The following is a 57,671-nucleotide window of genomic DNA, read 5'->3' as shown; positions in this document are numbered from 1 at the left end:
CGCCCCGGCAATATCCGCCGCTGCGCCCAGGCGTCCCAGCGGCACACGGCGCGCGATGCTGTCATTCACGGCCGCGTCGCCCAGGTTATCCATCGCCGGGGTGGCGATCATGCCCGGCTCTACGCCGTTGACCCGCACATTCAACGGCGCCAGCTCCAGCGCTGCATTGCGGATAAACCCATTCACCCCGGCCTTGGACGCCGCATAGTGGCTCAGCCCCGGATAACCGACACGGTTGCCGGTAACCGAAGACGTCACCAGCACGCAGCCCCCGCCTTGGGCGCGAAACCTCGGCAACGCCGCCTGGGTCAGCCAGAACAGCGCCGACAGGTTCACCGCCAGGGTGCGCTCCAGAATCGCTGGGGTGATGTCGGCAAAGGCGGTCAGCGGAAAGTACCCGGCGTTGTGCACCAGCACATCCAGTTGCGCCAAGCCTTGGACGCAAGCAAACACCGCTTCGGCATCCGCCAGGTCAACGCCAACGGCTTCCACTTGATAGCCCTGCGCGCACAACTCGGCAGCTACGGCCTCAGCCTGTTCAAGCAGACGGTCGGCAATCACCACCCGCGCACCGCGTTCGGCAAAGGCTTGGACGATGCCCAGGCCAATGCCCTGGGCGCCGCCGGTGACCAGCACGAGCTGGCCGCTGAAATCCAGGTCATTGGGCATGGGCAGGCTCCAGGCGCGTAAACGCCAGCGTCGGCACGTCGACGATGCTGGAGCCACCGTCCGCCACCAAGGTGGCGCCGGTAATGATCGATGCGTCGTCGCTGGCCAGGAAGCGGCACACCTTGGCGATCTCGTCGGCACGGGCGGCGCGCCGCAGCGGTACATCGGCACACACACGCGCATAGGCCTGCTGCAAGGTCTCGCCGTACGCCTCCATCAACGGCTGCATCTCGGCGTCGGCCATCGGCGTGTGCACCCAGCCTGGGCACACCGCGTTCACCCGTACGCCATGGGGCCCATAGTCACGGGCCAGGGAGCGGTTGAGCCCGAGCAACGCATGCTTGGCGGTGGTGTAGCCACACACCTCGGGGCCTGCTGCCAATGAGGCGATGGAGCCAATCAGCACCATGTTCCCGGCGCTTTCCTGCAACAGCGGCAGGCAGGCGCGAGCGCTGTAGAACGCATTGTCGAGGTTGCTGCGCAGTGCGCCTTCCCAGGTGGCCGGGCTGGTCTGGGTCGCGCTGCCCAGGCCGTGGCCACCGGCACAGGCCAGCAGCACATCGAGGCGCCCGAAGTGGGTGCGGATTTGCTGGATGAAACCGTCCCAGGTGTCCGGGCAGGCGGCATCGCCCACCAGGATCAGCCCGCCGGTGTCCTGCGCCACCTGTTCCAGTGGCTCACGGCGCCGACCGATCAGCACTAGCTGTGCGCCTTCCTGTGCGTACAAACGTGCGCAGGCGGCGCCGATGCCGGTGCCAGCCCCGGTGATCACCACCGTGCGCGGCTCAGTCACGGGGGTACTCCGTGCGGTTGAGCACCTGGCAATAGGAACTGATCGGGAAGTTCGACAACGCGTCGAAGGACGCCCCGGCATAGCCGAAGATCTTGCCGTCGCTGCGGTGCTGTTGCAGGTCGATCAGCACCAGGCCGAGGGTCGGCACGATCTTCTCCTGCCAGACGAACAGGTACAGCTGTTCGGCGATTTTGTAGTAATGGCAGCGGTCGGTGTCGCACAGGCCTTTCTCCACGCCCTCAAGGCATTGCCAGGCGTAGAACCGCGGGTTGAGGTAGATGTGTTCGTAGACCTCGCTGGGGCTGTAGCGATAGTGGTTGCGCAGGCCGACCAACTCGTCGGTGGGGGCGTGCAGGCAGTGGCCATCCTGCCACGGCCGGTCGAGGCTGCCGTGGAGGAAGTCGACCTGTACCGAGGTCAGCGGTTTGCCGGCCAGGGCGCGGTGGTACAGGCCTTCGTGGGTCTCTGCCGGCTCCGGCATACGGCCAATCACCGCGGTAAAGGAAGCATTTGGCGTGTCCAGCACCAGGCTGATCGACCAGCTTTGCCCAGCCTCGTGCTTGATAAAGTCCACCAGGTACAGGCCCGGGCGAATCGAGCTGGCGCGGTAGGCGGCGCTGCCGCTGGAGTGGCCATCGGCGGCGTGCCAGGCCAGGCGTTCCTGTTCGAAGCGGTGTTCGATCTGCCAGCCGTTGGCAAAGTGCAGGGTGAACGTCTGGCCGGCCAGGTCGGCCAGGTTCGGCAGAATGAACGCTTCGGGTGCAAAACCCTCAGCCAGGGCGCCTACGGTGATCCAGTCAGATGAATTCGACATGGCAACGCCTCCCTTACACGACGGCGAAGTAGTGTTTGACGAAACTTTCGCTGACCACTTCCCACAGCACGGGCGTGCCTTTGGTTACGAACCAGCTGTCACCGGCCTTGTAGCGGGTGGACTGGCCGGTGGATTCATCGGTGAGTACCACTTCGCCGGTGACTATCGTGGCCTGTTCGGCGAACGGGTAAACCATGCGGAACTTGCCTTGGGTGGTGCCGAAGTACGCACTGCTGACCGCACCGGTGGGCGCGCCGAAGGTCATCTTGCCGAAGGCGCGTACTTCGCCTTCGAGGATTTGCGAGCCGAGGTCGGCCACGGTGCCCCAGGCGTCGAGTTCCGACAGCTGGACGTTGTGTTTGATAGCGGTAAGGGTCATGGCAGATGCTCCTGATACATACGAGATTTTTGTAGGAGCGAGCTTGCTCGCGAAGAGCGTCCTGACACCGCGATTCACCGCAATGCCCGCGTTATCGTTGACGTTCTTCGCGGGCAAGCCCGCTCCTACAGGGGTTAGCGGCGACCGTTCCAATAGCCGGAAAGTTGGTGCCAGGATTTGCCCGCCGTCAGCAGCAGGGGGCGAATCGCGTCCTTGCCGATGATGGTGGGGCGGGGGATTGAACTGACCAGGTCATAACGCGCCGAGCCTTCGCTCATGCCTTCGGCCAGTACCTTGCAGATGATGTGGCTGGGGGTGACACCAAAGCCGGAATAGCCCTGCACGAAAAACGCATTGCTGCGCCCCGGCAAGGTGCCCACCTGCGGGAACAGGTTCGGGCTGCACGCCATCGGGCCGCCCCAGGCCAGGTCGATTTTCACGTCCTTGAGGTAGGGGAAAATCTTCAGCATCAGCTGGCGGTTCCAGGCTTTCAGATCGCCGGGAATGTGCTCCACCAACGGCGTGGCGGCGCCGAACAGCAGGCGGTTTTCATTGGTCACGCGGTAGTAGTCGATCACCGGGCGGATGTCGCTATACGCCCCACGGATCGGGCTGATGCGCTGGATCAACTCCTCGGACAACGGCTCGGTCATCATCTGGAACGCGTAGGTGTTGATGGTCGAGCGGTGCAGTTCCGGCTCCAGCTTGTTGAGAAAGCTGTCACAGGCCCACAGCAACTTGCTGGCGCGTACCGAACCGCGACCGGTGCGCACGGTGATGCGCTCGCCGTAGCTGACTTCCAGCGCCGGGCTGTTCTCGAAGATTTTCACACCATGGCTGACCAGCGCGGTGGCTTCGCCCAGCAGCAGGTTGAGTGAATGCACATGCCCGCCGCCCATGTGCAGCAGGGCGCTGGTGTAGGCGGTGGAGCCGATGATCTGCTGCACGTCAGAGCCGCCCAGAAAGCGGATTTCGTGCTGGCTGTTGATCGACTTGAAGTCCTTCTCCCAGGCGCGCAGGGTTTTTTCCTGGCGGGCGTTGAAGCCCATGTAGCCGTAGCCGTGGCAAAAGTCCGCGTCGATGTTGTACTTGGCGATGCGGTTCTTGATGATGTCGGCGCCCAGGTCGCTGATCTCGAACACCTGGCGCAGGCCGTCTTCGCCCACGTCCTTCTTGATCTTCTCCAGGTCATGGCCGATGCCTGCCATGATCTGCCCGCCGTTGCGGCCCGTGCCGCCAAAGCCCAGGTAGCGCGCTTCAAGCACCACAATGTTGGTGATGCCTTTTTCCGCCAGCTCAAGGGCCGTGTTGATCCCGGAAAAGCCGCCGCCGATGACCACGACGTCTGCCTCGATATCCTGTTCCAGGGTGGGGAAGCTGAGGTTGTATTTCTTGGTGGCGGTGTAGTACGTAGGGGTTTCGATGTTGATCATGGCGCAGCCTGAAAATGTGAAGGAAGGCGCTAAAGCGGATGCCTCCATTAGGGCCCTTGGCGGGCTGGAAGTCTTGATCCTGCGTGCCCGGGTTTTTGATTCAGCGCGCCACGGGCGAGGGCACCTATAAGTTATAGCGCGCTCGCCGGCCGGGAATGTTAGAGTTTCGTTAAACTATTAACTAAATACTTCGTGACCCTGAGCCCTATGTCCACACCTCGACAATCCCTGACCCTGGCCTTGCTGCAAGCGCGCGAGGCCGCGATGAGTTTTTTCCGTCCTTCCCTGAATGAACACGGCCTGACCGAACAGCAATGGCGCATCATCCGCATCCTTGAACAGCACGGTGAGTTGGAGATCTATCAACTGGCGGAGCTGGCCTGCATCCTCAAGCCGAGCATGACCGGCGTGCTGGTGCGCATGGAAGCGGCCGGCATGGTGCACCGGCGCAAGGCCGAACAGGACCAGCGCCGGGTGCTGATTACCCTGGCGGACAAGGGCAAGGCGAGTTTCGAGTCCATGAGCCAGTGCATGGAGGCCAACTATCAGCGTTTGCAGGATCAGTTGGGCGCAGAGAAATTCCAGACCTTGTTGGGGTTGCTGGATGACTTGAAGAACATCAAGCGATAAACCAACAGCTGAATCACCACCGATCAAAATGTGGGAGCGGGCTTGCTCGCGAATGCGGTATATCCGTCAATGAATCTGCTGACTGACACGCCGCATTCGCGAGCAAGCCCGCTTCCACAGGGGATATCAATACACTGCGCCAGTGGTGGTGGCCTGTGGAATATCTTTGAACTTCCCGGCCAGGCTTTGCAGCCCCCGCATCAACACCGTGGTATCGACCCCCACCGCCACGAACGTCGCCCCCAACTCGATATAGCGCCGTGCCAGGCGCTCATCGGCACTGAGAATCCCCGCCGCCTTACCCGCCTTGACGATACGCAGGATGGCATCCTCAATCGCCGCCTGCACTTCAGGATGCCCAGGATTACCGCGATGGCCCATGGACGCGCTCAAGTCTGCCGGGCCGATAAACACCCCGTCCACGCCTTCGACGGCGGCGATGGCGTCCAGATTGGCCAGGCCCTCGGCGTTCTCAATCTGCACCAGCAGGCACATCTGCGCATCGGCCTGGTCGAGGTAGTCGGTGATGCTGTTCCAGCGCGAAGCGCGGGCCAGGGCGCTGCCGACCCCGCGAATACCCTGGGGCGGGTAGCGCAGGGCGCGCACCAGTTCCCGGGCCTGGGCGGCGCTTTCTACCATGGGCACCAACAGCGTCTGCGCGCCGATATCCAGCAGTTGCTTGATCAGCGCCGTGTCGCCGATCACCGGGCGAATCAACGCCTGGCTGGGGTAGGGCGCGATGGCCTGTAGTTGCGCGAGCATGTCTCCCAGTTGATTGGGCGCATGTTCGCCGTCGATCAGCAGCCAGTCGAAACCGGCGTTGGCGGCCAGTTCGGCGCAGTAGGCGTTGGCAAGGCCCAGCCACAGGCCGATCTGTACGTCGCCGTTGTGCAGGCGTTGCTTGAAGCGGTTGACAGGCATGTCCATGACAGCACTCCTGGGTTCAGACGAAGCGGCAGGCAATCGAGCCGAGCAGGTCGTAATCGACGTGGAAGGTATCGCCAGGGCGGGCCGCGACCGGGCGGGTAAACGAGCCGCCGAGAATCACCTGGCCGGGCAGCAGGGTGACGTCATAGGGCGCCAGCTTGTTGGCCAGCCACGCCACGCCCTTGGCCGGGTGGTTGAGCACCGCCGCCGACACCCCGGACTCCTCGATCACGCCATTGCGATACAGCACCGCCGGCACCTTGCGCAGGTCGATCTCGGTGGGGCGCACGGCGCGGCCACCGAGCACCACACCGGCATTGGCGGCGTTGTCGGAGATGGTGTCGAACACCTTGCGGGTGGCGTTGGTGTGGGGGTCGACCTGCTGGATGCGGGCGTCGATGATTTCCAGCGCCGGGATCACCCATTCGGTGGCGTCGAGTACATCGAACACCGTGCAGTTGGGGCCCTTGAGCGGCTTGCCGAGGATGAAGGCCAGTTCCACTTCCACCCGGGGCACGATGAAGCGCTCGAAGGGGATGTCGCTGCCTTCGTCGAAAAACATGTCGTCGAGCAGGGCGCCGTAATCGGGTTCGGTGATATTCGACGACACCTGCATGGCCCGTGAGGTCAGGCCGATCTTGTGGCCCTTGAGCGTGCGCCCGGCCTTGATCTTTTGCGCGACCCATTCACGCTGGATGGCGTAGGCGTCCTCGATCGTCATGCCGGGGTAGTCGAGGGAAAACTGACGCACCTGTTCGCGGCTGCGTTCGGCACGGTCCAGGTGGGCGGCGGCCGCGAGGATTTGCTGGGAGTCGAGCATGGCAACGGTCTCTAGTGTGGGTTGACGATGGCGGCCTGGGTGCGCAGCACCAGCAAGCCACCGAGGGCGATAAACAGGGCAAGTACGTACAAGGCCAGGCTGGCGCTCTGGGTGGCGTCGCGCATCCAGCCGATCAGGTACGGCGCGAGGAACGCCGCGATGCTGCCGAACGAGCTGATCATGGCGATGCCCGCCGCCTGGGTGGTGTGGGAAAGAAACGCCGGCGGCAGTTGCCAGAACATCGGCAGCGCGGCACTGGCGCCCATGCCGGCGACCACCAGCCCGCTCATCACCAGCAGCGCATTGCCGGGCGCCAAACCCGCCACGGCGATACCGAGCGCCGCCATCAGCAGGGGCACGCACAGGTGCCAGCGGCGTTCGCGGTGGCGGTCGGACGAGCGCCCGCAGCCGAGCATGAAGAAGCAGCCGGCCAGGTACGGCACGGCGCTGAGCAAGCCGACCTGGCTGTCACGGCCGATGCCGGCGCCGTGGATCAGGGTGGGCATCCAGAACGCCAGGGTGTTGACCGCCAGCATCACCGCAAAGTACACGGCCACCAGCAGCCACACCTGCGGGTCACGCAGGATGCCGCCGAACGAGGTGATGGTCTTGCGCTGTTCCTCGTTGCTCAGTTGGGTGTGCAATTGCTGTTTTTGCTCGGCAGTCAGCCAGTGCACCGACTCGAAACTGTCCGGCAGCCACTTGAGTACCACCAGTCCCAGCAGCACCACGGGCGCGCCTTCGATCAGGAACATCCACTGCCAGCCGCGCAGGCTGCCGACGTCGTGGAAGTTCTCCAGGATCGCCCCCGAAATCGGCCCGCCAAGCACCCCGGCCATGGGCACCGCAATGGCAAACAAGGCAGTGACCTGGGCGCGACGGCGCGCCGGGTACCAGCGGTTGAGGAACACCAGGATCCCCGGGAAAAACCCGGCCTCGGCCACCCCCAGTAGAAAGCGCAGCACGTAGAACCCGCGCGCGCTCTCCACCCACAGCATGCCGGTGGAGAGCAGGCCCCACACCACCATCAGGCAGGCGATCCAGCGCCGTGGTCCGACGCGGTCCAGGGCGATGTTGCTGGGCACGCCGAACAGCGCGTAGGCGATGAAGAACAGGCCGGCGCCGAAGCCGTACACGGTGTCGCTGAAGTGCAGGTCGCTGCTCATCTGCATCTTGGCAAAGCCGATGTTGATGCGGTCCAGATGGGCAAACAGGTAACACACCAGCAACAAGGGCATCAGGCGCCAGGTCACCAAACGATGGGTGCGGTCGTGCTCGGCAAGCTGCAGGCTTGCAGTGGAATGGGCTGTGCTCATGGTGGTGTTCTTTTTGTTGTTGTAGGAGCGAGCTTGCTCGCGAAAAACGTTAACGAAAACGCAGCGCTGTTGGGTCCGCGGTGCCTGTGGGTTTTTCGCGAGCAAGCTCGCTCCTACAGGGGGGCGCGGCCGTTTCAGCTTGCCGGGTTGTTCAGGAACGCATGCACATTGTTCTGCTTGAAGTTGAGCTGCGGGTGCAGCTCGATCATCTCGAACGACAGCGCGAGCAAGCGCTGCGCCTGCAGCTCGGCGAAGTGCTCGGTAATCACCGCGAACACTGCTTGGGCGACGGCCTCGCGGGTTGCCAGGTCGCGGCCATGGCCGACCTTGAGGGTCATGTGCACAAAGGCATAGTCGTGCTTGCCGTCGGCCATGCGCCAGGTGTCCAGGCGCACGCCGCGACTGCGAATGCCGCCCAACGAAAACACGCCGCTGTCGTCCAGCACGCGGTGGACTTTTTCAAACAGGCCGGGCAAATCGGCCTGCTGTTCGAGGTTGTCGGTGTACTCAGCGATAAAGTGCGGCATGGGGCTCTCCAAGGGTTAAAGCGGGAAAATCGCGTTGATCTGGCCGGTGCCCGAACTGCCGAACGGCGGCGTGATGATCTCGGCCGGCTTGGCATAATCCGGCCCACCCAGCAGGCCCAGGAGCATGGCGGTGTCGTGCATCTTGCCTTCGCCAAAACAGTGCTCGGCGTAGTCGGGCAGCATGGCGCAGAACTCCTTGAAGCGGCCTTGCTTCCACATTTCCACGACATGCAGGTCCACCTGCTTGTCGAATTCGCGGGTCCAGTTGTGGATATTCGCCTCAGCCTCGCGGTCGTCCGAGAACCGATGGGACAGCGAGCCGGACGCCAGCACCAGCACCTTGCGGTCGCTCTTTTCGATCGCGCGGCGCACGGCGGCGCCGAAGGCGAAGCTGTCTTCCAGGCGATGCCAGGCGCACCAGGCGGCGATGGAAATCACCTTGAATTTCTCTGCGTCGGGCACCCCCATATGCATGTAGCGCATGGGCACCAGGGTGCCGTATTCCAGCTCCAGGCTCGGGATGTTATGGGCCATGCTGCGCACGCCGGCCAGGTTGGCTTCGGCGGCGATCAGCTCGCCCAGTTCGGGGCAGCCGGGGTAGGCGTAGTCCATGTTCTTGATGAAGTGCGGCAGCTCGTTGCTGGTGTAAGTGCCCTGGAACTGTTCACCGCAATTGACGTGATAACCGCTGTTGACCAGCCAGTGCACGTCGAACACCACCGCAGTGTCGGCCCCCAGTTCGCGGGCACGCCGGCCGATTTCCTTGTGCCCGGCAATCGCCGCTTCGCGACAGCCGTGATGCTTGCCGGGCAGTTCCGACAGGTACATCGACGGTACGTGGCAGATCTTCGCTGCCAGAACCACTTCGCCCATGATGACTCTCCTGAATAATTATTCTTGTATGGCCTGTGAGGTCCCTGTGGGAGCTGGCTTGCCTGCGATGGCATCGACTCGGTACGGCTGAACGACCGCGGTGTCTGCATCGCGGGCAAGCCCGGCTCCCACAGGAGGCTTGTTTGATCCTGGGCTACACGCCCCAGCGCGGAATGTGATGACTGCCCATGGAAATACACACGTTCTTGATCTCGGCAAACACTTCGAAGCTGTACTGGCCACCTTCACGCCCGGTGCCCGAGCCTTTGACCCCGCCGAACGGCTGGCGCAAATCCCGCACGTTCTGGCTGTTGATAAATACCATGCCCGCTTCGATACCGCGCGCCAGGCGGTGGGCCTTGCCGATGTCCTGGGTCCAGATGTAGGAGGCCAGCCCGTACTCGGTGTCGTTGGCCAGTTGCAGCGCCTCGGCTTCATCCTTGAACGGAATCAGGCACACCACCGGGCCGAAGATTTCTTCCTGGGCGATGCGCATCTGGTTGTTCACGTCGGCAAACACGGTCGGCTGGATAAACTGGCCGCGGCGGAGGTGCGCCGGCAAGTTGGCCGGGCGCTCCAGGCCGCCGGCCAGCAGCGTGGCGCCTTCCTCCAGGCCGATCTTGATGTAGCCGGTGACCTTGTCGTAATGAGCCTGGGTGATCATCGAGCCGACCTGGGTGTTCGGGTCCTGAGGGTCGCCGACGATCAGGCGCTTGGCCCGCGCCGCGAACTCGGCGACAAATTGTGGGTAGACGCTTTCCTGAATAAAGATGCGGCTGCCAGCGGTGCAGCGCTCGCCGTTGAGGGAGAAGATCGTGAACAGTGCGGCGTCGAGGGCGCGTTCCAGGTCGGCGTCTTCAAAAATCAGCACCGGCGACTTGCCGCCCAGTTCCATGGAGTACTTTTTCAGGCCGGCGGTCTGCATGATTTTCTTGCCGGTGGCGGTGCCCCCGGTAAAGGAAATTGCCCGCACGTCCGGGTGGCGTACCAAGGCATCGCCAGCGGTGGCGCCGTAGCCCTGGATCACATTGAGCACGCCGTTGGGGATTCCGGCTTCCACCGCCAGGCGCCCCAGTTCATTGGCGGTCAGCGGCGACAGCTCCGACATCTTCAACACCGCCGTATTGCCCAGCGCCAGGCACGGCGCGGTCTTCCAGGTGGCGGTCATGAACGGCACGTTCCACGGCGACACCAGCGCGCACACGCCTACCGGCTGGTACAGGGTGTAGTTGAGCATCTGGTCGTCCACCGGGTAGGTGTGGCCGTCCATGCGGGTGCAGACTTCGGCGAAGAAATCGAAGTTGTGCGAGGCACGCGGGATCAACACGTTTTTGGTCTGGTGGATCGGCAGGCCGGTGTCCAGGGTTTCCAGCTCGGCCAGGTGGGGCACGTTCTGTTCGATCAACTCGCCCAGTTTGCGCATCAAGCGTGCGCGCTCCTTGGCTGGCGTATTGGCCCACTTGGGAAACGCCGCCTTGGCCGCCGCCACGGCCTGCGCGACTTCTTCGGCACCGCCGCTGGCCACTTCGCCGATGGCCTCGCCGGTGGCCGGGTTGTAGTTGATAAAGGTGTCTTTGCTTTCGACCTCACGGCCGTTGATCCAGTGTTTGATCATGGTGCTCAAGCCTCTTTGCGCGCGGAGAAAAACTCCGTTTCACTGACAATACGGTTGACCAGGCGGCCCACACCTTCGACTTCCACCACCACTTCATCCCCCGGCACCACATCGGCCAGGCCCTCGGGCGTGCCGGTGGCGATCATGTCGCCCGGTTGCAGGGTCATGAAGCTGGACAGGTATTCGATGAGGTATGGGATATCGAAAATCATGTCTTTCGTGCTGCCTTCCTGGCGCAGTTCGCCGTTGATCCAGGTGCGCAGCTTCAGGTTGCCTGGGTTCGGCACATCGGCCACGTCGACGATCCATGGGCCGACCGGGGTGGTGGCGTCGCGGTTTTTCACGCGAAGGTTGGGGCGGTAGTAATTCTCGAGGTAGTCGCGGATCGCATAGTCGTTGCACACCGTGTAACCGGCCAGGTAGTCCAGGGCGTCGGCGCGCTTGACGTTGCGCGCGGTCTTGCCGATGACCGCCACCAGCTCGCACTCGTAGTGCATGTAGGCGACGTTGTCCGGGCGCCAGGTGACCTGGCGGTGGCCGGTGTAGGTGCCCACCGATTTGATAAAGGCCAGCGGTTCGGTCGGCGGTGTAAAGGCCAGTTCGGCGGCGTGGTCGGCGTAGTTCAAACCCAGGGCGAACATGTTGCCGGTGGCGGGTGGCAGCCATTGCACCTGGTCTTCGGCCAGCAACCGCCCATCCTCCAGGCGTACGCTGCAGTCGGCTTGCACCAGCACGTTGTGGGTTGCACCTTCAAAACGGATACGTGCGCGTTTCATGCTGATGCCTCTGCTGCAATGGTGTTGCTCAGGCGGCCAATGCCGGTGATGTCGACCTCGACCTGATCGCCTGGCTGTACATCCACGCGGCCGTCCGGGGTGCCGGTGATCAGCACGTCGCCGGGGTACAGGGTCATGAACTCGCTGATCTCGGCGATCAATTGCGGAATGTCCCGTACCCAGTCCGCGGTGGAGCTTTCTTGGCGCAGCTCGCCATTGACGAACAGCTTGAGGCTCAGTTGGTTGGGGTTGGCGACTTGATCCCGCGCAATCACCTGCGGGCCCAGGGCGCAAAAACCATCGCGGCATTTGGCTTTGACGGCGGGGCGGTAGTAGCTGTCTTCCGGCAGGCTGAATTCATTCACCACCACATACCCGGCCACATGGGCCATGGCGTTCTCCAGGCTGACACGGCTGGCGCGCTGGCCGATCACCACGCCCAACGCCGGGCCCGGTTGCAGGCGCTCGCCCGCAGGCTGCAGCACGACGCCGCCATGGCCATTGCGGGTGTTGGGCGTCTTGATAAATAGCACCGGCTTGGTCGGCGGCTTCTGGTAGGGCGCCTGTTGGAAGGCGGCGAGATGCTGGTCCAGCAGGCCCTGGAAGTTCAGCGCAACGCCGAACAGGGTGCCGCTGGCAACATCATGCAGGGTACGGCTCATGCGTTTCTCCTGGCGGTGACGACGGCTGCACAGGCCGTTCGTTAAGTTGTTAACGTTATAATTAATATGTTAACTACCGTCAAGCGTGGCACACTGCGCTGGCCTCACAACAACAAGAAGAGAGCCCCGTGAAGCCGATCCCCAACATCAACATCGGGCAGGTCTACGACCAGCGCTACAGCGATGCCGAGGTGCATTACGACAAGCTCGGCAACCTGGCGGGTTTTTTCGGGCGCAACATGGCGGTGCATCGCCATGACCGGTTTTTCCAGGTGCATTACGTCAAGAGTGGCGCGGTGCGTGTGTATCTGGATGACCGCCAGTACGTTGAATCGGGGCCGATGTTTTTTCTCACGCCGCCTACGGTGGCTCACGCTTTTGTCACCGAAGCGGATGCCGATGGGCATGTGTTGACGGTGCGCCAGCAGCTGGTATGGAGTTTGATCGACGCCGATCCCAGCCTTGCCTCCGGTGCGGCCTGCGTGGCCTTGACCGGGGATGCCGAGGGGCTGGAGCAACTCTTCGAGGCACTGTGCAGTGAGATCAACGCTGAACGGGCAGGGCGCGCCGCCGCCCTCGACAGCCTCACAAGGCTGATCATGATCCGCCTGCTGCGACTGTGCGCCCACGCCCAGCCGGCACGCCCGACAGCCCATGAAGACCTGCGCATCTTCCATCGTTTCAACGAGCTGATCGAAGCCCACTACCTGGAACATTGGCCGTTGGCGCGTTATGCCGAAAGTATTGGCGTGACCCAGGCGCGGCTCAATGAAGTGTGCCGGCGCATTGCCGACCTGCCCTCCAAGCGCCTGATCCTGGAGCGGCTGATGCAGGAGGCCAAGCGCCTGCTGTTGTTTACCGGCAGTTCGGCAAATGAAATCTGCTACCAACTGGGGTTCAAGGACCCGGCGTATTTCAGCCGGTTTTTCTTGCGGTATGCGCAGATGACGCCGGGGGAGTATCGGGTACGGCAGGCGGGGATGCGCTGATAAGGGGTCGGACAAAAAACGCAACGTTGAGGAATTGGCTGATAGTGGTCCGTTAAGCGAGAAGGATGGTGTTACCTGTCGAGCCGGAACCTTTCCCCCCGCCTGGCCACGCAAGAGGACTTGTTCAGTGCCGGGTTCGGCAGTGGCAGTGGGCAAGTAGTGCTAGACAGTTTGCGATTATCCTCTTTCGATCAAATGAGACGCCCTACCATGCTCACGCACACTCAGCCTGCTTATTCTCCTGCGCACTCAACGTTTACATCGCTTGGTAAAACCCGTGATCAGGCAGTGACAGATCGACCCAATCACTTTGGTAAATTACCGGCACATTCTCCGATTGGCCCACGTGTTAACTCAAACCGGGACGCAGAGCTGGGGGAGCTGTTGAAGTTGTTGGGTACATTAGTGGTGTCACTTAAAACCTGGATGAGCAGGGAGAATGAGGCGTCGAAACCACAGCCACCCGTTACGGCTTACCCAATTCCACTTGTGAGCTCACCGCACAGGCCGCTGGTTAATACCGTGCCTGCACCGGACACCGTTCCAACCATCAGGCGTGAGTGGAAAGAACAATTGGCACCGTTCATGAACCGGTCGAACCTGGCCAGTACCCGTAACGCGTTGGATACCGAACTTCTTGAGATGTTCTCAGATAAAAACTATGAGCCAATCACTGCGTTTATGTCTGAAAAACCCAAAGGTCAAAAGCCTGACGATCTGCGCAATGGGTTGCGTGCCACGTATGAGAACTTTCCTTATCTGGGTGCTCTGGGCCGAGAGGAGCACGTGGCCGCGATCAAGGTAGCGATGGCCACGTTCGGGCAAAGCCCAGCCGGGATTTTCAAGCACGTCGCCAAACATGGTGACCACTATGACGTGACGATGCGAGACGGCTTCAAGCTGACAATCACCGTTGAAGAACTTGAACTGGCGGCCAAGGCGGCAAAGTTCAGTGGCGGCGATGAAGGCATGGTCAAGGATGCGCAATTTCTGTTTGCTGTGATGAGCAAGCGTCAATACCGGGAGCTTGAGCGCGACAGCGCAACGGACCCCTTCATGAGCCTGTACGGCAAAGACAGTGCGTACCACGCCCATCGCACTTATCCCGGTGTGCTGTCGGGGGCCGGAGGCGGCATCGACGGTGATACGGCGCTGTCCTATCTGGGGCTTAAAGAACATCTGCAGGTCATCGATGCCCGTGCATTGGGCACGCAGGTCGGCGTGCCATTGGACAAGGGCGCACGAAACAAGAACGGCGTGATTATTGAGGGCGTGATGGAGGGGCAGTTATATAACACGCCAGTTTCACCGTTATTGAAGGTGGTCACGCTTCGCGGGTGATTTACAGTATTTAGTGAATAATAGGGGTTATTCAACATGTTAGTGTCTTCTGTTAACACTGCTGCTTTTGGTTATGCCAGGGCAAGCGACGCCGTCACTTCTTCACGTGTTTTGCCCTTCGCCAACGCCTCTGCCCCGACTGGAACTTCTGAACAACTCAGTCGCCTGGTAGGCGAATTGGAGCGTTTGTTGGCGCTGTTATCTGCGCGGTTAAAACCTGAAGTCAATTCAACACCTTTGCCTGCGCAGGTTTCCGATAACCGCACCATCAGACGTGACGAGTTCTTGAAAGGTACGCCTGCAAATACGGGTATCAAGCCTGGTGATATTTTCAAAGACTTTTACCAATTGGCCGAAGGTAATTGCGTGACGATATCTGCGATTAAAGCCGCGATGATGAGGTTCGGCCATAACCCTCACGGTATTTACAAAACCATTGAGGCTACCGATAGCGGCTATCGAATTGTCATGCGCGATGGGTTCAAGCTGCACATCACCCATGACGAACTGAAGCAGGCCAAGGCCGGCGCCAACTTCGGCACCGACCGGCCCAACGATGTTCTGGTCAATGCGCAGTTTTTATACGCTGTCAGTGCCAAACGCGCCTATCTTGAAAATAATGACGGGGAGGCCAACAAGAGCTTTGCCGCCGCCATGCGCAGCCTCAATGATGGTGAGTATCCGGGGCAGGCGTTGCGTCGCCTGGGCTTGAAAGACTTCGTTGCGCCCGCAACCCTTCAGGACTTCCTCAACGGCGCCATCGGCACGGTCAACAGCGGGTTTCATTCGATGGCCGCTGTGGGCGGCTTCGTGGACAGGTATGGGCACAAACAGCCACTGGATAACCGCGACGCGAACCGTTACGCCGCGGCTGGGCTCAAGTTGCTCTAACGCGCAGCCGCCAGGTTTGGCCACTCACTCCACGCACCACCCAGCGCCGTATACAGATTCACCTCGGCGACCAACTGCGCCAGTCGGTCCACAATCAGCGCCTGTTGCGCGCTGAACAGCGAACGCTGCGCATCGAGGAACGTCAGGTTGCTGTCCACGCCGCTGCGGTAGCGGTGCTGGGCCAGGTTGTAATAGGTCTGGTTGGCCTCGACGAAATCCCGTTGCGCCGCCAGTTGGTCGTTGAAGGTCTGGCGTGCGGCGAGGCCGTCGGCCACTTCCTGGAAGGCAGCCTGGATGGATTTTTCGTACTGGGCCACGGTGATGTCTTTTTGCAGCTCGGCGTAATCGAGGCTGGCGCGCAGGCTGCCGGCGTTGAAGATCGGCAGGTTGATCTGCGGCTGGAAGGTCCAACTGCCTGAGCCGCCCTTGAACAGCCCCGACAGCTCCTTGCTGGTGCTGCCGGCGTTTGCCGTGAGGGTCACGGAAGGAAAGAACGCAGCACGGGCCGCACCGATATTGGCGTTGGCCGCCTGCAGTTGGTATTCGGCCTGGAGGATATCCGGGCGGCGTTGCAGCAGGTCGGAGGGTAAGCCGGCGGGCACGCGGGCGACCAGGTCGTCGGCCAGCGGGCGCGCAGGCAAGTGTTCATCCACCGGGCCACCCACCAGCAGGGTTAGGTTGTTGAGGTCCTGGGCCACCTGGCGCTCATAGCGGGCCACGCTGGCGCGAGTGCTTTCCACCGCTGTGCGCGCTTGCACCACGTCCAGCGCCGAGGCTTTGCCTGCGCTTTTACTGCGGCGGGTCAATTGCCAGCTGTGGTCGTTGGCCACCAGCGTTTGCTCGGCCAGGGCCAGCAGTTCCTGATCGGCCCGCCAGGTGAGGTAGGCATTGGCGACGTTGGCCACCAGGCTCAATTGCGCGCTGCGCCGCGCTTGTTCGCTGCCCAGGTAAGTGAGCAGCGCCTGTTCGCTGAGGCTGCGCACGCGGCCGAACAAATCCAGTTCATAGGCGCTCAGCCCCAAGGTGGCGGAATAGCTGGAGGTGATCGCTGACTTGCCGGTGCCGGTCACGCTTCCTGGCAACTTCTGACGCTTGCCGGTGCCGGTGGCGGAGATCGCTGGGAACAAATCCGCGCGCTGGATACGGTACTGCGCCTGGAACGCCTGCACATTCAGGGCTGCCACCCGCAGGTCACGGTTGTTGACCAGTGCATCATCAATCAGCTGTTGCAGCGCTGGGTCGTGGAACAGCTGCTGCCAGTCCGGGTTCTGTGCCAAGTTGCCAGCCTGCGCCAGGCGGTAGACACCGCCTTGGGGGTACTGCGCAGGCGTCGGCGCCGCTGGCTGCTGGTACTCGGGGATCAGCGAGCAACCGCCGAGCATCCAGGCCATGCCGAGGGTGCACAGCGTCTGTTTATTCATCAGGCGCCCACCATCCATTTGGCCAGGCCATGTCGGCCGCTCACGCCCAGCTTGGCGGCGGCGCGCTTGAGGTAGGTCTCGATCGAGCTGTTTTTGACGCTGAGTTTCTGTGCAATTTGCGGCACGGTGCCGCCGGTCAGCAGGCCCAGGCACACTTCCTGTTCCCGCGCCGAAAGGGTGATGTCGCTCAAAGACAAGCGCTTGTAGAACTCACGTTGCAACTGCGATTGTTCCAGCAGAGTATGGGCGGGCTCTGTCTCGGCATGCGGCGCCTGGCGCAGGCACTGGGCGTGCCGCTCCATCAACGGCAACAGCGTGTCCGACAGGCACTTGAGAAACGACAGCTCAGCCAGGGAAAACCCCTGCTGGGTCGGTGGGCGGTAGAACGAAATCACACAGCGTCGATTGCCTTGGCGTGATACCAGGTTGCACTGGTGCGAGGTGCCGCGCGGGTGCGCGCTGTTGGCCTTGGCGTTCATCTGGATCAGCAGCGGATCTTGCATGTGCAGCATCTGCCGCAACAACGGGTGGTCGTTCAGCGCATGCAAGGTCTGGGGCACAGACAAATCCTTCTTCACCCCGGCGCTGCCCAGTAGCTTGATGTCCAGCACGCGGTCGCGCAGTTCATCCAGGGTCCACTCGCTGAGGTCCACCAGGTGAATCGGTACCCACTTGCCCACCAGCTGCAACATGGTGGCGGCGAAATGTTCGTCGCCGCTGTTTGAAATCAACTCGCCCATTTCGGCATAAAAAAGCGGGCCGCCTGTGTCGCCAATACTTGAGGTCAGACTCATAGCCATCTCATCCTTGATGTCGAAAACCGTCAACGGTTGCCCAGGGCCTGCGCAGGGCGCTCCGTATTGCTTGAACGTAACTCGGCGTTCGAGATGTTATTTAGCCATAGGGATTTGTCCTACGTATGTAGCGGAAACGAGGGACACAAGCTGCCATAAAAACTGCGCCATTAAACCGACGTTTCTCGTGAATTAAGCCGGCTACGTACAGGCGTAAGTTATTTTTAGGCTTGGTTAACTTATTGATGTAAATGATGAATTTATAAAATAAAGAGGTTGCCAAGAGGCTCGAGATGGATTCGATGTAGCCAATCTCCTACAACGCTTTAATCGTTTCAGTCATGAACCTTCCACCAAGGCCTATCCATCCATTTGAATGTCCGGGTTTCGGGTGTCAGACACCCCTGGGCGCCCATGCTCAAATCCGGCCACTTCGGTGTAATGGGCCACCTCTGCGCGGCCAGTGCCTGACCTCCATGAGAAGGATCTTATGCAGCATTCCTCCAGCCTGCCGGCCCGCTTCCCCCTCACTGGCCCCCAACAAGACATTTGGCTCGACCAACTGCGCGTGGGCGACTCGCCGCTGTACAACATTGGCGGCTACCTGGATTTTGCCGGCACCGTCGAGCCCGAACGCATGCAGCGTGCCGTCGCACTGTTGGTGGCACGTCACGATGCACTACGCACTCAACTGCACACCGACGCCAATGGCCTGCCTGGGCAAACATTCGCCCCTGAGCTGAGGGTGGAAATGGCGCTGCATGATTTCTCCGCGCTGCCTGACCCATCGGCGGCAACCCAAGCCTTGATGCAGGCGCAAATGGGCCGGCCCTACGCCCTGAGCGGCGAACCACTGTGCCGGTTTTTCCTGGTCAAACTTGACGATGATCACTACCGCCTCGGCACCCAGGCTCATCACCTGATCCTCGACGGCTGGGGCTTCGGCCAGATGCTGCAATCCCTCGCGCAGCTCTACAGCGCCCTGGAGCATGGGCGCGACACTGAGCCGCTGGCGCCGTCCTACATCGACTTTATCGACACCGACCAGCGCTACCTGCAATCGGCCCGCTACGCCCGCGACCGCGACTATTGGCTGGGTAAATACCAGGTGCTGCCCGAACCACTGCTCACCCCCAGGCACAACGCCAAGACGTCGAGCAACACTTGGGTGCAAGGCTTCCCGGTGCAGTTGCAGAGCCGCATGGAGCAGGTTGCCAACCACTACCAGGCGTCGGCCTTTCATGTGTTGCTGGCGGCGATGTATGTGTATTTCACCCGCACCAGCCAACGGCAGGAATGGGCGGTGGGGCTGCCGATACTCAACCGCTCCAACGCGCGTTTTCGCGCCACTGTGGGACTGTTCACCCAGGTCAGCGCGGTACGTTTTGCGTTCAGCGAGGGCGTGTCTTTCGGTGCCCTGGTGCGTGGCATTCGTGATCAGCTCAAGCAGGACTTTCGTCATCAGCGCTTCCCGTTGAGTGAGATGAACCGCGAGTTGGGCTTGCGCCGAACGGATCGCGGGCAACTCTTTGACGTGTCGGTATCGTTCGAGCAGGACGACCACGATCTGCGCTTCGGTCAGGTCCAGGCCCGCGCGATCAAGGTTTCCAATCAGCATGAAGCGCTACCGCTCGCCATTCACCTGCGCAGCCATCGTTACCAGGACAATGCCTGGCTGCATTGCGTCTACAACGAGGCGTATTTCCAGGCGGGCGACGTGCAGGCATTGGCCCAGCGCTTCATCGGGCTGCTGGAACAGGGGCTGGAAGATACTGCGCTGCCCATCGGTGAGTTTTCCATGCTGTTGCCCCAGGAGCAGGCCCGATTGCAGCACTGGAACGCCACTGCGCAGCCCAACGCCACGCCGCAAACCCTGCACCAGCGCATTGAAGCCCAGGCCGCACGCACGCCCCACGCTATTGCGGCGATGTATCAGGACTGCGCACTGAGCTACACCCAACTCAACCGCCAGGCCAATGCACTGGCCCATCAACTGGTGGCGCTCGGTGTACAGCCCGATGACCGTGTTGCGATCCTGGCTCGGCGTGGCCTCGACACCCTGGCGGGGCTGTTGGCGATCCTCAAATCCGGCGCCTGCTACGTACCGCTCGACCCGGCCCATCCCGCCGAACGCCTGGAGTACCTGCTGCACGACAGCGCGCCCGTGGCCATCCTGACCCAGCACGATTTACGCCAGCGCCTGCCCGTCTCGACGGTACCGGTTATCGCCCTGGAGCCTGGCAATGCGTCCATCGATAGCAACCCTCAAGTCGCAGTCACGCCGTCGAACCTGGCCTATGTGATTTATACCTCGGGTTCCACCGGCTTGCCCAAGGGTGTGATGGTTGAACATCACAGCGTGTCGAACCTGGTGGACTGGCATTGCCAGGCGTTCGACCTGCGCGCGGGCAGCCACACCGCCAGCGTCGCCGGCTTCGGTTTTGACGCCATGGCCTGGGAGGTCTGGCCGGCGTTGTGCGTGGGCGCGACCTTGCACCTGCCACCGGCCCAGGAGGGCGCGGAAGATATCGACGCGTTGCTTCACTGGTGGCGCTCGCAACCGTTGCAGGTGTGTTTCCTGCCCACGCCTGTGGCCGAATATGCGTTCAGCCAGGGGCAGGGGCATCCCACCTTGCGCACCTTGCTGATCGGCGGCGACCGCCTGCGCACCTTCACCCAGGCACAGACGTTCGCGGTGGTGAACAACTATGGCCCCACCGAAGCCACCGTAGTGGCGACCTCGGGGCGTGTCGAGGTGGGCCAGCCGTTGCATATCGGCGCGCCGGTCGCCAATACCCAGGTCTACCTGCTGGACGCGCAACAACGCCCGGTGCCGATTGGCGTGGCGGGGGAGTTGTACGTTGGCGGCAAGGGCGTGGCGCGGGGGTACCTGAACCGTCCGCAACTCAGTGCCGAACGTTTTCTCGACGACCCTTTCAGCGGCGCTCGCCTGTACCGCACCGGCGACCTGGCGCGCTGGCTGCCAGACGGCAATCTCGACTACCTGGGGCGCAATGACGACCAGGTGAAAATCCGTGGCATGCGCATCGAACTGGGAGAAATCGAGTCGGCCCTGGCCCGCCATCCGGCGCTTCAGGATGCAGTGGTGCAGTTTCGCGACGGGCAATTGTGGGCGTGGTTTGTGCCACGTCAGCCTGTGGAAATCGAAGCACTGCGCACCCACCTGCAAGCTTCGCTGCCGGTCTACATGCTGCCCGCGGCTTACGTGCGCCTCGACGCGTTGCCCCTCACCGCCAACGGCAAGCTCGACCGCCGAGCCTTGCCGGCGCCGACCCAGGACGCCTTTATTACCCGTCGCTTCGAAGCGCCACAGGAGGGCGTGGAAACCACACTGGCGCAGATCTGGTCCGAGTTGCTGAACGTGCAACCAGTGGGTCGCCACGATCATTTCTTCGAGCTTGGCGGGCATTCGCTGTTAGCGGTGCAGCTGGTGCAGCGCATGCGCGAGGCCGGCCTGCGCGCCGACGTGCAGGTGCTGTTCGGCCAGCCCACCGTGGCGGCGCTGGCGGCGGCGTGTGTTGGTCACGAACAGGCGGTGCCGGCCAATCGAATCCCGGCCGGTTGCACCCATATCACCCAGGACTTGCTCGCCCTGGCCGAACTCGATCAACCCAGCCTCGACCGCATCGTCGCCGGCATCCCCGGTGGCGCCGCCAATGTGCAGGACATCTACCCGCTGGCGCCGTTGCAGGAAGGGTTGCTCTACCACCACCTCACCGACGCGCACGACCCGTACCAGCAACAGGCGCTGTTCAGTTTTGCGCACCGCGAGCAACTGGAGGCCTTTGCCTGTGCCCTGCAACAGGTGATCAATCGCCACGATATTTTGCGCACCAGCCTGACGTGGGATGCCCTTGAACAACCGATGCAGGTGGTGTGGCGCCAGGCGCAGCTGCCGGTTGAACCGCTGCGCGAACCGGCGCAACCCCTGGACTTGCGCCAGGCGCCGCTGATGGCCCTGGATTACGCCGAGGAGCCCCAGCACCAGCGCTGGGTCGCCAGGTTGCGCTTTCATCATCTGGTCAACGATGCCACGTCGACCACGCTGCTGATGGACGAGATTCGTGCCCATCTGTTGGGCCAACAGGCACAACTGCCGGTGCCTGTGCCTTATCGCAACATGGTCGCGCAAGCCCGCTCAACGGCTCGCCAGGCGGCGCACGAGGCGTTCTTTCGGGAGCGTCTGGCGGATGTCGATGAGCCGACGTTGGCGTTCGGCCTACAGAAACGTCAGGCCCTGCGTGCCGAGACCGAAGAGGCGCAGCGCTCGCTCAGCGACGCGCTCAATCTGCGCCTGCGCAGCCAGGCCCGAGCCCTGGGGGTCAGTGCCGCGAGCCTTTTCCACCTGGCCTGGGCTCAGGTGCTCAGCCGTGTCGCGGGCCGCGAAGATGTGGTGTTCGGTACCGTGCTGCTCGGCCGCTTGCAAGCCGGTGAGGGGGCCGAGCGGGCCTTGGGCATGTTTATCAACACCTTGCCGCTGCGCCTGCGCCTGGCCGGGCAAAGCGTGGCGGATGCGCTGCACGACACTCACGCGCAACTGAGCGCTTTGCTCGCCCACGAACAAGCGTCCCTGGCGTTGGCCCAGCGTCGCAGCGGCGTGCCGGAACTGTTCAACAGTTTGCTCAACTATCGTCACACCTCAGCGGACCCTGGGCTGAACCTTGTGCCGGGCATTGCCTTGCTTAGCAGTGAAGACATCCTCAGTTACCCATTGATGCTCACGGTGGACGACATGGCCAGCGGCTTCCGGCTCAAGGTCATGGCCCCGGACACAGTGGGCGCTGAACCTGTCTTGAGCTACTTCGACACCGCGCTGAACGGCCTGCTGGACGTATTGGAAAGCACGCCGGATATGCCGCTGCGCGGTGTGCAGGTGCTGCCCGCGAGCCAATTGCGTACTCTATTGGTGGACCTCAACGCAACCTCCACCGACTACCCACACACGCTGACCGTGCAAGCGCTGTTTGAAGCCCATGCGCGGCGAATCCCCGATGCCATCGCCGTGCAGGCGGGTCAGCACGCATTGACCTACCGCCAACTCAACGAACGTGCCAACCAACTGGCGTTTCACTTGCGTGAGCACGGCGTACAGCCTGACTCGCGAGTGGCGTTGTGCGTGGAGCGCGGGTTGGACTTGGTGGTGGGCTTATTGGGAATTCTCAAGGCGGGCGGCGCCTATGTGCCGCTCGACCCAGGTTACCCACGCGAGCGCCTGGCCTACATGCTCACAGACAGCCAGCCAGTGGCACTGTTGGTACAAGCTGCCACTCGCGAAGGGATGGGCGATGTCTCGATCCCGCTGATCGACTTCGACCACTGCACCTGGAATCAGGCACCGATCGACAATCCAAGCGTGCCAGGCTTGAGCGTCGCCAACCTCGCCTATGTGATGTACACCTCGGGCTCCACCGGCACGCCCAAGGGCGTGATGATCGAGCACCGTGGCCTGGGCAACCTGTTGCATTGGGGCTCGCAACTGTGCCCGAACGCCGGAGGCGGCGCCTTGTTGCAGCGTGCGCCGTTCAGCTTCGATGGATCTGTGTGGGAGCTGTTCTGGCCGTTGAGCAACGGCATGCGTCTGGTGTTGGCGCGGCCCGATGGGCACCGTGAACCGGCGTACCTGGCCCAGGTGATTCGTGAGCAGCAGATCAGGGTGATCCAGTTCGTGCCCGCCATGTTGCAGCAGTTTCTGGACCTGGACGAATCGGCCCTGTGCACCAGCCTCACTGATATAGTGTGCGGCGGCGGTGAACTCACCGCCGCCCTGGCCCGTGGCGTGCAGGCGCGCTTGCCCACGGTGCGCTTGCATAACGTGTACGGCCCCACCGAAGCCACGGTGGACAGCTGCGCCTGGACCCTCGAACCCGGCGCGCCGGTGCCCGCCTTGCAACTGCCGATTGGCCGACCCATCCACAACACCCGCCTGTATGTGCTGGACGCCCATGATGCGCCGGTGCCCATGGGTATCAGCGGCCAACTGCACATCGGCGGCCTCGGCGTTGCCCGTGGTTACCTGGGCTTGGAACAGCTGACCGCCGAACGCTTTATCGACAGCCCTTTCGTGCCCGGCGACCGCCTGTATCGCACCGGCGACCTAGTGCGCTACCTGCCCGACGGCAATCTTGAGTTCCTTGGGCGTAACGACTTCCAAGTCAAACTGCGCGGCGTGCGCCTGGAGCTGGGCGAGATCGAAGCACGCCTGGCGACCCACCCGGCGTTGCATGAGGTGGCGGTGCTGGTTCGCGATGAGCGCCTGGTGGCCTACTTCACCCTGCGCGGCCAGGCGCCGAGCCTGCAAGCCTTGCGTGACCATGTGCTGGAGCACCTGCCGGAATACATGGTGCCGGCCGCCTTCGTGCAACTCGACGCACTGCCCCTCAATCCCGCCGGCAAACTCGACCGCAAGGCCCTGCCGGCACCGGGGCTGGAAGACGTCCTTAGCCGAGCCTACGAAGCGCCAGTGGGCGAGGTGGAAACCCTGATGGCCGGGATCTGGGCCGAGGTGTTGAAGCTCGAACGGGTAGGGCGCCATGACCACTTCTTTGAACTGGGCGGGCACTCCCTACTGGCAGTGAACCTCGTCGCCCGCCTGCGCAAAGCCGGCCTGGACGTGGACGCGCGCACCCTGTTCAGCCAGCCCACGCTGGCGCAACTGGCCGCAAAAACAGCGGCGCAGGCCCCGCGTGTAGAAGCACCCCAAACCGCCATCCCCCAGCTCAACCGCCGCCGAAGGATTTAGCTTAGGCACTGCGATCCAATGTGGGCGTTGGCGTGCCTGCTATGGCCATAGGTATCTACACAATTTAGAGCCGACGCGAGACCTGTGGCGAGGCAGCTTGCTCCCCGTGACGGCCCCGGCGGCCAGCGCATATCTACCTGACACACCGCTATCAAACGGTGGGAGCGGGCTTGCTCGCGAAGGCGGCCTGCCAGTCAACACAGTTGGACCGGGTACATATCCGTTATTTAGGTAACGGCCACCTAGGGTTCCGCCCTGACGGCGGCTCACTTTTGAAAGCGCAAAAGTAAGCAAAACGCTCTTGCCCCACCACTCGGCACCTCGCTTGGGCTCGGTGTGCCCGTAATCCGCCAGTGATTTGGGGGGCCGCCGCCACGCGCCATCCATGGCGCGGGGCGGCTAAACCGGCATCCCTGCCGGTTTACCCCCCAAATCCCTGTCGAATTCCGGCCAGCGTGGTTTAACGGGGCGCCTAAGATCAAAAGCAGATCAAGAGCGGCTCGCTTCGCATCGTGGTTACCGTCCGCTGTTACAGTCCACAAAGTTGTGTAGATACCTATGCTGCGATGGCATCGACTCGGTTCGCCTGAACTACCACGGTATTTGCATCAATACCACTGTAGGAGCGAGCTTGCTCGCGAAAAACCCCAACGATAACGCGTGCCTCCTGAATAAACGCCGCGCCTGTGAGTTTTTCGCGAGCAAGCTCGCTCCTACAAAATGGGGCCAAGCCCGCTTTTACATTTTAAGTTGTTGGCTTCAAAGGCTTCACGCACTCAATAGAGCGATCTACCGTGGTCTTGGCAATCTCCAACAAATGCCACACCGCCAGAATCTTCGCCCGCCCTGGGTTATCCAGCAGCTCGCCGCAATCGAGCGCCGTTGCCGAAGCGCTGTCGAGCAGGCTGGCGGTGTAGAGCAAAGCATCTTCAAAACTCAGGTCGTCGTTGACGTTGTGGAAACCCTGGCTGGGCAGGTAATGGTCGATGGCGCGGTTGAACGCGGCACGGTCTTTTGCAGGATCGAGGGGTGAATCGGGTAGGACTTTATTCATGGTGTAGCTCCGCGTTGGATTAGGAGACGACACCCGTCGCGACTAAACGAGGGTGGCGGCTGTACGCAGGTTAGTCGACCGGCCCAACACGAAACATCCGGCGCACCCGAAGGTGCCCTACGCACAGCCACCATAAAACTCATGGAGACCATGCCGTGTTGGAAGATACGAGCGACTAAACCCGATCACTGATGAGCAGTGACGGACCGCAGACTAGCCACCGATTCCAACCGGCACAAGGCGGAGGGGATTGTCTCGGAAACGTCCTGCAATTTAAAGGGACACGGCTTGCTGGCCCTTTACAAACCATGACAAAAGGCCAGCAAGCAGAGTGCCTCAGCGCGTCCCCGGAACAAACGCCACACTCCCACCCTCACGCGCCTTGAACAACCGCTCCCCATTATCCGGCTGCGTCGTCACCACCTGATGATCCACCGCCCGAAACGCCAACGGCGTCGGCTCGTCCTTGGAATACTGCGCGACGATTATCGTGCGTTGCGGATCAAACCCCTGGCCGCTGGTTTTTTCCAGCCAGGCCATGAACGCGGCGCTGTTGCCTTGGCGCGGGAAGTCCTGGGCTGCGCTGACGTAGTAGAAGGGCTTGCCGTGGTTTTGCAGGTACATGGGCAGTTTGTTGTCGACCTCCACCAGCACCAGTTGCCATTGGTTCCAGGGCGCACTTTTCTCAGCCTGGGCTTGCAGGTCGGTGGCGAAGCGGGTGACGCCGCCGTTGCCGTTGGTCCAGGGGTAGATCACGCCCAGCACCAGCAAGAGCAGGCCTGCGCTGAGGCCAAAGCCTGTTTGCCAGCGCGGCCAGCTCGAAGGTTTTTTGTGCATGCGTTCACTCAGCCACCAGGCGCCGAGCAGTTGGGCAAAGGGCACCAGCGGCAACACGTAGTAGCTGCGACGGCTGCCGCTGGCGGTGAAGAATATAAACAACAGGCCCAGGCCACACACCAGCCAGCGTACGTTGGGCGGCGCCTTGCGCCAGTTGCGCACGGCCAGCCACAGGCCGAGTAACCAGCAGGGCGCCCAGGGCAGGGTGTAGGCCGGCAGGTAGATCAGGTAGGTGTAGATCGGCCCCATATGGTCGAAGGGGTCGAAGAAGCGCACCACGTTTTCCCGGAACACCAACTCCAGGCCGCTCTCGCCGTAAGTGGGGGCGCCGTAGCGGTGGGACAGCACAAAGGGGATCGCATACACGATGCCTGCGATGAGCAAGGCCGGCGCCAGGCGCAGGTTGAGGTGGCGTTTGTAGCGGTGTTCGCTGAGCAGGTGTGGCAACAGCACCAGGCCCGGCAGCACCACACCGATCAAACCCTTGAACAGTGAGGTGGCGGCCAGCAACAGGAAAAGCACCGTGTAGCGCCCCAGCCGTGTGTCATCCGGCCCGCGCCAATACCACCACACCGCTGCCAGCACGCCGCACACGGTGAGGACATCGGCGGTGGCCACGCGGGCCCAGAACAGGAAGTAGAACGTGGTGGCGAGCATCCACCCGGCGATCAGCCCGGTGCCTTTGCGAAACAGGCGTTCACCGATCAGGTACACCAGCCAGATGCTCAACCACGCGGCAAGCACCGATGACAGGCGCAGCGACCAGGGGCCGAGGCCGCCCAGCAGGTGGGCAAATCCGGTGATCAGCCAATAGGAGGGCAGGGGTTTGTCGTAATACGGCGTGCCTTTGAGGTACGGGTCGAAATAGTCACCGCTTTGCAGCATCTGCAAGGCGATATTCGCCCAGCGCGTTTCCGGCCCCCACAGGTCGCGGCTGCCCAGGCCTAGCAAGAGCAGCAAGGCCGAGACGCCCAGCAGTAACACCAGGGCGCCGCGTTCGGTTTTCCAGAAACTCATGGGATGTTCCCTGTGGCAGGCGCTGCATTCAAGGGTGTTGGGGGTAAATCGTCAGCACCAGGTCGCCCTTGCGATAACGTTTTCCACCGGGAGGCAATTGCCCTTCTTCGCGGTGTTCGCTGGTGCTCTTGACCTGCATCAGCACGCCAACCGAGCCCTGCTGGCGGGCCTCGGCCAACCAGGCCTGGACGCTGTCCGGCGTGACTTTGCGCTGTGCCGCGTCTTGGTAGTTCAAGCCATAGCGCAGCTCGCCCTGGGTGTTATAAAACGCCAAGTCGGGCCTGCGCAGGCGCCAGGTCAAGGCCGATGCCAGGCCCAGGTCATTGCTCAGCAAAGCACGGACAGGTTGCAGTTCGTCCAGATGCTCCTGCACGAATTGGTCGGGCATTTCGTTATCTTCGATCAGGGCCGGCATGCCCGCCGGTAGCAGGGCAACCAGCAAGCCAATGCCCAGGGCGGGCATCGCCCACAACGTCAACGGGCGCACCGCTTGCAGCAGGTTGGCGAGGATCCAGCCCAGCAGCACGATAAACGTCAGCGACAGGTTGAACATCTCTGCGTGGCTATTGCCGTACAGCGGGCGGGTGATTTGCAGGTAAATCAGCGCCACCATGGCCGTCATGCCGAGCACGAAATTGAGCGCGCCGTTGATGACCAGTGGGCGCGCCTTGCCTTGCTTGATCAGGTCGATCAAGCCGTGGCCCATCAACAACGCCAGGGGCAACAGGCACGGCATGATGTAGGTCGGCAACTTGCCTTTGCTCAGGCTGAAAAAGCCCAGGGGCAGTAGCAACCACAGGGCGAGATAGGCAATCGCCGGTTGGCGCTTCTCCTGCCAGGTCTTGAGCAGGGTGCCAGGTAACAAGGCAGCCCACGGCAGGCACGCCACCACCATGATCGGCAGGAAGAACCACACCGGCCGTGCATGCTGTGCATCGTCGGCGGCAAAGCGGCGGATGTGCTCATGCCAGAAAAAGAAATGCCAGTAATCCGGTTCGCGCAAGTGGATGGCCAGGGCCCAGGGCAGGCATACGAGCACGGCGACCAGCACCGCCAACGGCCCGTAGCGCATCAACTCACCGACGCGCCGCTGCCACACCAGGTAGGGCACGGCGATCAAGACCGGCAGCAGCCAGGCCAGGAAGCCCTTGGTCATGAACCCCATGGCGCAGGCCACGCCCAACACTGCCCACGCACCCAGGCGTTCGTGTTGCGTGCGGCAGTCTAGGGCAAACCATAACGCCACCAGGCTCAGGTTCACCCACAGGGTGAATTGCGGGTCGAGGTTGGCATACCCGGCTTGCCCGGCCACCAGGCCAAAACTCAGGTAGAGCAGGGCGCAGGCAAAGCTCTTGCGTGGGTCATTCCACAAACGACGGGCGAGCAGGTAGGCCAGCACCACGCTCAGGACTGTGCTCAGGACCGAGGCAATGCGCACACCGAACAGGTTTTCACCGAACACCGCCTGGCCGAGGGCGATGAGCCAATAGCCGGCGGCGGGCTTCTCGAAATAACGCACGCCCATGAAGTGCGGCGCCACCCAGTTGCCGCTCATCAGCATTTCCTGGCTGACCTGGGCGTAGCGGGTTTCGTCTGGCGTCCATAAACCGTGAAAGCCCAGGGGCAACAAGATGAACACGGCAACGCCCAGCAATAGCCAGGCCAGAGGGTTTACGCGGGGCATGCGCACATCGCTCCATAACGTTCAAGTACGGGCAATGGCGGTATTAACTTAATAGGGTGAAGCATCGTAAGGGTCACTAAGTAGTTGTAGGAAAACATAACTAACAGGCGCGACTAAACATGCCAGAACAGGGCTGTCGTTTTGCTGAACACGTTGTGGCTTAATATGTAAACAAGTGTAATTAAAGTTGTTTGAGTGCGGCGGTCCACTCTTCGCTGTTCATGGTGCCCATGGCCTTGAAGGTGCCGTTGGGCAGCACCTTGACGAACAGTGCGCTGCCGTACTCGGCGGCGGCCGCATGGGGGAAGCCCAGGCTGGTCTGGAAGTCGCTCATGCAGGCGCTGTGGGTGATCAGCATCAGGTTGCGTCCCGGCTGTTTGTGGCCGAGGATTTCATCGCCCATGGCGTCGCCGCAGATGGCCAGCGGGCCGGGGGACAGCTCGGTCTTGCCGAACATGAACAGTGACGTCTGGGCGGTTCGCGTGGTGGGGCTGCTGAGCACGTCGGTCAGGGCCATGCCCAGTGAATCAAAGGCTTTGCCCAGTTCGACGGCGCGGTCAGTGCCGTTGATGGTCAGGCCATCGGCAGGGCCGAAGCAGGGGTTGGCCGAGCGGTCGCAGCGCTCTTCATGGCGCACCAACACAACCAGTTCACCCTCGCGCCAGCTGGCGAGCACCCCGGAGGTCAGCAGGCGATTGCCCACGCCCAGGTCCAGCGGCGAGCTGGGCCACATTAAAAAGCCCGCCAACAGCAAGGCGGTAACGCTGATGCCAAGCAGGTGCAGGCGGTATTTTCTCAGGCGTTTTAACCTAGACCTTTTAGGTTGGCGGTTGGCCAGGATCATGTCTGCCACGCGGTTCACCCTCGGCACTGTTTATTGTGTTTATAAAACGGCTGCATGATGGGGCCGTTGCCCTTAGTGAGGCAGGAGACTGTCACAGCACTGCTGTCTTTTTGCTGAACACGTGCATGTTAAGAGTGTCACTTGGGTTAACTAAGAAAGTTGTGGGTTACCACGAGTTGGCGGGCACTTTAAAGTGTGGTGGATGGGCAGGCGGTGAAATCCGTGTGAAAAATTTGCGTGGGCAGGAGCATCAGCCGTTATTCTCATTGCGGGTCCTTCAGATGAGCGTTCTTATGTTGCAGGTGCAAGGTGTTGTAAAAAACTACGCGACCCCGCAAGGCCCGCTGGCCGTCCTGGCTGGCGTCGACCTGGACCTGGGCGAGCGCAGCAGCCTGGCGCTGATGGGTGAATCGGGCAGCGGCAAAAGCACCTTGCTGCATCTGGTGGCCGGGCTGGACCGGGTGGACGGCGGCAGCATCCGCATCGGCGAGCAGCGCCTCGACCAACTCAACGAAGGTCAACTGGCCCATTGGCGCCGTACGCAAATCGGCTTGGTCTTCCAACAGTTCAACCTGATCGGCAGCTTGCGCGTGGAAGACAACCTGGCGTTCCAGGCGCGGCTGGCGGGGCGTTTCGACCCGCACTGGCAAGCGCAATTGGTGGAGCGCCTGGGGCTGGGCGACTTGCTGCGGCGTTACCCCGAACAACTCTCCGGTGGCCAGCAGCAACGGGTTGCCGTGGGGCGGGCGCTGGCCTCGCGACCGGGTTTGTTACTGGCCGATGAGCCCACCGGCAACCTCGACGAAGCCACCAGCGATGAAGTGCTGCAACTGCTGTTGGACCTGCTGCGAGACAGCCCCACCAGCCTGCTGATGGTCACCCACAGCCCACGCCTGGCCGCACGGCTTGACCGGCAGGTGGTGCTACACCATGGGCGTGTCGTGCCGATGGACGCTCGCTGAGATGGCGCTGTTTTACTGGACGCTGCGCGCATTGCTCAGCCACTGGCGGCGTCACCCGGTGCAGTTTTTCAGCGTGCTCACCGGCCTGTGGCTGGCCACCGCGCTCCTCACCGGCGTGCAGGCCCTCAACAGCCAGGCGCGGGACAGCTACGCACGCGCCAGCCAATTGATCGGTGGCGAACCCCAAGCCAGCCTGGTTGCGCCGGACGCCGCCAGTTTCCCTCAGGCACTGTTTGCCGAGCTGCGCCGCGCCGGCTGGCCGGTCTCCCCGGTGGTGCAGGGCCGGGTTGAGCTTCAAGGCCACGAGCAGCAGCGCCTGCAATTGATGGGCATTGACCCGGTGTCGTTGCCCGGCAGTGGCAGCGTGGCGGGGCAACGCTTGAGCCAGGCGCAGATGCTGGCGTTTTTCGAGCCGCCGGGGCGTACCTGGGTCGCTGCGCAAACGTTAGAGACGCTGGGGTTGCAGGCGGGCGAGCAGCCGCTGACGTCCACCGGGCAACGCCTGCCACCGTTGCAGGTACAGGCCGATATGGCCCCCGGCCTGCTGTTGACCGATATCAGTTTTGCCCAACCCCTGCTCAACATGCCCGGGCGCCTGTCGCGCTTACTGGTGGACAACACCTTCGCCGCCCGCCACCCCACGCCACCCGCCGCGTTGCAACTCAAGCAGGGCGAGGACAGCAACCTGTCACGCCTGACCGAAAGCTTTCACCTGAACCTGGATGCGGTGGGGTTTTTATCCTTTGTGGTGGGGCTGTTTATCGTGCATGCGGCCATCGGCCTGGCCCTGGAACAGCGCCGTGGCCTGCTGCGAACCTTGCGCGCCTGTGGAGTCAGCGCACGCATGTTGATCCTGAGCCTGGGTATTGAATTGGGGTGTTTGGCGCTGTTGAGCGGTGTGCTCGGTATCGCCAGCGGTTACTTGCTGGCCAGCCTGTTACTGCCGGATGTCGCCGCCAGTTTGCGCGGCCTGTACGGCGCCGAAGTCGCCGGCCAATTGAATTTGAGCCCCTGGTGGTGGCTGGCCGGCCTGGGCGTGAGCCTGCTGGGCGCGTTGCTCGCCGGGGCCAGCAGCCTGTGGCGCGCGGCGCGTTTGCCGTTACTGGCACTGGCCAACGCCCAGGCCTGGCATCAAGCCCATGGGCGCTGGCTACGGCGCCAGGGCTGGGTGGCATCCGCCGCCTTGCTGATCGCGTTGCTGGCACTGTGGCTGGGCGATAGCCTGGCCGCCGGGTTTGTGCTGATGGCGGCCTTGCTGTTGGGCGCGGCGTTGGCGTTACCGGTGCTGCTCAACGGGTTATTGAAAGCGGTGCTGGGGCGCAGTCGCTCGGTGCTGGGCCAGTGGTTCCTGGCCGATTGCCGCCAACAACTGCCGGCCTTGAGCCTGGCGCTGATGGCGTTGCTGTTGGCCCTGGCGGCGAATATCGGTGCCGGTTCCATGACCTCGGGCTTTCGCCAGACCTTCACCCATTGGCTGGAGCAACGCCTCACCGCCGAGCTGTACCTCAACCCGCAAAATCCCCAGCAGGCCGAGCAACTCAATGCATGGTTGACCCGCCAGCCCTTGGTGCAGGCCGTATTGCCCGCCTGGCAGGTGTCGGTGCAACTGCAAGGCTGGCCCGCGGAGGTGTTCGGCGTGGTCGACAACCCCACTTATCGTCAACACTGGCCGCTGCTGGAGGCGGCGGACGCGCCCTGGGACCGCTTGCTGCAAGACGACAGCCTGATGCTCAGCGAACAACTGGCGCGACGCCTGAAGGTGCAACTGGGCGATACGGTTTCCATCCCCACCCCACAGGGCAGCTGGGCGCCGAAGATCGTCGGCATCTACGCCGACTACGGCAACCCCAAGGGCCACCTGCTGGTCAATGCCCAGCACCTGTTGGCGCATTGGCCGACGCTCTCACCGGCACGCTTCAACCTGCGGGTGGCCCCCGCCGACGTGCCGCCGCTGATCCGTGAAGTGCAGCGTGAGTTCGCCCTGGAAGACAGCCGCATCGTCGATCAACAGCAACTCAAGGGCTGGTCCAGCCAGGTCTTCGAACGCACCTTCGCCGCCACTGCGGCGTTGAACAGCCTGACCCTTGGCGTCGCTGGGGTGGCGTTGTTCATCAGCCTGCTGACCCAGAGCCAAAGCCGCCTCGGCCAGCTCGCGCCGTTGTGGGCGCTGGGCGTGACGCGCCGACAATTGATGCTGCTCAACCTCGGCCAGACCTGGCTGCTGGCGGTACTCACGTTGATCCTGGCGTTGCCGCTGGGGCTGTTGCTGGCGTGGTGCCTGGATGCGGTGATCAACGTGCAGGCCTTCGGCTGGCGCCTGCCGCTGCAGGTCTTCCCCGGCCAGCTTGCGCAATTACTGGGGCTGGCGATGCTCGCGACCTTGCTCGCGTCGGCCTGGCCGTTATGGCAGTTGTACCGCAGCCGCCCGGCGGATTTGTTGAGGACGTTCGCCCATGAAGATTAAGGCAGTGGCGTGCATCGCCTGGTTACTGTTGAGCGGGTGCGACCAGGCGCCCGCACCCGAGGACAGTTTCGCCGGGCTGGGCAGCGATGCGGCGGACTTTGCCCAGGTGGTGCCCGGCAAAGTCTTCAGCTTTCCCGAGGACCACGGGCCCCATGACGGCTTTCGTATCGAATGGTGGTACGTCACCGCCAACCTCAAGGATGCCCAAGGCAATGTCTTCGGCGTGCAATGGACGCTGTTTCGCAACGCATTGAAGGCCGGCTCCGTCCAACCGGGCTGGCGCGATTCAACCGTGTGGCTCGGCCACGCCGCCGTCACCTCGGCCACCCGGCACTACGCCGCCGAACGCCTGGCTCGGGGTGGCGTCGGCCAGGCTGGGGCTCAGGCGGAGCCATTCAACGCCTGGATCGACGACTGGACCTTCGCCACCTACCCCGGCGCCGCCAGCCCCCTGGCCGACATGCAACTCAAGGCCAGCGGCGCGCAATTTGCCTACGACCTGCACCTCACCTCCAGCCGTCCATTGGTGCTGCAAGGCGATGGCGGCTACAGCCGCAAATCCGACCAGGGCCAGGCGTCGTACTACTACAGCCAACCGTTTTTCACCGCCAGCGGCAGCGTCAGCCTCGACGGCCACACCTACCAGGTCAGCGGCCCAGCCTGGCTCGACCGCGAATGGAGCAGCCAACCCCTGGCCGCCAGCCAGACCGGCTGGGACTGGTTCTCCCTGCACCTGGACCGCGGCGCGCAACTGATGCTGTTTCGCGTGCGTGAGAAAGACAGCGACGGTTACCTCACCGGCACCTGGATCGACGCCCAGGGCCACACCGAGACCTTGCACAACAGCGATATCCAACTCACACCGCTGACCACCACGACCATCGACGGGCGCAACATTCCCACACGCTGGTCGCTGAAAATTCCCGGTAAACAGCTGGATATCACCACCGAAGCCGTCAACCCCAAGGCATGGATGGACCTGGGTATTCCGTACTGGGAAGGGCCAGTGCGGTTTGAGGGTGGGGTGGGGTATTTGGAGATGACGGGGTATTAGGGGCGCTTTCTGTAGCCGTTCATCTTTTGCTGTGTAGGCAACTTCCCAAACGTACTTTTTGACCCCCGCCTGCTTGTGTTCGGGTTGTAGGTGCTTGCTTATATTTCGATGCCATCTCTCTCGGTATCGGAACCCAGGACATGGCGTACGGCTACATCAATCAACAGGCTACACCCTACTCATTTTTGAAATCACAGCTATGGCACGCAGGCTTGTTGCCGGGCCCAGATCATTTTGATGTGCTGAATAAACACCTGCGCCAAGGAATGGTGAGGCGGGGTGAGTTGGTGATCGTTCCAGAGATGTCCAGTGCCTATTGCTCAATCGAAGAGGCCTGGTTGATGCGCCACGCTGAAGAGATTAGTCGCCAACTGGACCAGAACGTGCCGCTCGATAGAGCAGGAAACACAAATTACGATTTGGCGCAGAGCATTCTGGGGTATGGCTCGATAGGCATCGGCAGTGCGACGTCGGCTTGGAGCCGGCACCTGCAGGCGGTTGCACAGACTTTGATGGAAATCGAGCAACTGCATCGCCAATTGAAGGACGGTGGTTTGGACAAAGAGTCGTTTATACGACAGCGTCAAAGGATGTTTGGCGTTTTGGATATGCAACTGCAAGGGCTGCACGATTTGGCTCGGGGTTGCGTGGCAATCAACCGCTGAAGGGAGCGCTCGGGATCTCGACCAAAAGCTATCTACATCAAGGCGAAATTGTGGGGTATGCGCAGCGAGTTCAAACGATTACGCAGATGTCGAAATGGTTAAAGCAAGGAACATATCTGGGGTTGGCGTTGGATGTAGGCGTGGCGGGTTTGGAAATCAAGGAGGCGTGTGTGGTGGGAAGGGAGGCGCAGTGTCGACGGGCGAAGTATGTGGAGACGGGGAAGTTGCTGGGTGGAGTATTTGGGGCCGCTGTTTTGGGCAAGCGTGGCGCAACTATTGCTCGCAGTGCCTGCCGGATTGCATTGAGTGTTTCACTGAAAGGCAACGGTGAACTGGCTTGTGGAATTATCGGAGGGGCTGTGGGCGGGGTGACGGGAGGCGCTTTTTTTGGTGAGCTTGGTGGGTTTTTGGGGGGAAGAATATTGGAAGTCGACGGCGATCTGATATTCCAACCCGAGGGAACATAACGATGTCCCTTTTTCTTGTATATAGCATTGTGATGGTCGCTTGGGTGTTTGTGGTGTTCGTACTGATAGTGTTTGCTGAATACGCAAAGCTGGATGAATTGGAAAGTTACTTCAGTGAGAACGAGAAGGTTCTTAGGCATAAGCGTTTCAGGGAAGGATATGATCCGATCGATAGATATCATCGCATGGGCCTGATGATCGACATCCTGTCAGGGCCGAAAGCTTTTCTGAAGGCAGGCCTTGTGACCGAAGCCGAGCTGGCGTCTGTCCCCTTGACGCTTAAGCGCTGGGCCTTGTGGCCGTATCGCCTCGCGGATGTTTGTATCATCGAAATCATTGTGTGGGAGGTTTGGCGCAGGTGGTGCGATATCCCGATTCCATAGAACTAGGCCTCACTCGCGAAAACACCTCTTGAATTGGCAATTGGTAGACGTGTGCGAACCTGCAGGCGGTCATTACGGGGCGCTATAGATCAAGAGTGATTCGATTTTCCCACCTGGGGCATGACAATGTCGTTTTTTCTCGCTTACACCCTGGTGATGGTGGTTGGAGCGTTCGTCATTTTGGGATTAATGCTCTTTGTCGAACGAACAAAACTCGAGGCGTTGGAAGGTTACTTCATTGAAAACGTGCAGGTGCGTAAATATCAGCAACGCTGGGGACGAAACCAGCGGTTCGTCAGGTTTCATCGCATGTGTCTCATGATTGATATCCTCCGCGCGCCAGAACGCTCCGTCAAAGAAGGTTACATGACCGAGGCAGAGTTAGCCGTCATTCCGCCAGCGCTCAAGCGTTGGGCTGTATGGCCCTATCGGCTCGCGATGATTTGGGCGATCAGTTGGGGCTATTGGTGTACCTGGCTTTAGAGGTGCTCTCGCTTCCTGAACCTGAACTTCAGGGCTCACATTATTTAAAAAATACTGTACATACATACAGTCATGTCCTACAGTCCATCCCAGGTGACCGGATGTCACCGGTTACCTGAGCTTCAATTTTTTAACTATGGATGGATAAAAAATGAAATCGAAAAAAGCCTTCATTCTGGGCGCGGCCATGGCGGCCTCTTGCTTCGTTTCGGCCTTTGCCCTGGCCGAGCAAAACCCGGCAAAACTCAGCGCGCAGGCGGTCAAGCAGGCCGTGGACAAAGCATTGAAACCTGGCGGCACGCTGGAAAAGGCCAGCGTCTCGGGCGAGCTCAAGCAAAAGCTCAATGCTGCCAAGGCCGGGCAGTCCAACGTCGTCAAAAAAAGCAAGGCGGCCGTCGGTAATGTGGCGATTGACTCCCCGGTTGGCCAGCTGGAAAAACCTGACTCGGCGCACATGAAACAGGCCGCGGTTGCAGCCTTCACGCCGTTGTTTCCCACCCTGGATATCAATACCCTTTACACCCTCACCGGTGTGGAGACCGGCGCGCAAATCGCTTACCACTTCAACCTGCCGAAAAACGCGCGAATCCAGGTACAGCTGCTGAACCAGAGTGCCGGCACGGATATGTCGTTGACGCTGTTCCATGACGACGGCCAAGGCAACCTGACGCCATTGGGCACCTCGGATAACCCCGGCAGTGCCGATGAATACCTCAACGGCGTGTTGCCGGCCGGTGACTACTACTGGTTCATGGTGGCCAATGCCGCGAGCAACTCGCAGTTCAGTTTTGGTGTGGCGGTGGACAGCAATGTGGATGCCTACGAGCCTAACGACACCGAGCAAACCGCGTTCGCGCTGCCGGATGCCTTGAACCAGGTGACCGGTAACCTCGACAGCGTCAATGATGTGGATTACTTCTCCTTCGTCTCGTTGCGTGGCCAAGGTGTGGGCATGTTCCTGGGCGATGACGGTGCTGGCACGCGTAACCAGTGGATCTTCGAACGGTTCGATGGCACCCAGTGGGTGGAAGTCCCGCAGGGCTCCACCTCCACCTATCCCAACCTGACGCCAGGCTACACGGTCAAGGTGCGTGTACGGGCCAACCCCGCGGTGGCATTGAACCCTCAGGCTCAATACAAGCTGACCCTCGGCTCAGCGCCACGCCTGAACCAGCACAATGTGAACGGCGATAACGTGGTGCGCATCCCCAGCTCGATCTTCCAACTGACCACCCAGGTGGCCCGCAATCTGAGCTGGAGCACCCAGTGGTCAGACAGCACGGGCGAACCCCTGCGCGGCGTCACTCCTGTGCTGCGGGTCGACAAGCATTTTGGCGGCACTTACAACTGGGTCGACTATGAGGCCAAGACCGGCATCACCGGTGCAGCCTCGGGGAATGTCGCGCTGGGCACCTGCTCTGGCGACTACAAAGTGCGGTACCCGGACAGCGCCTCGGGCCAGACCTACAACTGGGAAACCTGGTTCAACGAGGGCGGCTGGCGCATCGAGCTCAGGGAGTTCCCTAATGTGGGCGTGGGTGGCAATGACGTCCAATACGTCAGCCTCGGCCACATCTGCAGCCAGACCATCGTGCGCTGATTGATCTATGTGTGTGAAGCGGGGGGCAGTCCAGTTGGACTGCCCCTTTTTTTTTCCGTGGGTTCCCAATGCAAAGTGCCAAACAGATAGTCCATCAACGGCAGCACGATGTTGAAATTACGCCCCTGCATCAGCTCACGACGGTGGTGCAAGGCGTGCAGGCGGTGCATCTGGCGAATCCAAGGCAGGCGCGCCACGGGGTGTTCTGCAGGCAGGTGTTCGCAGGCGTGGAACACTTCGTAGAGCAGGTAACCGAGGATCATGCACCCGGCAAACAACCCGGCAACGTTGGCGCTCAGTTGGCTGAGCAGCCACCAGGCGGGGAGGGTGATGGCCAGGCTGTGCAGCACGATCAGCCAGGCTGGAAACAGGATGACACGCCAGTCCCGGGGGCTGTCGTAGGTCATGTGATCAGGAGTGAAAAAACTGTGGTGATCGCCAGTGTGGCGTGCGTAGAACAGCCGGGCGAAGCTGTGTTTGTGATGGCCCAGGTGGCGGTGCACGAGGTAGATGCACAGGTTGAAGAACAGCAGCGTCAGGGGCACGGTCAGCCACTGCAGGACGGTGATATCAGCCGTGGACGACCAGGCCAGCGTGATGCAGAAGATGCCGTAGCCAAGCACGAATGCGGCGTGCAGCCAGGGGTTGTAATGCGGGTTGACGCTTGCGCGATAACGGGCGCGGAAAGTCTCGGTTGGGTGGGGCATGGCCGGCTGCTCGCTGTGTTTTTATTTGAGGCTGAGCGTAGTTGCCATCCTCTGTAGGAGCGAGCTTGCTCGCGAAAAATATCAACGATAACGCGGGCTTCCTGAATAAACGCGGCGCCTGTGAGTTTTTCGCGAGCAAGCTCGCTCCTACGTTTTTGCCCGAGACCGACCAGTGGAGGCTTGCACAGGTCTGAATTACTTGTTAGTTTCTGACAAAATGTTAACGATAACATTTGCTCTAAAAATAAAAACAAAACAGAGACCCACGCCATGAAAATGCTCCCAAAAACCCTGTGTTTACTGGCTGCCAGCATCACCCTGGGCAGCGCGAGCCCCGCGTTTGCCGACGCTGCCAAGCCCATCCGCATCGGCGCCTCGTTCCAGGAAATCAACAACCCCTATTTCGTCACCATGAAAAACGCCCTGGAAGAAGCCGGCGCCACCATCGGTGCCAAGCTGATCATCACCGACGCCCGCCACGACGTGTCCAAGCAGGTCAGTGATGTCGAAGACATGCTGCAAAAGGGCATCGACATCCTGCTGATCAACCCTACTGATTCGGTCGGCGTGCAATCGGCCGTCAAGTCGGCCCATGCTGCCGGCGTCGTAGTGGTGGCGGTGGATGCCCAGGCAGATGGCCCGCTGGATTCGTTCGTCGGCTCGAAGAACTTCGACGCCGGCTTCCAGGCCTGTGAGTACCTGGCTAAAACCATCGGTGACAAAGGCAATATCGCCATCCTCGACGGCATCGCCGTGGTGCCGATCCTCGAACGTGTACGTGGCTGCAAAGAGGCGGTGGCCAAGCACCCGGATATCAAGATTGTCAGCATCCAGAACGGCAAGCAGGAGCGTGACCAGGCCCTGACTGTCACCGAAAACATGTTGCAGGCCCAGCCCACCCTCAAGGGCATTTTCAGCGTGAATGACAATGGCTCTCTCGGCGCACTCTCGGCCATCGAAGCCAGCGGGATGGACGTGAAGCTGGTCAGCGTCGACGGCGCGCCGGAAGCGATCAAGGCGATCCAGAAACCCGGCAGCCATTTCATCGCCACCTCGGCTCAATATCCCCGTGACCAGATCCGCCTCGCCCTGGGCATTGCCCTGGCCAAGAAGTGGGGCGCCCAAGTACCGGCCAGCGTGCCGGTGGACATCACCTTGATCGATCAGGCCAAGGCCAAGGACTTCAGCTGGTAAATCCCCCAGGCCTCACGCAATGCGTGGGGCCCAGGTCTTCCTTCTGAGTGCGAGGTCGGCGGTATGAGCAGTCTTCTGAAGCTGGAAAACATCTGTAAGCGTTACCCGGGGGTACAGGCCCTCAAGGCCATCAACCTGCAAGTGGAGCGCGGCGAAATCCACGCGTTGCTCGGGGAAAATGGCGCGGGCAAATCCACCCTGATGAAGATTTTGGGCGGTGTCGAACATCAGGACGAAGGGCAGATTCTTATCGACGGGCAGGCCCGGAAATTTGCGACCTATCGGGATGCGATTGCCGCCGGGATTGGCATCGTGTTCCAGGAATTCAGCCTGATTCCCTACCTCACGGCGGTAGAAAATATCTTCCTCGGCCATGAGCTGAGCAACCGCTTCGGCCTGTTGCGCAAGCGCGAAATGGCCGAAGCCGCGCAGGCGTTGTTCGAGCGCCTCGGGGTCAGTATCGATCTGCACTGCGCGGTCAAGCACCTGAGCGTGGCCGAGCAGCAGTTTGTCGAAATCGCCAAGGCCCTGGCCCTGGATGCACGCCTGCTGGTGCTCGATGAGCCGACCGCGACGCTGACACCCAGTGAAGCCGAGTTGCTGTTCGAGATCATGCGCGAACTCAAGCGCCAGGGCGTGGCGGTGATTTTTATCTCGCATCACCTGGAAGAGATTTTCCAAGTCTGCGACCGCATCAGTGTGCTGCGCGACGGCGGCAACGCAGGCGTTACCGATGTGGCCGACAGCGATATTGATCACCTGGTCGAGATGATGGTTGGCCGCCGCCTGGAATGCAGTTTTCCACCTAAGCCCAGCAGCGAACCCGGCCCCTTGCTGTTAGAGGTCAAGGACATCCAGTTGGTGCGCAATGGCCCCCGCAACCGTTTCAATTTGCACAAAGGCGAGATCCTCGGCTTCGCCGGCCTGGTGGGTTCGGGCCGCACCGAGCTGGCCCTGGGCATGATGGGCGCGCTGCCCACGGTGAGCAAAGACGTGTGGCTGCGCGGGGAAAAAGTCAGCCTCGATGACCCGGCCCAAGCCCTTGCCCACGGCATTGGCCTGCTGCCGGAAAGCCGTAAGAGCGAAGGGCTGATCACCGCCTTCAGCATTCGCGAAAATATCTCGCTGAACAATTTGCCCAAATATCAGAACGCCTCGGGCCTGATCGACAAGGCCAAGGAATGCGCCAGTGTCGACGCGCTGATGGGCCAGCTGTCGATCAAGGCGCCCAGCGGCGAAAGCCTTGTGGTGAACCTCAGCGGCGGCAACCAGCAAAAAGTCGTGATCGCCCGCTGGATCAACCACCACTGCGACGTGCTGGTGTTCGACGAACCCACACGCGGCATCGACGTCGGTGCCAAGGCGCAGATCTACGCGTTGATGCGCAGCCTTACCGAACAAGGCTACGCGATCATCATGATTTCCTCCGAGCTGCCCGAAGTCATCGGCATGTGCGACCGCGTCGCCGTGTTCCACAAGGGCGCGATCGTCAAGGTACTGGAAGCGTCCGCCGTCAATCCTCAAGAGGTCATGCGCCATGCAACAGGGGGCTCAAGTGAATACGTCCATTAACACCGCCAACACCGGCCGGTGGCGCCTGAACCTGGCGCGGCTGCTGCGTTCGCCCGCGTTTTATCCCTTTGTCGGGCTGGTGGTGGTGACCCTGGTGATGATCCTCGCCAGCGACACCTTCCTCACCGCCAGCAACCTCTCCAACATCGCTCGCCAGGTGTCGATCAACGCAATCATCGCGGTGGGCATGACCTGCGTGATTCTCACCGGCGGGATCGACTTGTCGGTGGGGCCGGTGATGGCGTTGTCCGGCACCTTGACCGCCGGGCTGATGGTCGCCGGGTTGCCGCCGGGCCTGGCGATTGGCGTCGGGCTGCTGGTGGGCGTGGCCTTCGGCATCGGCAACGGGCTGTTCGTGGCGTACCTGCACATGCCGCCGATCATCGTCACCCTGGCGACCATGGGCATCGCCCGTGGGTTCGGGCTGATGTACACCGACGGCTACCCGATTTCCGGGTTGCCGGAGTGGTTCGCGTTCTTCGGTCGCGCCAGTGTGTTTGGCCTGCAGGTGCCGATCCTGATCATGCTGATCACTTACCTGGCGGCCTATGTGCTGCTGCAGCACACCCGTATCGGCCGTTACATCTACGCCATCGGCGGCAATGAAGAAGCGGTGCGCTTGTCCGGGGTGCGTGCGGCGCGCTTCAAGTTGCTGGTGTACGGCATCAGCGGCTTTACCGCCGCGATTGCCGGGCTGGTGCTTACCTCGCGCCTGATGAGCGGCCAGCCGAATGCCGGCGTGTCGTTCGAGCTGGATGCGATTGCCGCCGTGGTACTGGGTGGCGCGTCGATTGCCGGCGGGCGCGGGGTGATCATCGGCACCTTGCTCGGCGCCATGCTGCTGGGCGTGTTGAACAACGGTTTGAACATGCTTGGCGTGTCGCCCTACGTCCAGAGCGTGATCAAGGGCGGGATCATCTTGCTGGCGATTTTTATCAGCCGTCAGCGCCATCGTTAATACCTCACCACACAGGACCGAACACATGGACAAGCACACTCATATGCAAGCCGTCGTCTGCCACGGCCCGAAAGACTACCGCCTGGAGCGCATCGGCAAACCCCAGGCGCGTGCCAATGAACTGGTGATCCGTATCGCCGCCTGCGGCATCTGCGCCAGTGACTGCAAGTGCCACTCGGGCGCGGCGATGTTCTGGGGCGGCGACAACCCCTGGGTCAAGGCACCCGTGGTACCGGGCCATGAATTTTTCGGCTACGTGGTCGAAGCCGGCGAGGGCGCCGAGGAGCACTTTGAGGTCAAGGTGGGTGACAAGGTCATCGCCGAACAGATCGTGCCGTGTGGTAAGTGCCGCTTCTGCAAATCGGGCAAGTACTGGATGTGCGAAGTGCACAACATCTTCGGCTTCCAGCGCGAAGTGGCCGAAGGCGGCATGGCCCAGTACATGCGCATTCCCAAGACCGCCATCGTGCACAAGATTCCCGAGTCGGTGTCCCTGGAAGACTCGGCGCTGGTGGAGCCAATGGCCTGCTCGATCCACACCGTCAACCGTGGCGATATCCAGCTCGACGACGTGGTGGTGATTGCCGGCGCGGGTACCCTGGGCCTGTGCATGGTCCAGGTCGCTGCGCTGAAGACCCCGAAGAAGTTGGTGGTGATCGACATGGTCGATGAACGCCTGGAGCTGGCGAAAAAGTTCGGCGCCGATGTGGTGATCAACCCGGCCCGTGACAACGCTCGCGAGATCATCAACGGCCTCACGGAGAATTACGGCTGCGACGTCTATATCGAAACCACTGGCGTACCGGCCGGCGTCACCCAGGGCCTGGACCTGATCCGCAAGCTCGGGCGCTTTGTCGAGTTCAGCGTGTTTGGTGCCGAGACCAGCGTGGACTGGTCGATCATCGGTGACCGCAAGGAGCTGGACGTACGCGGCGCGCACCTGGGGCCGTATTGCTACCCGATCGCCATCGACCTGTTTGAGCGCGGCCTGGTCACCTCCCAAGGCATCGTCACCCATGACTTCCCGCTGGACGACTGGGCCGAGGCGTTTGAACTGGCCAATTCGACCAAGTCGATCAAGGTGCTGTTGAAGCCGGTGCTCTGAGATGGACTACGTCATCGGTGTAGACATTGGCACCCAGAGCACCAAAGCGCTGCTGGTGGATGCCCAGGGCACGATCATCGCCCAACACAGCCACGGCTATCGGGTAGACACCCCGAAAGTGCGCTGGGCCGAGCAGTGGCCGCAGGTGTGGCTGGATGCCGTCCAAACCTGCGTGGCCCAGTGCATGGCCAAGGCCGGGGTGCCGGCGCGGCAGGTCAAGGCGCTGTGCATCAGCAGTTTGTACGGTGGTTCGGGCATTGCCGTGGATGCACAGATGACGCCGCTGCACCCGTGCCTGATCTGGATGGACCGCCGCGCCGGCGAGCAGGTGGCCTGGGTACGCGAACAGGTGGACCTGGAGCGCTTGTTCGCCATCACCGGCAACTCGGTGGACAGCTACTACGGCTTCACCAAGATGCTCTGGCTCAAGCAGCACCAGCCCCAGGTGTGGGCGAATACCCGTTACCTGTTGCCACCCAACAGCTACATCAACTGGTGCCTGACCGGCGAGTTGGCGGTGGACCACAGCAGTGCCGGGAATATCGGCGGTGTCTATAACGTGGCGGCGCGCAACTGGTCAGGCGAGATGCTGGATGCGCTGGGTATCGAGCAGTCGATGATGCCCGAGCGGTTGCTGTATTCCGGCGAGGTGGTGGGTGGTTTGCTTGCAGACTGGGCCGCACGCCTGGGCTTGCAGGCGGGCACGCCGATCCTCGCTGGGGGCGTGGACGCGGCCATGGCGACCCTGGCGGCGGGTGTCACCCAGCCGGGCAATCATGTGGCGATGATCGGCACCAGCATGTGCTGGGGCTACCTGAACCAGCAGGTGGATGCACACCACGGTTTGGTGAGCATGCCCCATGTCTACAACGGCCACCGCGACCTGTACATCTTCGGCGGTGCGATCACCGCCGGAGCCTCGGTGAGCTGGTTTCGCGAGCAGTTCTGCCAGGCTGAAGAACAGCAGGCCAAGGCCACGGGACAAGACAGCCTGGCGCTGCTGGAGCAGAGCGCGATGAAGATTCCGGCCGGTAGCGAAGGCGTGGTGTTTTTGCCTTACCTGATGGGCGAACGCAGCCCGGTGTGGGATGACCGCGCCAGCGGCAGTTTTGTCGGGCTCAACCTGTACCACAGCCGCTTTCACCTGTACCGCGCGGTGCTGGAGGGCGTGAGTTTTGCCCTGCGCCACAATATCGAAGCGGGCACCCAGGGCGCGCATTCCCTGGACCCACGCCTGATCGTGGTGGGTGGAGCGAGCCATTCGGACCTGTGGATGCAGATCATCGCCGATGTCACACGCTACCCGGTGTACACCATCGTGCAGGAGGTAGAAGCGGCCCTGGGCGCAGCGTTGTTGGCGGCGCATACGGTGGGGCTGGTGAGTGATGGGCAGATGGACACCGGCTGGGTGCAGTTGCAATTGCGAGCACAGCCCAAGCGGGAGAATGTCATGACCTATGACCGGGCGTTTGCCGAGTACCTGAAGCTGTACCCGGCCCTGAAACCGGTCATGCACAACCTGCAATCCACCTGATTCAACACGATCCAGAAATGTGGGAGCTGGCTTGCCTGCGATAGCGCAGTGTCAGTCCCCTTAAGGGGGGCTGATACACCGCTATCGCAGGCAAGCCAGCTCCCACAGTGGATCTTCATTGGTTTTGAGATCTTTATTTATGATCACCACCTTCGACTTCTCTCACCAGCGCATCCTCGTCACCGGTGCCAGCAGCGGCATCGGTCGCGAAATTGCCCAGCAACTGATCGCCAGCGGCGCCCAAGTCTTCGCCCTTGGTCGCGATGCCCAGGCGTTGGCGGCATTGGGGTGCCGCACCTTGTGCGTGGATATCGCTGACAGCATCGCCCTCGATAAAACCCTGCAAGATTTGCCGCCCCTGCACGGCCTGGTCAATTGCGCCGGGATTTCACGCCTGGAGCCCGCCGCCGCCATCAGCGCCGATGCCTTCGATCAGGTGATGAGCGTCAACGCCCGCGCCGCTGCGCAAGTGGCCAGCCGGGTCGCGGCGAAGATGATCGAGGCGGACATTGCCGGCAGTATCGTCAACGTCTCCAGCCAGGCGTCGTTGGTGGCGCTGGACGATCACCTGAGCTACTGCGCCTCCAAGGCTGCACTGGATGCGATCACCCGTGTGCAATGCGCCGAGTGGGGCCGTTTTGGCATTCGTGTCAACAGCGTCAACCCCACCGTGACCTTGACGCCAATGGCGGCCATGGCCTGGTCCGACCCGGCCAGGCGCGACCCGGCACTGGCCGCGATTCCGTTGGGGCGTTTTGCGCAACCGGCAGAGGTGGCGCTGCCGGTGCTGTTCCTGCTCAGTGACGCGGCGAGCATGATCAGTGGCGTCAGCCTGCCGGTAGACGGTGGCTACACCAGCCGCTAGCCGTTCTCCAACTGCCCGGCGATGACCACTTTGTCCCGTGGCTTGAAGGGGTCTTGCAGGCGGTCGAGCAGCAGGCGTACTGCGCTGCTGCCGGCCAGGGACGCGTCGTGGGCCACGCAGGCGATGGGTACGCCAAAGATATCGGCGAAGGGCAGGCGGTCGATGCCGCAGATGGTCAGGCTGTCATGGGCGATGTTGTGCATGCGCAAGGCGCGCAGGGCCCCCAGGGTAATCAACTGGTTGAAACCCATGATCGCGTCCGGCGCCGAGTGTGCGGCCAGGTAGTCGAGGGTATGCAGGTAAGCCGGCATCAGTGTGTAGTCGCCCGCTTGCACCTCGACCTGAATGTCGGGGTGCGCGGCCAGCACTTCACGCAGGCCTTTGAGGCGCTCCACGCTGATGCGCGAATGTTCGGGGCCGGTCAGCACCAGCAGGCGCTTGAGGTTGGGCGTTTGGCGTAACAGGTAGTGCGCGGCTTGCAAGCCGCTGTGGTAGTTGTCGAGCACCACACGGCTGAACGGGCTGTCGTGGATCGTGCGATCGAGCAGCACCACCGGGGTTTTGCCATTGCTCAGGCGCTCCAGGTAGTCGGGTTGGTAGCTTGGTTCATCGGAGACCGGCGACAGGATGATCCCCGCCACGCGATACCCCAGCAGGGTATCCACTGCCTTGCTTTCCAATTCCTCCAGCTCATCGGTGTCCACCAGCATGATGGTGTAGCCGTGCTGTTTGGCCTCGCGGGAAATCGCCTTGATCATCTCGCTGTAGAACGGGTTGTCCACCGAAGCGGTGATGACCCCGATGATCAGGCTTTCACTGCGCTTGAGCCCACGGGCAAAGGCGTTGGGCACGTAGTCCAGCTCGCGGGCCACTTCAAGAATGCGTGCCAGGGTGGCGGGTTTGACCAGGTCGGGTTTGCTCAAGGCCCGGGACACCGTAATGGTGGTCATGCCGACGCGTTTGGCAATGTCGCTGATGGTGACGGACTTTTTCTTGTTCATCGGTAAGGCTGCGAGGGGGAACACCAGCAGGCTAGCATGTGCGCAGGCGTAGAGTGATTCAAATCAGCGGGTCCCAGCGTTGCGACCAGTCGCCTTCGGCTTTCACCACTGTGCGTAGCAGCTCCAAAGCCTGTTGCAACACCGCCGAATCCCGCGCCCGCGAATACACCAGGTAGGTCGGGAAGCTGAATTCCGGCGCCTTGGGCACGCGCTGCATCACGCCGCTGTCCAGGTAGCTCTGCACCACCCGTGTGCGGAAGTAGCCAGCACCGCCATTCTCCAATATGTACTGCAATGCCAGCGGCCCCAGGTTGAAACTCACCGCAGCACGCGCACGGTCGGGCAGGGCGGCGTCGTGCTGCTGGCGAAAACCCTGGCCCCAGTCGATATACACGTAAGGCTCGGGTTTGCTCGCCAGTTGCACCAGAATCAGTTTTTCTTCCAGCACCTGCTCCACCTGCAAGCCCGGCCAGTATTGCGGCTGGAACACCAGGGCGGCGTCGAGCACGCCCAACTCCAGTTGGCGCAGCAGGTACTCGCCTTCACGCACTTCGGTGCGCAGCGCGTGGCCTGGTATGTGCTCGCGCAGCGCCTTGGCCCAGCCGAGCATCAATGGGTTGCACAGGCTGACTGCACCGCCGATATGCAGCACGTTGCGATAGCCGTCTGGCAATGGCAGGTCGCGGCGCGCCGCTTCCCAGGTTTGCAGCAATTGGTTGGCGTACACCACGAACGCCTCGCCGTCGGCGGTCAGCCGCGCACCGGCACGGTTGCGCACGAACAGTGTACTACCCAACTGGCTTTCCAGGTTCTTCACACGAGCGGTGATGGCGGTCTGGGTGACGTGCAGTTTCTCGGCCGCTGCGGCCAGGCTGCCGCAGCGGGTGATTTCGAGGAAGGTGCGTGCCAGTTCGATGTCCATAAGCGCCCCGGGTGATGAATGGGGGACAGTGTAAAGGAATGCGGTCAAACCTGTGGGAGCTGGCTTGCCTGCGATGGCGTCCTCACAGCCGATACCTATCTACCTGACACCTCGCGATCCAACTGTGGGAGCGGGCTTGCTCGCGAAGGCGGCCTTCTGGTCGACCATTTCGTTGGGTTGGAATGAGTACATATCCATTGCTGCGGTAACGGCCACTTAGGGTTCCGCCCTGACGGCGGCTCACTTTTGAACAGCGCAAAAGTAAGCAAAACGCTCTTGCCCCACCACTCGGCACCTCGCATAGGCTCGGTGTGCCCGTAATCCGCCAGTGATTTGGGGGGCCGCCGCCACGCGCCATCCATGGCGCGGGGCGGCTAAACCGGCATCCCTGCCGGTTTACCCCCCAAATCCCTGTCGAATTCCGGCCAGCGTGGTTTGACGGGGCGCTTGAGATCAAGATCAAAAGCAGATCAAGAGCGGCTCGCTTCGCATCGTGGTTACCGTTGGCTGCTACAACCTACAAAATTGTGTAGACGCTGCGACGGCGGTGTTTCAGAGGCCAATGTGCTGACTGAGCCTGCGCTATCGCAGGCAAGCCAGCTCCCACAGTTGTGGGTATATCAGGTCGGGCTTCTCGGTGTGTGCAAGTGTTCTGTGGGGAATGCCTTTGCATACGCGTGACACACCCTTAACACCTGCTCATCGGCAAACCGCGCGCCCACCACGTGCAAGCCCACCGGTAGGCCATTCGCTGCCAACCCGCACGGCACTGACGCCGCCGGTTGTTGGGTGAGGTTGAAGGGGTAGGTGAACGGCGTCCATTGCATCCACTCAGTCATCCCTGAGCCCGGCGGTACGTTGTACCCGGCTTCGAATGCGGTGATCGGCATCATCGGCGACACCAGCACATCGTAATGCTCATGGAACGCGGCCATCCGTGCCACCAGCGCCGCTCGGGCTTCCAGGGCCGTGTTGAAATCATTCAGGCTCAAGCGTTCGCCCCGCTGTGCAATACGCAGCAACCCGGGGTCGAGCTGTTGCTTTTGCGCCTCGCTCATTGTGCCGGTCAGGCGTGCTGCGCCGGCAGCCCATAGGGTGCTGAACACCTCCAGCGGGTCGCTGAAGCCAGGGTCGATTTGTTCGACATGGGCGCCCAGTTGCACCAGGCCCTGCACCGCCTGATCCACCACCTGGGCGACCTGCGGATCGACCTTCGCATAGCCGAACGTGGGGCTGTAGGCGACACGCAATCCCTTCAAGTCCGCTCCAGGAACGAGCCAGGGCGTGGTTCGCGGCGCGCCGATCAGGCCGTCCCGCGCATCTGGCTGGGCCACGGCTTGCAGCATCAGCACGCTGTCTTCCACGGTGCGCGTCATCGGCCCCAGGTGCGACAGGATCGTCATGGAACTGGCCGGCCATTGCGGCACATAGCCGAAGGTCGGCTTGATCCCGAAGGTGCCGGTAAACGCACAGGGAATGCGGATCGAACCGCCGGCGTCGCTGCCCTGGTGCAGCACGCCCAAGTTCAACGCCGCTGCCGCACCGGCACCTCCGGAGGAACCACCGGCGGTAGTGCGCGTGTCCCACGGGTTGCGGGTGATGCCGTACAGCGGGTTGTCGGTCACGCCTTTCCAGCCGAATTCCGGGGTGGTGGTCTTGCCCAGCAGCACCGCGCCGGCCTTGCGCATGAAGGCCGAGAAGGGCGCGTCCACGTCCCATGGGCCCTCGGCGGATGAGGTGCGTGAGCCTTTGCGCGTGGGCATGCCGACCGTCAGCGTCAGGTCTTTGATCGACGCCGGCACGCCATCCAGCGCACCGCAAGGTTCGCCCTTGAGCCAGCGTTGTTCCGACGCCCGCGCAGCGTCGAGAGCGCCTTGCGGGTCGACATGGCAGTAGGCATTCACCACCGGGTTATAGCGCTCGATGCGTAGCAGCGCATCTTCAGTGACCTCTACGGGGGACACGCTTTTGTCGCGAAAATGCTGCAATAGCTGCACCGCTGTCAGTTGGCCAATCTCACTCATGCCAGATCCCCCTGGGCCGCATTCACCATGGCGCGCAGCAACACCGCGCAACCCGCCGCCAGGTCATCCGGCGCGGCGTTTTCGATTTCGTTATGGCTGATACCGCCTTCGCACGGCACAAAGATCATCCCGGCCGGGCCCAGTTCAGCGACGAAAATCGCGTCATGCCCGGCGCCGCTGACGATGTCCATATGGCTCAAGCCCAATGCCTGGGCAGCCTCGCGCACGGCATTGACGCAGGTCGGGTGAAAGTCCAGCGGCGGGAAGTCGGCGGTGGGCGTCAGTTCAAACGTCAAGCCGTGGCGGGCGGCCGAGTCTTCGATCACTGCGTGCACTTCATCGACCATGGCTTGCAGCTTGTCGGCGTGCAGGTGGCGCAGGTCGATGGTCATGTTTACTTGGCCGGGGATCACGTTGCGCGAGCCAGGGTGCAGGTTCAGGCAGCCAACGGTGCCGCAGGCGTGAGGCTGATGCTGATGGGCGATTCGGTTGACCGCACTGACCACCTCGGCAGCGCCCACCAGGGCGTCCTTGCGCAGGTGCATGGGCGTAGGGCCTGCATGCGCCTCTACGCCAGTGAGGGTCAGGTCGAACCACTTCTGGCCCAGGCAGCCCATCACCACGCCCAGGGTAATCGCCCGGTCCTCCAACACCGGGCCTTGCTCGATATGCGCTTCGAAATACGCCCCCACTGGGTGGCCCAGCACCGCACGGGCACCGGCATAGCCGATGCGCTGCAATTCGCTGCCTACCGACAGGCCCTGGTCGTCGCACTTGTCGAGGGTGTCCTGCAAGTCGAACTTCCCGGCAAATACCCCGGAGCCCATCATGCACGGCGGGAAGCGTGAGCCTTCTTCGTTGGTCCACACCACCACTTCGATCGGTGCCTGGGTTTCGATCTGCAGGTCATTCAGTGTACGGATCACTTCCAGCCCGGCCATCACCCCGTAGCAGCCGTCGAACTTGCCGCCGGTGGGCTGGGTGTCGATATGGCTGCCGGTCATCACCGGGGGCAGGGCAGGGTTGCGGCCAGGGCGCCGCGCGAAAATATTGCCGATGGCATCCACACTGACGCTGCACCCGGCGGCTTCGCACCACTGCACAAACAGGTCGCGGGCCTGGCGGTCCAGGTCGGTGAGGGCCAGGCGACACACGCCGCCCTTGGCCGTGGCGCCGAGCTGGGCCAGGTCCATCAGCGACTGCCACAAGCGGTCGCGGTTGATCAGTGGGGCATTGCTCTGGAGCGGTTGCGCAAGACTGTTCATCAGGAATCTCCACTCAGGCACTCAAGGCCAGGTAACGGTTTTTGATGCTCGGGTCGGCGCGGAAGTCAGCGGCGCTGCCCTCGTACACCACGCGGCCCTGTTCGAGCACGTAATGGCGGTCGGCGAGCTTGTCGCAGACCATCAGGTTCTGTTCCACCAGCAATACCGGCAGGCCCTCGTCCTTGACCTTGCGCAGGATCTTCACCAGCTCGTCGACGATCACCGGGGCCAGGCCTTCAGTGGGTTCGTCGAGGATCAGCAGCTTGGGGTCGTTAAGCAGGGCGCGGGCGATGGCGAGCATCTGCTGTTCGCCGCCGGACAACGCGTGGCCGGCGTTTTTGCGCCGCTCCTTGAGGCGCGGGAACATGGCGTACACGTCTTCCAGTTGCCAGCGGCTGTGCTTGCGGGCGGCGATGCGCAGGTTTTCCTCCACCGTCAGCAGGCGGAAAATCCCGCGGTTTTCCGGCACCAGCGCCAAGCCCTGGCGCGCAATTTCAAAGATCTTTTGCCCCACCAGCGCCTGGCCGTTGAAGTGGATCTGGCCCTGGCGCGGGCAGATGATGCCGAGGATGCTGCGCAGGGTGGTGGTCTTGCCGGCGCCGTTACGGCCCAGCAGGGTCACCAGTTCGCCGGGGTTGACGCTCAGCGAGACGCCCTCCAGCACATGGCTTTTGTCGTAGTAGGAATGGATATTCTCGACGATCAGCATCAGGCAGCCTCCCCAAGATAGGCAGTGCGCACACGTTCATCGGCACGCACGAATTCCGGCGTGCCTTCCACCAGGATCTGCCCGTGGCTCATCACCGTGATGCGTTGGCTGATGGACATGACGATGCTCATGTTGTGTTCGATCAACAGCACCGTATGGTCGCGGCCAAGGTCGCTGATCAGTTGGGTCATGATCGGGATATCGTCGATGCCCATGCCCGAGGTGGGCTCGTCGAGCATCAACAGTTTGGGTTTGGAGCAGATCGACATGCCCACCTCCAGCACCCGTTGCTGGCCGTGGGACAACTCACCGGCCAGGGTGTCGGCGCGGGCCGTGAGTTGCAGGCGCTCCAGCACCTGGTCGGCCATCTCCAGATGCTCGCGCTTGCTGTCGACCCGACGCCAGAAATTCAAGGCGCGCACGCCGTCGCGGCCTTGGGCGGCCAGTCGCAGGTTCTCGCGCACGCTGAGGTTCTGGAACAGGCTGGTGAGCTGGAACGAACGCGCCATGCCCAGGCCGACGCGGCCGTGGGCGGGCTTGCGCATCAGGTTCTTGCCGTCGAAATGGATCGCCCCGGCGGTGGCCTGGCGTTCACCGGTGAGGCAATGGAACAGGCTGGTCTTGCCGGCGCCGTTGGGGCCGATGATGGTGTGGATGGTGCCGGCTTCAACCTTGAGGTTGACGCCATTGACCGCATGGAACGCGCCGTAGGCCAGCTCCAGGTTTTGGGTTTCCAGCAAGATACTCATAGCCCGTCCTCCTTGGCGACGACCACGGGTTTGCGCGTGCCGCGCACCTTCTCGAACAGCGACGCGAGGCCGCCCCACAACCCGCCGCGCATGAAGATCACCACCAGGATCAGGATCACCCCCAGCAGCATCAGCCAACGCGGCCACAGGTCGGAGAGAAAGTCGCCCAGCAGCACGATGGAGCCGGCGCCCAGCAGTGAGCCGAACAGCGAGCCGGTGCCGCCGACGATGGTCATGATCAGGATGTTCTCGGACATCGCCAGGTCGATATTGGACAGCGGCACAAAGTGCAGCAGCATGGCGTACAGCGCCCCGGCAATCCCGGTGACCGCGCCGGACAGCACGAACACCAGGATCTTGAAGTGGCGCGTGTCGTAGCCGATGGCCGAGGCGCGGGTTTCATTCTCGCGGATCGCCATCAGCGTGCTGCCAAACGGTGAGGCGATCACCCGACGTGCGCCGATGAAGATCAGCAGGAACAGCACCGCGACAAAACCATAGAAGGCGCGGGCATCGGCCAGGGACAGCAGCACGGTGTCACCCACCCGGATTTCCGGGCGCGGCACGCTGAGCAGGCCGTTGTCGCCGCCGGTCCAGTCGCTCAAGGTGTAGGCGACAAAGTAAGCCATCTGGCTGAACGCTAACGTGAGCATCACGAAGTAAATGCCCGTGCGGCGAATCGCCAGGGCGCCCACCAGCAAGGCCAGCACGCCACCGGCCAGCGCTGCGCCCAGCAACGCCATGAACAGGCCCATTTGCAGGTGGATCATCAACAGCGCCGCACAATAAGCACCGGCACCAAAGAAGATGCCTTGGCCGAAGGACAGCAGCCCGGTGTAGCCCAGCAGCAGGTTGCAGGCCAGGGCGGCCATGGCAAAGATCAGGATCTCGGTGGCCAGGGTCGCCGAGGGCAACACCAACGGCAGGCCGATCAGCACGGCCAGCACCCACAGCAACATGGCTCTGGATTGGGTCTTGGCGAACGGCAGGGGGTTTTTCTCGCTCATGTCAGGCTCTCCCGAACAGGCCGTAAGGGCGCACCAGAATCACCACGGCCATGGCGCCGTAGATCATCAGGCTCGCACCCTGGGGCCAGAGTGTGGTCATCAGGCTTTGCACCACGCCCACCAGCAAACCGCCGACCAGCGCACCGCTGAACGAGCCCATGCCGCCGATCACCACCACCACGAAGGCGATGCCCAGAATCTCCGGGCCGACGAAGGGCTGGGCGCCGCGCAAGGGCGCGAACAACACCCCGGCGACACCGGCCAGAGCGACGCCGAGGGCGAAGGTCATGGAGAACAGGCGGAAAATATTGGTGCCCAGCAGCGACACGGTTTCGGTGCTTTCACTGCCGGCGCGCACCAGGGCACCGAAGCGCGTGCGCTCCAGCAGCAGCCACAGGCCCAGGCCCACCAGCGCGGAAAACACGATGAGGAACAGGCGGTAGTAGGGGTAGACGAAATCACCCACCACCAGCACGCCGCGCAACAGTTCCGGCACGGCGACGCTTTTGCCCACCGGCCCCCAGATCATCACGCTGGCTTCCTGGATGATCAGGGCGATCCCCAGGGTCACCAGAATCTGGAACATGTGCGGCAAGTGGTAGATGCGCTGGATCAGCAAGCGCTCGATCACCCAGGCCAGTGCGGCCACCACTAGCGGCGCGATCAGCAGCGCCAGCCAGAAGTTGCCGGTGAGGCTCACCGCGGTGTAGCAGATGTAGGCGCCGAGCAGGAAGAACGCGCCGTGGGCGAAGTTGACGAAGTTGAGCAGGCCGAAAATGATCGTCAGCCCCACCGCGATCAGGAAGTAGATCATCCCCAACCCGAGGCCGTTGAGAATCTGGAACAGGTACAGATTAAGCATGCAGGCACCCTCCGCAGACGGCCGCTTGCACGGCCCTGCGCGACAAAAAATTAAGCGGTCAGCCGAGCGTGCAGCCCGTCGCCTCGACCGCAGGGAACGACTGGCCAGCGCTGAGCACTTTGGCCAGGTCGTCCTTGTCGGCCATGTCGCCGCTGGCCTTGCCGATCAGCAGGTAGTAATCCTTGATCACCTGGTGGTCGCCGGCGCGGATCGACTCCTTGCCGGTCGGGCCTTCGTAGCTCAAGCCCTGCATGGCCTTGGCCACGGTCGGGCCGTCGAAGCTGCCGGTAGCGATGATGGTGTCGAGCATGACTTTGGTGCTGATGTAATCGGCGGCCAGCGGGTAGGTGGGGTTGATGCCGTAGGTGGCCTGGGTCAGCTTGACCAGTTCGCGGTTGAGCGGGGTGTCGACCTGGTGCCAGTACTGCGCGCCGAGGTACACGCCCTCGAGCACATCGCTGCCCAGCTCCTGGAACTGATCCAGGCCGGCAGACCACACCAGCAGCACCTTCATGCGCTCCTTGATGCCGAAGTTAACGGCCTGGCGCAAGGTGTTGGACGACTGGCTGCCAAAGTTGAGCAGCACCAGCACATCGGGCTTGGTAGAAATGGCGTTGGTCAGGTAACCGGAAAATTCCTGTTCCTGCAGCGAGTGGTAGCTGTTGCCCACGTGTTCCAGGCCGTGCTCCTTGAGCACGTTCTTGGCGCCTTCGAGCAAGGCTTCGCCGAACACGTATTGCGGGGTGATGGTGTACCAGCGCTTGGCGTCCGGCAGCAGCTTGATCAGCGGCACCATGGTTTCGCGGATCGCGCCGTAGGTGGGCACCGACCAGCGGAAGGTCGCCTTGTTGCAGTCCTTGCCTGTGACTTCATCGGCGCCCACCGGGGTCATGAACACACCGCTGGCCTTGTCCACTTCCTTGGCCACTGCCAGGGCGGAAGACGACAGCGTGCAGCCCTGGAAGAACCGTGCGCCGTCCTGCGCGATGGCCTCTTGCACTTTGCGCACTGCCTTGCCGGCGTTGCCTTCGGTGTCGATGACTTTGTAGTTCAGCGGGCGGCCGAGTAATTGGGGGTGTTGCTGCACCGCCAGGCGCGAACCCATGTCGGCAAATTTGCCATAGCTGGCAAAGGCGCCAGACATGGACTTGAGGCCGTAAAAGGTAAAAGGCTCGGCGGCGAATGCCGAACGCACGCCCAGCGGAAGGCTGAGGGCGGCGGCTGCGGTGAGGCTGGCTTTCAATAACGTACGACGCTGCATGGGGTGACTCCCTGGTTTAGTTATTGGCAGGAGCGGCAAGGGCGATACGGTGGAGCAAGGGCCTGTGGGCAGGCTTGTTATTGGACTGAGTGAACCGATCTAAAGGTTGGAACCAGGTCGAAATGTGGGAGCGGGCTTGCTCGCGAATGCGGTGTGTCAGTCACTGCATGCGTAGCTGACCCACCGCATTCGCGAGCAAGCCCGCTCCCACAGTTGATTGCCTGTGTGCTTATGAGTGGTCGAACTCCAGTAGGAAGTGCGGGCTTACCTGGCCTTCCAGCGCGGTCATATGGTGTTCGGCATCGCACATGTGTTCATGCATCAAGCTGCGCACCGCGCTTTCATCCCCGGCGCGAAAGGCGATCAGCAGTTGCTTGTGATAGTCCAGGTTGGCCGCGTCGAATTGCTTGCGCTTGGGCTTGTAGGCTTTTTTCAGCACCACCAGGTCGCGCAGCAAGTCATTGAGAAACTGCGCCATGAAGCTCAGCAGCGGGTTGGGGCAGGCCCGGGCCAGCAGGTTGTGGAACTCCAGTTCCGCCAGGCGCTGCTCGCGCTGGCCGGCTTCGCTGTCTTCGGGGGCGCTGCAAAAATCCACGTTGGCTTGCAGGGCGATGTAATCGTCTTCGCTCAAACGCCCCAGCACCGACACGGCCAGTTCCACTTCGATGACCTTGCGCAGTTGGTAGACCTGCTCGCCGTCCAGGTGCTGGAAGTGCAGGTAATTGCGCAAGGCGCGGCTGGCCGGTTCAGTGCCGGCCTGGTTCAAGTAAGCCCCGCCGCTGGGGCCGGTGCGCGTGCTCACCAAGCCTTCGACCTCCAGCGCCTTGAGCGCTTCTCGCGCCGAGCCCTTGGAGCACTGGAAACTTTCCATCAGCTCGCGTTCGGTGGGCAGGCGGTCGCCGGGCTTCAAGGCGTCGGTGACGATCGAGCGCTTGACCGACTCGACAATCACATCGGACAGCTTCTGGCGTTTGCGGCGTAGCGGTCGACTCAGCATGGCGGTGATTTATCGTATTAATGCGGATAAATAGCACTTAATAACGATTGGGCAGGTGCGTCAACGCAAGGGGTCGTTTTCGGTGAATAGGGGTCGTAAATGCGCAGGTTATTCCCAGGCGCCCAAGTCCAGGCAGCGTGCGGACGAAGGCGGCTGTTTGCCATAGGCCAGAAAATCCCCCAGCCAGCGGCTCACACACCCGTCAGCGCCTGCGCGTGGCGACTCCTTGAGCAAGAGCTGTTCCACACCGGTGGCAAGTGGTTCGCCAGGCTCGGTATTGATCAGCACCATGCGCCCGACGCGTTCGGGAAACAACGTGCCGTAGCGGCTGCCCAGGCGGGTGGCCGCGGCGTTGCCCAGGTAGTTGAGGCGTGCCTCGCCCAGTTGCCCACGCACGAATTCCATATCCTGCGCGGCCTGTTCCACGCCGTTGCCTTGGCGCAGGTCGCGGGTGCTCAGCTCGATTACGTCATAACGGTCGACCAGGGTGCGATAGGCCTGGGTGGCAAGCGACTCCCAGCGACTGGCCAGGTGAAGGACGAACGGTGCGCCTTTGGCCTGTTGGGGGTCGCCGGCCTGGATGAACACCACACCTTCACGGTTGAGCGGCTGCCGTGCGCCTACCCGTGTCACGCTCAGGCGTATGCGGCCGCGCTGGGGTGCGGCATGGTCGCGGGGCACGTTGACCAGGCCGCATTGGGTGCGGCCAACCACTTCCGGGTCCAGGCGCGTGGTTGCAGTGAGGGGGCAGTCCAGCAGCCAGTCGATCGCGGTGGGCGCGATCAAGGGCTCGGCCAGCGCCAGGTGTGTGATCAGCCAGCCGCCAACGCAGGCCAGGCCTTTTACAACAACGCTGGGTTTCATCATGAGGTCCCGGGCATCCGTGTGATAACGGCTTTTTTACCAAGGACCTTGGGGTGGAAAATGTAAGGTGAAGAAACAACTCATGTATGAAATATGAGTTTCGTTTATCAGATACCGGTGTTCCAGCCACC

At 62.0% G+C, this 57,671-nt stretch carries 49 protein-coding genes and 1 pseudogene (2 of these 50 only partly in view); 18 read left to right on the top strand and 32 right to left on the bottom strand.

Annotated elements, in window-relative coordinates; genetic code table 11:
- From N2A98_RS16855 to N2A98_RS16835, 5 genes are all read right to left on the bottom strand, one after another.
- Positions 1-669: the 5' portion of an SDR family oxidoreductase gene (locus tag N2A98_RS16855; protein WP_275622367.1), read on the bottom strand. 87 nt of this gene lie to the left of the window's left edge; the window shows 669 of its 756 coding nt (coding positions 1-669); its start codon is at positions 667-669; its stop codon lies beyond the left edge, outside the window.
- Complete coding sequence (locus tag N2A98_RS16850) at positions 659-1,462, bottom strand: SDR family oxidoreductase (protein ID WP_275622366.1); 804 nt, start codon at positions 1,460-1,462, stop codon at positions 659-661. Before N2A98_RS16850 ends, N2A98_RS16855 begins: the two co-directional genes overlap by 11 nt.
- Positions 1,455-2,276: a molybdenum cofactor biosynthesis F family protein gene (locus N2A98_RS16845; RefSeq protein ID WP_014719081.1), complete on the bottom strand. Its 822-nt coding sequence runs from the start codon at positions 2,274-2,276 to the stop codon at positions 1,455-1,457. The genes N2A98_RS16850 and N2A98_RS16845 overlap by 8 nt, the downstream gene beginning before the upstream one ends.
- A gap of 13 nt (positions 2,277-2,289) precedes the next feature.
- Complete coding sequence (locus N2A98_RS16840) at positions 2,290-2,655, bottom strand: cupin domain-containing protein (protein WP_275622365.1); 366 nt, start codon at positions 2,653-2,655, stop codon at positions 2,290-2,292.
- A gap of 134 nt (positions 2,656-2,789) precedes the next feature.
- On the bottom strand, positions 2,790-4,088 hold the full coding sequence (locus N2A98_RS16835; RefSeq protein ID WP_047711251.1) for an FAD-binding oxidoreductase: 1,299 nt from the start codon (positions 4,086-4,088) through the stop codon (positions 2,790-2,792).
- A gap of 207 nt (positions 4,089-4,295) precedes the next feature.
- Here N2A98_RS16835 and hpaR point away from each other — a divergent pair, with 207 nt between their 5' ends.
- Positions 4,296-4,718, top strand: coding sequence for a homoprotocatechuate degradation operon regulator HpaR (hpaR, locus tag N2A98_RS16830; protein WP_044269224.1), 423 nt, complete (start codon positions 4,296-4,298; stop codon positions 4,716-4,718).
- Positions 4,719-4,844: 126 nt separating this feature from the next.
- Here the strand turns inward: hpaR and hpaI are convergent, their stop codons facing one another.
- From hpaI to N2A98_RS16790, 8 genes are all read right to left on the bottom strand, one after another.
- Positions 4,845-5,645 (bottom strand): 4-hydroxy-2-oxoheptanedioate aldolase, encoded by an 801-nt coding sequence (gene hpaI / locus N2A98_RS16825; RefSeq protein ID WP_275622364.1) that lies wholly within the window; start codon positions 5,643-5,645, stop codon positions 4,845-4,847.
- 16 nt (positions 5,646-5,661) lie between these two features.
- Positions 5,662-6,465, bottom strand: coding sequence for a 2-oxo-hept-4-ene-1,7-dioate hydratase (gene hpaH / locus N2A98_RS16820; RefSeq protein ID WP_047711249.1), 804 nt, complete (start codon positions 6,463-6,465; stop codon positions 5,662-5,664).
- An 11-nt stretch (positions 6,466-6,476) separates the two neighbouring features.
- Positions 6,477-7,781 (bottom strand): MFS transporter, encoded by a 1,305-nt coding sequence (locus N2A98_RS16815; RefSeq protein WP_275622363.1) that lies wholly within the window; start codon positions 7,779-7,781, stop codon positions 6,477-6,479.
- A gap of 134 nt (positions 7,782-7,915) precedes the next feature.
- Positions 7,916-8,308: a 5-carboxymethyl-2-hydroxymuconate isomerase gene (locus tag N2A98_RS16810; RefSeq protein ID WP_275622362.1), complete on the bottom strand. Its 393-nt coding sequence runs from the start codon at positions 8,306-8,308 to the stop codon at positions 7,916-7,918.
- Positions 8,309-8,323: 15 nt separating this feature from the next.
- Positions 8,324-9,181, bottom strand: a complete 858-nt coding sequence (gene hpaD / locus N2A98_RS16805; RefSeq protein ID WP_003192392.1) for a 3,4-dihydroxyphenylacetate 2,3-dioxygenase — start codon at positions 9,179-9,181, stop codon at positions 8,324-8,326.
- 154 nt (positions 9,182-9,335) lie between these two features.
- Positions 9,336-10,796 (bottom strand): 5-carboxymethyl-2-hydroxymuconate semialdehyde dehydrogenase, encoded by a 1,461-nt coding sequence (gene hpaE / locus N2A98_RS16800; protein WP_044269220.1) that lies wholly within the window; start codon positions 10,794-10,796, stop codon positions 9,336-9,338.
- A 5-nt stretch (positions 10,797-10,801) separates the two neighbouring features.
- On the bottom strand, positions 10,802-11,572 hold the full coding sequence (locus tag N2A98_RS16795) for a fumarylacetoacetate hydrolase family protein (RefSeq protein WP_044269219.1): 771 nt from the start codon (positions 11,570-11,572) through the stop codon (positions 10,802-10,804).
- On the bottom strand, positions 11,569-12,234 hold the full coding sequence (locus N2A98_RS16790) for a fumarylacetoacetate hydrolase family protein (RefSeq protein WP_125970371.1): 666 nt from the start codon (positions 12,232-12,234) through the stop codon (positions 11,569-11,571). The genes N2A98_RS16795 and N2A98_RS16790 overlap by 4 nt, the downstream gene beginning before the upstream one ends.
- A 128-nt stretch (positions 12,235-12,362) precedes the next feature.
- On the opposite strand from N2A98_RS16790, the gene hpaA reads away from it, so the two are divergent.
- From hpaA to N2A98_RS16775, 3 genes are all read left to right on the top strand, one after another.
- Positions 12,363-13,223, top strand: a complete 861-nt coding sequence (hpaA, locus tag N2A98_RS16785; RefSeq protein WP_098950896.1) for a 4-hydroxyphenylacetate catabolism regulatory protein HpaA — start codon at positions 12,363-12,365, stop codon at positions 13,221-13,223.
- 522 nt (positions 13,224-13,745) lie between these two features.
- Positions 13,746-14,564, top strand: coding sequence for a type III secretion protein (locus N2A98_RS16780; protein WP_275622361.1), 819 nt, complete (start codon positions 13,746-13,748; stop codon positions 14,562-14,564).
- A gap of 36 nt (positions 14,565-14,600) precedes the next feature.
- The gene (locus N2A98_RS16775; protein WP_275622360.1) at positions 14,601-15,455 is read left to right on the top strand and encodes a hypothetical protein; all 855 of its coding nucleotides are present in this window, start codon (positions 14,601-14,603) and stop codon (positions 15,453-15,455) included.
- Here N2A98_RS16775 and N2A98_RS16770 read toward each other — a convergent pair.
- Together N2A98_RS16770 and N2A98_RS16765 are read right to left on the bottom strand one after the other, a co-directional pair.
- Positions 15,452-16,876: an efflux transporter outer membrane subunit gene (locus N2A98_RS16770; protein WP_275622359.1), complete on the bottom strand. Its 1,425-nt coding sequence runs from the start codon at positions 16,874-16,876 to the stop codon at positions 15,452-15,454. The genes N2A98_RS16775 and N2A98_RS16770 overlap by 4 nt on opposite strands.
- The gene (locus tag N2A98_RS16765) at positions 16,876-17,670 is read right to left on the bottom strand and encodes a helix-turn-helix transcriptional regulator (protein ID WP_044269215.1); all 795 of its coding nucleotides are present in this window, start codon (positions 17,668-17,670) and stop codon (positions 16,876-16,878) included. Before N2A98_RS16765 ends, N2A98_RS16770 begins: the two co-directional genes overlap by 1 nt.
- Before the next feature lie 490 nt (positions 17,671-18,160).
- On the opposite strand from N2A98_RS16765, the gene N2A98_RS16760 reads away from it, so the two are divergent.
- Positions 18,161-24,430 (top strand): non-ribosomal peptide synthetase, encoded by a 6,270-nt coding sequence (locus N2A98_RS16760; protein ID WP_275622358.1) that lies wholly within the window; start codon positions 18,161-18,163, stop codon positions 24,428-24,430.
- A gap of 745 nt (positions 24,431-25,175) precedes the next feature.
- Here the strand turns inward: N2A98_RS16760 and N2A98_RS16755 are convergent.
- From N2A98_RS16755 to N2A98_RS16740, 4 genes are all read right to left on the bottom strand, one after another.
- On the bottom strand, positions 25,176-25,484 hold the full coding sequence (locus N2A98_RS16755) for a hypothetical protein (protein ID WP_003192377.1): 309 nt from the start codon (positions 25,482-25,484) through the stop codon (positions 25,176-25,178).
- Positions 25,485-25,820: 336 nt separating this feature from the next.
- On the bottom strand, positions 25,821-27,338 hold the full coding sequence (locus N2A98_RS16750) for a glycosyltransferase family 39 protein (RefSeq protein WP_275622357.1): 1,518 nt from the start codon (positions 27,336-27,338) through the stop codon (positions 25,821-25,823).
- 28 nt (positions 27,339-27,366) lie between these two features.
- Positions 27,367-29,022, bottom strand: coding sequence for a lipid IV(A) 4-amino-4-deoxy-L-arabinosyltransferase (arnT, locus tag N2A98_RS16745; protein WP_275622356.1), 1,656 nt, complete (start codon positions 29,020-29,022; stop codon positions 27,367-27,369).
- 181 nt (positions 29,023-29,203) lie between these two features.
- Positions 29,204-29,884, bottom strand: coding sequence for a histidine phosphatase family protein (locus N2A98_RS16740; protein ID WP_044269198.1), 681 nt, complete (start codon positions 29,882-29,884; stop codon positions 29,204-29,206).
- Positions 29,885-30,159: 275 nt separating this feature from the next.
- Between N2A98_RS16740 and N2A98_RS16735 the strand changes: the two genes are divergently transcribed.
- The 7 genes and pseudogenes from N2A98_RS16735 (at position 30,160) to N2A98_RS16705 (ending at position 37,944) form a co-directional block, all read left to right on the top strand.
- Positions 30,160-30,828: an ABC transporter ATP-binding protein gene (locus N2A98_RS16735; protein WP_275623617.1), complete on the top strand. Its 669-nt coding sequence runs from the start codon at positions 30,160-30,162 to the stop codon at positions 30,826-30,828.
- A 1-nt stretch (position 30,829) separates the two neighbouring features.
- On the top strand, positions 30,830-33,292 hold the full coding sequence (locus tag N2A98_RS16730) for an ABC transporter permease (RefSeq protein ID WP_078803421.1): 2,463 nt from the start codon (positions 30,830-30,832) through the stop codon (positions 33,290-33,292).
- The gene (locus N2A98_RS16725; protein WP_275622355.1) at positions 33,282-34,346 is read left to right on the top strand and encodes a lipocalin-like domain-containing protein; all 1,065 of its coding nucleotides are present in this window, start codon (positions 33,282-33,284) and stop codon (positions 34,344-34,346) included. Before N2A98_RS16730 ends, N2A98_RS16725 begins: the two co-directional genes overlap by 11 nt.
- Positions 34,347-34,486: 140 nt before the next feature.
- Positions 34,487-35,478: pseudogene (locus N2A98_RS16720) on the top strand (hypothetical protein).
- A 2-nt stretch (positions 35,479-35,480) separates the two neighbouring features.
- A complete protein-coding gene (locus N2A98_RS16715) occupies positions 35,481-35,861 on the top strand; it encodes a hypothetical protein (RefSeq protein ID WP_044269186.1) in 381 nt (126 codons plus the stop codon).
- A 126-nt stretch (positions 35,862-35,987) separates the two neighbouring features.
- A complete protein-coding gene (locus tag N2A98_RS16710; RefSeq protein ID WP_044269184.1) occupies positions 35,988-36,344 on the top strand; it encodes a hypothetical protein in 357 nt (118 codons plus the stop codon).
- Positions 36,345-36,495: 151 nt separating this feature from the next.
- Entirely contained in the window at positions 36,496-37,944 is a 1,449-nt protein-coding gene (locus tag N2A98_RS16705) for a hypothetical protein (protein WP_275622354.1), read from the top strand.
- Between the two features lie 5 nt (positions 37,945-37,949).
- Here N2A98_RS16705 and N2A98_RS16700 read toward each other — a convergent pair whose 3' ends face one another.
- Positions 37,950-38,651, bottom strand: a complete 702-nt coding sequence (locus tag N2A98_RS16700) for a sterol desaturase family protein (protein WP_275622353.1) — start codon at positions 38,649-38,651, stop codon at positions 37,950-37,952.
- A 270-nt stretch (positions 38,652-38,921) separates the two neighbouring features.
- On the opposite strand from N2A98_RS16700, the gene N2A98_RS16695 reads away from it, so the two are divergent.
- The 6 genes from N2A98_RS16695 (at position 38,922) to N2A98_RS16670 (ending at position 45,879) form a co-directional block, all read left to right on the top strand.
- Positions 38,922-39,845 carry a substrate-binding domain-containing protein gene (locus N2A98_RS16695; RefSeq protein ID WP_032896420.1) on the top strand — a complete coding sequence of 308 codons (924 nt, stop codon included), beginning with the start codon at positions 38,922-38,924 and terminating at the stop codon, positions 39,843-39,845.
- 63 nt (positions 39,846-39,908) lie between these two features.
- Positions 39,909-41,417 carry a sugar ABC transporter ATP-binding protein gene (locus N2A98_RS16690; protein WP_153475841.1) on the top strand — a complete coding sequence of 503 codons (1,509 nt, stop codon included), beginning with the start codon at positions 39,909-39,911 and terminating at the stop codon, positions 41,415-41,417.
- Positions 41,383-42,375: a ribose ABC transporter permease gene (locus N2A98_RS16685; protein ID WP_044269175.1), complete on the top strand. Its 993-nt coding sequence runs from the start codon at positions 41,383-41,385 to the stop codon at positions 42,373-42,375. The genes N2A98_RS16690 and N2A98_RS16685 overlap by 35 nt, the downstream gene beginning before the upstream one ends.
- Before the next feature lie 25 nt (positions 42,376-42,400).
- Positions 42,401-43,480 carry an erythritol/L-threitol dehydrogenase gene (locus N2A98_RS16680; protein ID WP_003192355.1) on the top strand — a complete coding sequence of 360 codons (1,080 nt, stop codon included), beginning with the start codon at positions 42,401-42,403 and terminating at the stop codon, positions 43,478-43,480.
- 1 nt (position 43,481) lies between these two features.
- Positions 43,482-45,014 carry an FGGY-family carbohydrate kinase gene (locus N2A98_RS16675; RefSeq protein WP_275622352.1) on the top strand — a complete coding sequence of 511 codons (1,533 nt, stop codon included), beginning with the start codon at positions 43,482-43,484 and terminating at the stop codon, positions 45,012-45,014.
- A gap of 139 nt (positions 45,015-45,153) precedes the next feature.
- Positions 45,154-45,879 (top strand): SDR family oxidoreductase, encoded by a 726-nt coding sequence (locus tag N2A98_RS16670; RefSeq protein ID WP_125970362.1) that lies wholly within the window; start codon positions 45,154-45,156, stop codon positions 45,877-45,879.
- Here N2A98_RS16670 and N2A98_RS16665 read toward each other — a convergent pair.
- From N2A98_RS16665 to N2A98_RS16610, 12 genes are all read right to left on the bottom strand, one after another.
- Positions 45,876-46,880 carry a LacI family DNA-binding transcriptional regulator gene (locus N2A98_RS16665; RefSeq protein WP_044269167.1) on the bottom strand — a complete coding sequence of 335 codons (1,005 nt, stop codon included), beginning with the start codon at positions 46,878-46,880 and terminating at the stop codon, positions 45,876-45,878. The two genes, N2A98_RS16670 and N2A98_RS16665, sit on opposite strands and share 4 nt — an antisense overlap.
- A 58-nt stretch (positions 46,881-46,938) precedes the next feature.
- A complete protein-coding gene (locus tag N2A98_RS16660; protein WP_275622351.1) occupies positions 46,939-47,802 on the bottom strand; it encodes a LysR family transcriptional regulator in 864 nt (287 codons plus the stop codon).
- 620 nt (positions 47,803-48,422) lie between these two features.
- On the bottom strand, positions 48,423-49,826 hold the full coding sequence (locus tag N2A98_RS16655) for an amidase (protein ID WP_275622350.1): 1,404 nt from the start codon (positions 49,824-49,826) through the stop codon (positions 48,423-48,425).
- Positions 49,823-51,091 carry a Zn-dependent hydrolase gene (locus N2A98_RS16650; RefSeq protein WP_275622349.1) on the bottom strand — a complete coding sequence of 423 codons (1,269 nt, stop codon included), beginning with the start codon at positions 51,089-51,091 and terminating at the stop codon, positions 49,823-49,825. Before N2A98_RS16650 ends, N2A98_RS16655 begins: the two co-directional genes overlap by 4 nt.
- Positions 51,092-51,104: 13 nt before the next feature.
- Complete coding sequence (locus tag N2A98_RS16645) at positions 51,105-51,800, bottom strand: ABC transporter ATP-binding protein (protein ID WP_044274693.1); 696 nt, start codon at positions 51,798-51,800, stop codon at positions 51,105-51,107.
- On the bottom strand, positions 51,800-52,549 hold the full coding sequence (locus N2A98_RS16640) for an ABC transporter ATP-binding protein (protein WP_044274692.1): 750 nt from the start codon (positions 52,547-52,549) through the stop codon (positions 51,800-51,802). The genes N2A98_RS16645 and N2A98_RS16640 overlap by 1 nt, the downstream gene beginning before the upstream one ends.
- A complete protein-coding gene (locus tag N2A98_RS16635) occupies positions 52,546-53,556 on the bottom strand; it encodes a branched-chain amino acid ABC transporter permease (RefSeq protein ID WP_047711223.1) in 1,011 nt (336 codons plus the stop codon). The genes N2A98_RS16640 and N2A98_RS16635 overlap by 4 nt, the downstream gene beginning before the upstream one ends.
- Before the next feature lies 1 nt (position 53,557).
- Positions 53,558-54,418: a branched-chain amino acid ABC transporter permease gene (locus N2A98_RS16630; protein WP_044274690.1), complete on the bottom strand. Its 861-nt coding sequence runs from the start codon at positions 54,416-54,418 to the stop codon at positions 53,558-53,560.
- A gap of 58 nt (positions 54,419-54,476) precedes the next feature.
- The gene (locus N2A98_RS16625; protein ID WP_275622348.1) at positions 54,477-55,679 is read right to left on the bottom strand and encodes an ABC transporter substrate-binding protein; all 1,203 of its coding nucleotides are present in this window, start codon (positions 55,677-55,679) and stop codon (positions 54,477-54,479) included.
- A gap of 229 nt (positions 55,680-55,908) precedes the next feature.
- Positions 55,909-56,676, bottom strand: a complete 768-nt coding sequence (locus N2A98_RS16620) for an FCD domain-containing protein (RefSeq protein WP_032896439.1) — start codon at positions 56,674-56,676, stop codon at positions 55,909-55,911.
- Between the two features lie 108 nt (positions 56,677-56,784).
- On the bottom strand, positions 56,785-57,540 hold the full coding sequence (locus tag N2A98_RS16615) for an alpha/beta hydrolase (RefSeq protein ID WP_275622347.1): 756 nt from the start codon (positions 57,538-57,540) through the stop codon (positions 56,785-56,787).
- A 107-nt stretch (positions 57,541-57,647) separates the two neighbouring features.
- Positions 57,648-57,671, bottom strand: the 3' portion of a protein-coding gene (locus N2A98_RS16610; protein WP_275622346.1) for an efflux transporter outer membrane subunit. Its footprint extends 1,389 nt past the window's final position; 24 of the gene's 1,413 nt are visible here — the last part of the coding sequence; the start codon falls outside the window, past its right edge; its stop codon occupies positions 57,648-57,650.

This window comes from Pseudomonas sp. FJ2-5-13, from assembly GCF_029201605.1.
GTDB classification, from domain to species: domain Bacteria; phylum Pseudomonadota; class Gammaproteobacteria; order Pseudomonadales; family Pseudomonadaceae; genus Aquipseudomonas; species Aquipseudomonas lactis.
This window is presented reverse-complemented; position numbering and strand designations above follow the sequence as displayed.

Bases quoted from the DNA above. Each gene is read 5' to 3' on its own strand.
- N2A98_RS16845 (WP_014719081.1), bottom strand. From the start codon at position 2,276: ATGTCGAATTCATCTGACTGGATCACCGTAGGCGCCCTGGCTGAGGGT.
- N2A98_RS16840 (WP_275622365.1), bottom strand. From the start codon at position 2,655: ATGACCCTTACCGCTATCAAACACAACGTCCAGCTGTCGGAACTCGAC.
- N2A98_RS16835 (WP_047711251.1), bottom strand. From the start codon at position 4,088: ATGATCAACATCGAAACCCCTACGTACTACACCGCCACCAAGAAATAC.
- hpaR (WP_044269224.1), top strand. From the start codon at position 4,296: ATGTCCACACCTCGACAATCCCTGACCCTGGCCTTGCTGCAAGCGCGC.
- hpaI (WP_275622364.1), bottom strand. From the start codon at position 5,645: ATGGACATGCCTGTCAACCGCTTCAAGCAACGCCTGCACAACGGCGAC.
- hpaH (WP_047711249.1), bottom strand. From the start codon at position 6,465: ATGCTCGACTCCCAGCAAATCCTCGCGGCCGCCGCCCACCTGGACCGT.
- N2A98_RS16815 (WP_275622363.1), bottom strand. From the start codon at position 7,781: ATGAGCACAGCCCATTCCACTGCAAGCCTGCAGCTTGCCGAGCACGAC.
- N2A98_RS16810 (WP_275622362.1), bottom strand. From the start codon at position 8,308: ATGCCGCACTTTATCGCTGAGTACACCGACAACCTCGAACAGCAGGCC.
- hpaD (WP_003192392.1), bottom strand. From the start codon at position 9,181: ATGGGCGAAGTGGTTCTGGCAGCGAAGATCTGCCACGTACCGTCGATG.
- hpaE (WP_044269220.1), bottom strand. From the start codon at position 10,796: ATGATCAAACACTGGATCAACGGCCGTGAGGTCGAAAGCAAAGACACC.
- N2A98_RS16795 (WP_044269219.1), bottom strand. From the start codon at position 11,572: ATGAAACGCGCACGTATCCGTTTTGAAGGTGCAACCCACAACGTGCTG.
- N2A98_RS16790 (WP_125970371.1), bottom strand. From the start codon at position 12,234: ATGAGCCGTACCCTGCATGATGTTGCCAGCGGCACCCTGTTCGGCGTT.
- N2A98_RS16775 (WP_275622360.1), top strand. From the start codon at position 14,601: ATGTTAGTGTCTTCTGTTAACACTGCTGCTTTTGGTTATGCCAGGGCA.
- N2A98_RS16770 (WP_275622359.1), bottom strand. From the start codon at position 16,876: ATGAATAAACAGACGCTGTGCACCCTCGGCATGGCCTGGATGCTCGGC.
- N2A98_RS16765 (WP_044269215.1), bottom strand. From the start codon at position 17,670: ATGAGTCTGACCTCAAGTATTGGCGACACAGGCGGCCCGCTTTTTTAT.
- N2A98_RS16760 (WP_275622358.1), top strand. From the start codon at position 18,161: ATGCAGCATTCCTCCAGCCTGCCGGCCCGCTTCCCCCTCACTGGCCCC.
- N2A98_RS16755 (WP_003192377.1), bottom strand. From the start codon at position 25,484: ATGAATAAAGTCCTACCCGATTCACCCCTCGATCCTGCAAAAGACCGT.
- N2A98_RS16750 (WP_275622357.1), bottom strand. From the start codon at position 27,338: ATGAGTTTCTGGAAAACCGAACGCGGCGCCCTGGTGTTACTGCTGGGC.
- arnT (WP_275622356.1), bottom strand. From the start codon at position 29,022: ATGCCCCGCGTAAACCCTCTGGCCTGGCTATTGCTGGGCGTTGCCGTG.
- N2A98_RS16735 (WP_275623617.1), top strand. From the start codon at position 30,160: ATGTTGCAGGTGCAAGGTGTTGTAAAAAACTACGCGACCCCGCAAGGC.
- N2A98_RS16730 (WP_078803421.1), top strand. From the start codon at position 30,830: ATGGCGCTGTTTTACTGGACGCTGCGCGCATTGCTCAGCCACTGGCGG.
- N2A98_RS16725 (WP_275622355.1), top strand. From the start codon at position 33,282: ATGAAGATTAAGGCAGTGGCGTGCATCGCCTGGTTACTGTTGAGCGGG.
- N2A98_RS16715 (WP_044269186.1), top strand. From the start codon at position 35,481: ATGTCCCTTTTTCTTGTATATAGCATTGTGATGGTCGCTTGGGTGTTT.
- N2A98_RS16710 (WP_044269184.1), top strand. From the start codon at position 35,988: ATGTCGTTTTTTCTCGCTTACACCCTGGTGATGGTGGTTGGAGCGTTC.
- N2A98_RS16705 (WP_275622354.1), top strand. From the start codon at position 36,496: ATGAAATCGAAAAAAGCCTTCATTCTGGGCGCGGCCATGGCGGCCTCT.
- N2A98_RS16700 (WP_275622353.1), bottom strand. From the start codon at position 38,651: ATGCCCCACCCAACCGAGACTTTCCGCGCCCGTTATCGCGCAAGCGTC.
- N2A98_RS16695 (WP_032896420.1), top strand. From the start codon at position 38,922: ATGAAAATGCTCCCAAAAACCCTGTGTTTACTGGCTGCCAGCATCACC.
- N2A98_RS16690 (WP_153475841.1), top strand. From the start codon at position 39,909: ATGAGCAGTCTTCTGAAGCTGGAAAACATCTGTAAGCGTTACCCGGGG.
- N2A98_RS16685 (WP_044269175.1), top strand. From the start codon at position 41,383: ATGCAACAGGGGGCTCAAGTGAATACGTCCATTAACACCGCCAACACC.
- N2A98_RS16680 (WP_003192355.1), top strand. From the start codon at position 42,401: ATGGACAAGCACACTCATATGCAAGCCGTCGTCTGCCACGGCCCGAAA.
- N2A98_RS16675 (WP_275622352.1), top strand. From the start codon at position 43,482: ATGGACTACGTCATCGGTGTAGACATTGGCACCCAGAGCACCAAAGCG.
- N2A98_RS16670 (WP_125970362.1), top strand. From the start codon at position 45,154: ATGATCACCACCTTCGACTTCTCTCACCAGCGCATCCTCGTCACCGGT.
- N2A98_RS16665 (WP_044269167.1), bottom strand. From the start codon at position 46,880: ATGAACAAGAAAAAGTCCGTCACCATCAGCGACATTGCCAAACGCGTC.
- N2A98_RS16660 (WP_275622351.1), bottom strand. From the start codon at position 47,802: ATGGACATCGAACTGGCACGCACCTTCCTCGAAATCACCCGCTGCGGC.
- N2A98_RS16655 (WP_275622350.1), bottom strand. From the start codon at position 49,826: ATGAGTGAGATTGGCCAACTGACAGCGGTGCAGCTATTGCAGCATTTT.
- N2A98_RS16650 (WP_275622349.1), bottom strand. From the start codon at position 51,091: ATGAACAGTCTTGCGCAACCGCTCCAGAGCAATGCCCCACTGATCAAC.
- N2A98_RS16645 (WP_044274693.1), bottom strand. From the start codon at position 51,800: ATGCTGATCGTCGAGAATATCCATTCCTACTACGACAAAAGCCATGTG.
- N2A98_RS16640 (WP_044274692.1), bottom strand. From the start codon at position 52,549: ATGAGTATCTTGCTGGAAACCCAAAACCTGGAGCTGGCCTACGGCGCG.
- N2A98_RS16635 (WP_047711223.1), bottom strand. From the start codon at position 53,556: ATGAGCGAGAAAAACCCCCTGCCGTTCGCCAAGACCCAATCCAGAGCC.
- N2A98_RS16630 (WP_044274690.1), bottom strand. From the start codon at position 54,418: ATGCTTAATCTGTACCTGTTCCAGATTCTCAACGGCCTCGGGTTGGGG.
- N2A98_RS16625 (WP_275622348.1), bottom strand. From the start codon at position 55,679: ATGCAGCGTCGTACGTTATTGAAAGCCAGCCTCACCGCAGCCGCCGCC.
- N2A98_RS16620 (WP_032896439.1), bottom strand. From the start codon at position 56,676: ATGCTGAGTCGACCGCTACGCCGCAAACGCCAGAAGCTGTCCGATGTG.
- N2A98_RS16615 (WP_275622347.1), bottom strand. From the start codon at position 57,540: ATGAAACCCAGCGTTGTTGTAAAAGGCCTGGCCTGCGTTGGCGGCTGG.